Source organism: Actinokineospora sp. UV203, from assembly GCF_056323665.1.
In genome coordinates this window covers 451,285-508,955 of record NZ_CM150484.1, presented here as the reverse complement: position 1 = coordinate 508,955, position 57,671 = coordinate 451,285, and the positions used below count along the sequence as shown (strand labels likewise).

Here is a 57,671-nt window from a genome sequence, read left to right as displayed (position 1 = left end):
ATCGTCCAGGCCATCCAGGTGTTCGTGCTCGACTGGCCGCGGCCCAAGGCGGGCGGCGTGCTCGGGCTGTGGTTCCCATGGCTGGTCAGCTCGGAGTGGATGCACTACGGCTACGCGATCATCATGCTGGCCGGGTTCGTCATGCTGCGCCACGGCTTCCACGGCCGCTCCCGCACGTGGTGGCTGGCGGCGATGTGGATCCAGGTGTGGCACCACTTCGAGCATCTGCTGCTGCTCCTGCAGGCGATGACCGGCTCGAACCTGCTCGGCGAGGCGAAGCCGACGAGCATCGTGCAGCTCCTCGCGCCCCGGGTGGAGCTGCACTTGTTCTACAACTTCGTCGTGTTCGTCCCGATGGTGGTGGCGATGATCGCGCACCTGCGGCCCCGCCTGGAGGAACGCGTCGAGATGGTCTGCTCGTGCGCCGCACCGGTGCCGGTCGGATGACGCGGGGGGTGGACCGTCCGGGTGGGTGGCTCACCCCTATTTCCCGGCCACACCACACGACCGGGCAAGCTCGCACCGCCGCGCACCCGATCCTTCGCCGTGTGGCGCGGCCGGTCGCGGTCCTTCCGCTCGTCGCGCTGCTGCTCGTCGCCGGGGCGCTGCCCGCGGTGGCGCAGCAGCACGGGCACACGCTGTCCGTGCCGATCTCGCTCGGCCCGCTGGCCCTGCGGGTCGCGCTGTTCTACGCGGTGCCCGCGGTCGCCGGATTCGCCTTATTGCGCGGATTTCTTGGGCAGCCAAGCAAGTACACCGCCGCCTTCGTCTGCGGCAGCGCCGCGCTCGGGGTGGTGCTCGAACTGATGCTCGCGGGCAAGCTCGAGGTGACCAACCGGATCGTCTTCGTCGCCTTCGTGGCGGGCTGCCTCCCGGTCTTCCTCACCCTCGCCCCCGTGGCCGCGCCCCTGGCCGCCTCCGCCCGCCGGGCGGCGCCGTACGTTCTGGCCGTCGCGTCGGTCGCCGCCACCCTCCACTTCGCCAAGGCTTGGCTCGGCGCGGGCATGCCCGCCACCCTCCATAGCGGAGTGATCTTGGCGCTGGCCGGTCTGGCGTGGCTGCCGCTGGTCGGGTGCAGGCGTCGCGCCGCCCGGTTCACCGTGCACGCGGGTTCGGCACTGGTGGCCACCGCGCTGCTGGCCGCCACCGCCCAGGCCACGGTCGCGGGCGGCTTCTGACACCGCGCGATTAGACAGACTCAAGGCGGTCGGTGTCACTGGTTCCTGGACGGGCCACTAGATTTGCCTTGTTTGCCCACGTTCGGGGAGGGACGCCATGGGTGGCATTCGTTCAGCGCACAACCAGGTCGAGTGTGAGTCAGGAACACTCGAACCCCCTATCGCCCAGCATTCCCCAACCCCTACCGAGCTCGGGTGAAGAGGCAAAACCCCTGGCCGCGCCAGGTATGAGCGCCGTCATACCACCATTCGCCGGTATCAGTGGGAAACGGCGGGCGACCAGACGGGCGAAAATCGGACACCGGGATAGTGGTACAAACAACTATTGGCGTGGGCGGGCGAAGGGCGCGTGGAGATGTGATCAGAGTATTGATTGCTGAGGACATGCACATGGTCAGAGGCGCGCTGGTCGCGCTACTCAACTTGGAACAGGACGTAGCCGTCGTCGCCGAGGTGGCCTCGGGCGACGACATCCTTCCGTGGGCACGGAAATCGCAGGCCGACGTGGCGGTGATCGACATCGATCTGCCGGGCAAGGACGGCCTCACCGCGGCCACCGAGCTACACCAACATCTGCCGGAATGCCGCACCCTGATCCTCACCAGCCTTGGCAGGCCCGGCACCCTCCGAAGGGCCTTGGCGGCCAAGGTGGGCGGCTTCATCCTCAAGGACGCCCCCGCCGACAAACTCGCCAACGCCATCCGCGGCGTCGCCGCGGGACGGCGAGTCGTGGACGGCGACTTGGCCCTCGCGGCCTGGGACGGCGCCGACTGTCCCCTGACGGGCCGCGAGATCGAGGTATTGCAGATGGCGGCAGGCGGTGCGAACGCGGTGGACATCGCCACCCGCCTGTTCCTGTCGGCGGGAACAGTGCGGAACTACCTGACGACAATCGTCACCAAACTCAACGCTCGCAACCGGGTGGACGCGATCCGAATAGCCACAGAGTCAGGCTGGCTGTAATAGCGGCGACGGGCAGACCCGATCAAGCAGGAACCTCAGCCCGAAGCCGAAACATGCCATCATCGCCAACCCCTGCCATGAGCTCCCCACCGACCACGGCAACCCGCTCGGTCATGTTCCGGATCCCGTTCCCCACCCCCGCGGCCTCAAAAGGTGCCGAAACCCCATCGTTCACGATCTCCAACACCACCATGTCCCCATGCCGCCGCACCGAGATCTCGCAGCGCGCCCCCCGACTGTGCCGCAACACATTCGTCACCCCCTCCCGCAACACCGTCGCCAGCACGGTGCGGACCTCGGCCCGTAACTCCCCGTACCGCAGATCCATCCGCACATCGACGTTCGCCGCGGCCAACACCGACTCCACCGACCGCGATTCCTCATTGAGCGACAGGTCCCGGTAGCCGCCCGCCACCAAACGGACGTCAGCCAGCGCCAGCCGGGCGATCGAGACGATCTCCCCCAGCTCCGCGGCCACCCGTGCCGGGTCCACCCTCATCGCCCGGTAGGCCAGTTCCGCCTTGATCGTGATCGCCGACAGGCTCAACCCCAGCAGGTCGTGCAGATCCCGCGCGAACCGCAGCCGCTCCTCCGCCACGGCCGCGCGCGCCAGAGCACGCCGAGCCGCGCGCAGTTCCGAGACGGACCCCGCCATCCACGTGAGCCCGTAGGTGACCAGCCCGGTGATCACCGTGGCGGTCACGGCGAGGATCACGTCGATCAACTCCGAAGATCCCTGCGCCCAAGGGACACCGGCCACGACGGCGACGAACCCAAGCCATCCCATCGCCGGCCGGAACACCAGCAGCGCGGTCCCCGCGAGCAACCCCGGCACGCCTGCCCACGCGTGCGGGAACACCGCGAGTGGCAGGTACACCAGCATCGCCTGGACGGCGACCACCACATACCGGGAAGGCGAGCCGATGCGCACTCCCGGCCTGCTCACCCAGAACAGTTGCAGAGCGACCAGAGCCAGCAGGCATCCCGCGCTGAACGACAGCACGACCGGATCGCGTGTCAAGTAAAGCAAATGCAGCATCGCGGCGCACAGGAAGCCGACGAACACCACGTTCATCAGACCGGTCGCGAGCAGCCTGGCGCAGCGTGGGCCTTCCTCGATCTCGTCGGGCGCCGCCGCGCGCTCCACCCGTGATCCCACCGGGATCATCAGGTGCAAACCGAACCGACCGTCGGGGTCCGGCTCCTCGACGAGCGACCCGCCCAAGGCACGGACCCGGTTGGCCAGGCTTTCCAGTCCGCCGTCGAAGGAGCCTGCCTCAGTCGGGCAGCGGCCGGTCACCCCGTCGTCGACGATGTCGAGCGCGATTGTCCGACCGACCTGCCGCATGGTGATGTCGCACCGGGCCACACTCGTGTGGTGCAGGACGTTGGCCACCCCGGCTCGGAGCACGGCGACGACGACGGAACGGATGTGCGCGGGCAGCTCGCCGTGGTTCAGCTCCATCCGAACGTCCACATTGGACGCGGCGAGCAGCGACTCGACCGTGCGGGACTCCTCGCGCAGCGACAGCTCCCGGTACCCGTTGGAGATCAGCCGCACGTCGGCCAGCGCGTGCCGGGCCACCACCAGGATCTCCCGCAGCTCCGCGCGGGCCGTGTCCGGATCGGCGGTGAGCGCCGCGCTCGCGGCGGCGCTCTTGGGCCCGATGGCCGCGAGGCTCAGCCCGAGCAGGTCGTGCAGGTCGCGGGCGAACCGGGTGCGTTCCCGGGCCACCGCCACCTTCCCCAGCTCCGAGCGGGCCGCGTGCAGGTCGGTGATCAGCCCGGCCAGCCGGGTCAGCCCGAACACCTCCAGGGCCGCCACCAGCCCACCCGCGACGATGTAGGCGACGTCGAGCACCGAGTGCGTCAGCATCTCCTGGGTCCGCGCGGTGATCGCCAGGATGACCACGAACGCGGTCACCGCCGCGGCGGGCGGCAGCACCAGCAGCACGGTCCCCGCCAGCAGGCTGGGCAGCGCCACCCACGCCTGTCCGAACAGCTGCGCGGGGACGAAGACCAGACCCGCCTGTGCGGCCAGCACCCAGTACGTGAGCGGGGAGCGCGGCGGCCCGCCGGGCCTGCTGAAGTAGCAGACCTGCAGCGCCAGCAGGATCAGCAGCGCGACCGCGGCGAACAGCGCGACCGGGAAGGCCGGCGACGACTCCAGGACGTGCAGAAACGCCACCACACAGAGCCCGGAGTACACCGCGGCGACGATGGCGCGGGCGAGCAGGGGCGCGCTGAGCGGGCCGGATGCGAAGGGCGCGCGGGGTGGGCCCCAGGGACTGGATCTAAGCAGGGACCAGGGCACGGAGCCGGAACGATCCGTCGGAGTCCAGGCCCGCGGTGAGCCTGCCGCCCACCGTCGCGACCCGGTCGGACAGGTTGCGAATGCCGCTGCCACTGCCGGGACCGGCGTCGCCGACCCCGACACCGTCGTTGACAATCTCCAGTTCCACCATGTTGTCGTGCTGGCGCACGGTGATCTCGCACCGCGCGCCGCGGCTGTGGCGCAACACGTTGGTGACTCCCTCGCGCAGCACCGTCGCCAGGACCGTGCGCACCTCGACCGGCAGTTCCCCGTAGTGCAGGTCCATCCGCACGTCGACGTCGGCCGCGGCCAGCACCGACTCCGCCGACCGTGACTCCTCGTTGAGCGAGAGGTCCCGGTAGCCGCTGGCGACGAGCCGGACGTCGGTGAGGGCGAGCCGGGAGATCTCCACGATCTCCATCAGCTCGGTGGCCGCCCGGTTGGGGTCGGCCTTCATCAGCCGCTGCGTCAGCTCGGTCTTGAGGGTGATCGCGGACAGGCTCAGGCCGAGCAGGTCGTGCAGGTCGCGGGCGAACCGCATCCGCTCCTCGGCGACCGCCGCCTCCGCGAGGGTGCGCCGGGCCGCGCGCAGCTCCCACACCGACCGGGCCATCCAGGTCAGGCCGTAGGTCACCAGGCCGGTGGTCACGGTGGCGCCGACGTTGTAGAAGATGCTGAGCGGGTCGCCGTGGAAGTACGACTGGGTCAGCGGGACGCTCAGCGCGACGACCGCGAACCCGATCCAGCCCGCCACGGGCCGCAGCATGAACAACATGGTTCCCGCGAGCATCCCGGGCACGCTGATCCAAGCCTCGGGATACAGCACATACGGCAGGTACACCATCAGCGCTTGGGCGGCGATCACCAGGTACTTCGTCGGAGAGGTGAACCGGGTGCCGGGTTTGCTGACATAGAAGAGCTGGAACGCGATCAGCGCGGTCATGCAGGCCGCGCTCACGGCCAGCACCATCGGCGCCCGCGTCAGGAAGATCAGGTGCAGGAACGCCGCGGTGCCCATGAGGATGAACACCGCGTTCATCAGGCCGGTCGCGAACAGGGAGGCGAATCGGGGCGTCTGCTCGACCTCGTCGGGCTCGGCCCGCGCCTCGCTCTGCTCCCGGGACAGGGGGATGACCAGATGCAGGCCGAATCGGCCGTCCGGGTCCGGCCCGACGACGAGCTCGCCACCGAGCGCGGTGACCCGCGCGACCAGGGTGTCGAGGCCCGTGTCCGTGTCGGGGGTGAGCGGGCACATCCCGGAAAGGCCGTCATCGACGATGTCCAGGGTCACCGTCCGTCCCACTTGGCGCAGCACGATCTCGCATCGCGCCACCCCGGTGTGGTCCAGCACGTTCGCCACACCCGCGCGCAGCACCGAGACGATCAGCGAGCGGATGTGCACCGGCAGCTCGCCGTGGTTCAGCTCCATCCGGACGTCGACGTTCGAGGCCGCGAGCAGCGACTCGACCGTGCGGGACTCCTCGTGCAGCGACATCTCGCGGTAGCCGCTGGCGATGAGCCGGACGTCGGCGAGCGCGTGCCGGGCGACGGTCAGGATCTCCCCGAGTTCCCGGCGCGAGCGTTCCGGGTCGGTGCTCAGCTCGCGTCGGGCGATCGCGCCCTTCGGGCCGATCGCGGCGAGGCTCAGGCCGAGCAGGTCGTGCAGGTCGCGGGCGAACCGGGTCCGTTCCCTGGCCACGGCCACCTTGCCGAGTTCGGCGCGAGCCTCGTGCAGGGCGGTGATCAGCCGGCCGAGCCTGGTCAACCCGTAGAGATAGAGGGTGACGCCGACGAACCCGACGGACAGGTACGCGACGTCGAGGAACAATCCGGTGAGCAGCCACTGCTTGGACACGACGATCGCGATGATCGCGGCCACGACCACCCAGGCGATCACGCGCGGCAACACCAGCAGCACCGTGGCGGCCAAGAACAGCGGCATCGGCAGCCACGGATCGCCGAACTCGGACAACGGGACGAAGGAGACGTAGCCCTGCACGGCGAGGGCGGCGTACCCCATCGGCGACCGCGCCGAGGCGCCCACCCGGTTGAAGTAGAACAGCTGCAGCGCGAGCATCACCAGCAGGTAGATCGCGGCCCGGACCGTGGTGCCCGCGCCGACTCCGGAGGTGGCGATCTGCAGGAAGGCGAACATGCCGAGCGTGCAGAACACCACGACGGTGATGGCGCGGGCGAGTACCGGCGCGAGCAGCGGGACCCGGAACGGATCGTCTTTGCCCCCCGGCCCCACAAACTCATCGGGGCCGCTCGGTAACTCTTCGTGCACGGTGACCGAGTGCATTGTGCCCCCTTGTTGGCGTGGGTTGATCCGCGCCCCCAGCCGAGCTCGATCCGCAGTCTAATGGCTTGGAGGGTGCAACTGTCTGTGTTCCGACGTCTGCTGGCGGTATCCGAACGCGAACTCCCCTACTCCTATTTCAGCGGGCCACTCCAGCCGCAGCGCGCTGTCCACGACGTCGCCCGGGTCGATCGTGGGCACGCACGCGGTGAGGCCCATCGCGGTCGCGGCGAGGCACAGCGTCTGCTGCAGCGCACCGACATGGGTGAGCGTGAGCGAGTAGGCGATGCCGCTGTACATCCACGACGAACGCTCGGCGCGCGCCGTCACCGTGATCATCGCCGGCGGGCGCCGCGTTGTTGCACTTCCGATCATCGCGTAATCGAGGACTTCGTCGAGTTCGCCCGCGTCGTCGTTGACCAGGGTCAACGAATGCTCCCGAGGGTCGAAGTGGAAGATCCCGCGCGGCAGGCCCGTGCAGTTGTGCAGCAGCAGGTAGATCTCCAGCTCGTAGAGGCCGTGCACGCTCAGGTATGGGCGGTCGGAGATCTCGTAGGTCACGTCGCCGCCCGCCGAGGCGGGCGAGACCGACCGCACCCGCGCGGCCCGGAAGAGCAGCTCGCCGACCTGCTCGGCGGTCACCGCGCGGTCGGAGAGCTCCTGGCACAGGAGGGTGTTCTCGATGACCTCGGTCATCGACGGGTCGGCGGCCATCAGCCGGGACAGATCGGGGTGGAACAGCGGATACCGCGCCCCGCCGGTCAGCTGTTTGACCAGCGGGGGCGGCGGCACCGACTGCGCGGTCGGGAACACCACCCCGGACAGGCCGCCGTAGCGGCCGAGCCGGGTGCGGGAGTGGAACAGCAGGTCGTGGTGTGACCAGATCGCCAGCTTCGGGTCGGTGTCCTCGACGAACCGCGGAACCCTGGCCGTGGCGCCGTCGGCCCACTCGCCGAGCAGCACGATGCCCGCCGCCGCCATGAACGAGACGATGTCGCCGACCAGGGCGAGCTCGAACCCCAGCGCGTTGGTCAGGGCGTCGACCGAGGTGGCGGCGCTGAGCCCGACGACGACGCGGGAGGCGATCCGCCGGTGCAGCACCACGCGGTACTCCGCGAGCGGCGACTCCGCGACGAGGTCGCCGTCAACCGTGCGCAGCGCCGCGAACCGCGACAGCCGCACGGGTAGCGCGGTGTCCACGTCGGAGAAGGTGAACCGGGCCGACCGTGAGATCGGGACCGCGGAGAGCATCGGCCCCTCCCCGGTCCTCGTGCCCAGCGAGTGCACGACCGAGCCGGGCAGCCGCGACAGGACCGACTCCAGCCGCGCCACGTCACCCGGGGAGCCGCCGCGTGGGCCGAGCACGTTGTCCAGCGACACCGGCCCCAGGCTCATTCTGCGCAGCGACTCCCAGACCATCTCGCCGGCGTTCTCGATCTTGGTCTCACCCCAGCGGGTGACCACGACCAGTCGATCGTCTTGTGGTTCGCCTTCGACGAGAACGTCTTCTCGCAGCGACCACAGCCGTATCCGGGGATCGGAACGGCGGCCGGGCTCGATGGGCACGATCACACTCCTCGCACAGGTGCTGCTGTCTCGCTCTATCGACTTCTAAAGGAACATGGGTAGGGGGTTGAGGTCCTCGTACCGGGTCGGTGCGGCCAGCCTGCCCAGCTTCACCGGGACGTCGAAGAGCCGCCCCGGCGCGAACCGGGACCAGAAGTGCCGCAGACCCGGGACGATCACCTTGACCACCGGGAGGCCGATGTCGGGGCGGGTCTGGTCGAGCACGAGGACCCCGTGCCCGCTGTCCTCGACCCGCTTTCGGACCGTCGTGACGTCGGTGAGCAGGTCCGACGACGGGGTATAGGTGTAGTCCTCGGGCACCCGGGGCCGGACCGACGGGTCGCGCGTGAGATAGGGCTGGTTGGCCACGGTCGCGGTCCGCCACCAGCGCACCGCGTCGGGGTCGTCGCAGTCGTACTCCCCCGCGCGCGCGTTGACGACCGCGGGCATCATCTGGTTCAGCTCGCTGAGCGCGCGGCGCAGGGCGACATGCGGGTCCAGGTGGGCGCCGAAGCCCATCACGATGTCCTCGGTGGCGCCGTCCACCCGCCGGGACAGGGCGACGATCACCGGGACGCCGATGTCGGAGGTCAGGTCCAGCGCCCAGACGGCGCGGCCGAGGCCGGCGTGCACCCTTCGGGTCTCGGCGGTCCACTTGTCGTCGAAGGCGGCGAGGTCGATCGCGGGCTGGCGGGTGCGGTTGTACCACCACAGGGCCACCGCGTCGCGTTCGACCACTTCGAGAAGTCCTTGCAGGACAGCGTCTTCCAGGCTGCTGCCGGCGGCGTTGCCGTTCGAGTCCGCCGTCATGAACCCATGGCCGGGAGCGCCGTAGTAGAGCATCCCGGTCGGCAGCAGCCGGTGGCGCTCCTCGCTCATCGACCACACCGGCGTCCAGTCGAGCACCGCGTCGGCGTCGAAGGGGGCGGACACGTGCTGAAACGGCGCGTGCGTGGCGTTCCACTCGGCGCGGTGGTCGAACTGGCGCTCGTCGTAGAGCAGACACGCGTTCGGGTGAATCGCTTGCTCCCCAAGGGATCGCAGGCTGCCACGGACCCGCTCCTCATCGCCGTGGAAGGTCCCCGAGTAGCGTTCGATGGCCTCGCACAGGGCGCTGACCTCGGCGTGCACCGCGGTGACGCCCTTGCCGCCGTTCGCCATGCGCAGCATCGCGCGCAGGGTGCCCACGTCGCGGGTGCGCGCGGCCGCGTTGGCGCCGGAGCGGTAGGAGTTGAAGAACGCGGGGCCACGCAGGTCGCGCTTGATCTCCTTGATGATGCCGGTGACCGGGCTGACGAGGTGGCAGTAGCGGTCGCGGACCTGTTCGGGGGTCATGGATCGGTGTCCGCCACCGCCGTCGGCGACCTTGCGCCGCGAGGACAGCCGGACCGGCCGGTGGGAACGCTCACGCACCAGGGCCGGATCGCCACACACGCGGCACTGGGGGTAGACCGGGATGTCGTGGTGGGCGCCCCGCAGGTCGAGGGTGTCGAGGGTCCAGACCGCGCGCTGGCCGCTGTAGCGCAGGCCCGCGACCCACTTCAGGGCTTCCGCGGCGACCAGGTGCAGGGCCATCGCGCTGGACGCGGGCGTGGCCGCGGCAGGGCTCGACGCGGGCCCTTCCCGGCCCAGCGAGCCCTGCAGGCAGCGCTCGGCGTTGCGGTGGCCCCAGAGCCTGCGGGCAAGGCAGTGCCAGCAGCCCGCCTTGGCGGGCTCGAACACCGGCCCCAGCCATGTTTTGGTGCCACCGGGCTTGGCCAGCAGCCACGGCACACCGCAGGCCCGGTGCTCGGTGTCGATCTCGGCGATGTCCGGGTTCAGGTAGTCGTCGCACAGCACGACGGACACCGAGCACCGGGTCGGGTCCTCGGCGACCGACAGACCCGCGCCGCGCAGGGCCGCCGCGGCCGCGGCGATGTCGACGTCGCCGACGACCCGCAGCCCCACGGTCTCCGTCGCGGTGGCGGTCGCGGCGGCGCAGGCGTCGAGACCACCCGCGTCCCAGTAGGCCAGCGTGCTCGGGTCGGCGGCGTCGTGCACCGGCCGGAACGTGACCAGGCCCGCGCGGGTCAGCGAAGCGAGGACGGCGCCCGCCTGTTCGCGGCTCACCCCGTCGGGCAACCCGCCGAGCACACTCGGCAGGTCTCGCGTCCCGTCCACAAGCGACACGACGGATTCGATCGCCGCGCCTTTGAGCACGGTCACACCGTCTTCGGAGAAAAGGTAGACGCCCTGACCCGCGGCGATCTCGGCACGAAGGTGCCGCTTGAAGGCGACCAGCGGTCCTTTCGTGCCGTCGCCGAGCATCAGACCGTCTGCTCAGCCGGGAACATGTTGCAGAAGATGACGCAGGACTGGGCGTGCGGGTTCTGGTCGTCGTCCACCCACTGGGTGAACCGGTCGATCCTGATCTCGGCGGAACGCTCGACCGGAGCGGTTTCGACGCCGAGGGTGGCTAACAGGGTGATCATGCTGTCCACGTCGGACTTGACCATCAGGGACTCCCGAGGTGTGCGGTGATCGGTGGGAGGCCAATTCTGGGAGTCCGCGGCGTTGTCCGACCAGTGCCAGTGTCACCGGCGGTCCATGTCTTTTTCATACCCCGGGTGGACCTGTTTTCACGGTGCCCCACATGGCCCCATCACTGTCGGCCACGCGCTCATTCTGCGAGTGTTCTGGGCGTGCTGTCCGCGATCACCGGATAAGGCGACCCAGGGCGACGGAGGGAGTGAAGATGTCCGGTCACGTTATCGGAGCCGCCCCGACCGACGAAATCCGGGTCCCGCGGGGGGATCATCGTCGCGGCAGAACCCCAAGGTCACGGCCACTTCTCCGGTGCAGGGACGCACACTCCGCGCAATCGTGCGCACATCGGCCCGATCGCTTTCGAATCGACGGGTGGCCCGTCTCAATGATATCGAAGATACGGCTGCGTTGAGTTCATCCAGCCGTCATGTTCGCTCGACGGCCCACTTGCAGGGGAGACAAGATGCCAACTTTCACCCAAGGGACCGACGTCGCGAACGAATTAAGCAAGGAACTGATCGCGGCGGACTTCGGCCCATTTTACGCGACGCCCTGCGGCATTCTCTCACCACTACACCGAATGCTCGACGAACGGGCCGGGGTGCTCACCGTCGCGCGTGAGGACAACGCGGTCGGCATCGCCGTCGGCGCCTCGCTGACCGGCCGCAACCCGGTCGTGCTCATGGAGAACGCGGGCCTGGGCCTGTCGCTCAGCGCCATCGCCTCGCTCGTGGTCCCGTACAAGATCCCGATGCTGTTCGTCGTGGACGTGCGGGTCGACGCCGACGGCGGGCCGGGCGCGGAACTGCCCGGCGAGAGCGTGATCCTGCGCAAGCTCACCGTGCCGCTGCTCGTCGGGCTCGGCGTCGAGACGTTCGAACTGCGATCGGACACCTCGGTGGCCGAACAGGTGAACCTGATCCAGGAGTGCGTGCAGGACCAACGCAGGCCCGCCGCCCTGCTGATCGCCACCGACCCCGCCCGGTTACCGCGATGAACAAGACAGCGGCCATCCAGGCGATCATCGAGGCCACCTCCACCGCGCAGCCCGTGGTGTTCACCACCGACTCCACCTGCCGGATCGCGCAAGTCGTCAACGACCGCCCGAACCACTTCTATCTCACCGCGTCGACCGGCCTGGCAGGCTCGCTCGGCATCGGGATCGCGCTGGAGACCCGGCGCCCCACGGTGATCGTCGACTCCTACAGCAACCTGGTGCGCAACCCGGTCGGGCTGATCACCGCGGGCACCCTCGTCGACCTGCCGCTGATCCACATCGTGCTCGACGACGGGCTCTACGGCTCGGGACACACCTCACCCGCGCCATCGGACCGCGCCGACGTCCTCGCGCTCGCCCGCGCGTCGGGCTACGCCTACGTCTCCACCACCGCGCGGCTCGACAAGTTCACCACCCTGCTGCGCGGGGGCCTGGCGCACTGCCACGCGCCAGTCCTGGTGCGCGCGGTGCTCACCCATCCGGACTCACCGATGCCCTATCCGTCCGATTCCGACCCGGCGATCCACGCGAGCCGTTTCCACGCGCACCTCTCGATTCTCGACGGCGACGCACAGGCGGCGTGACTATCGCACAATTCTCGGGTGCATATTTCACGTATCCCGTGGAGAATTAGGCACACATAGTTGTGCGTGAAACACTTGAAATACATTCTTGCAACTCTGGAGAATGCTTCCTTGAGCTGTATCCATCACAGTCGCAGATGTTCCAGCGAAAGGGAACCGCCATGGACGAGATGGTCGTGCGAGCGGTCGAACGGGCTATCGACACAATGCGGCGTGGCCTCGCCGATCGGCTCACCATCGACGACATGGCCAGGTCGGCCATGTTCAGCAAATTTCACTTCTCCAGGGTCTTCCAGCAGGTGACCGGGGTGTCCCCCGGCCGGTTCCTGTCCGCCATGCGGCTCGAGGAGGCCAAGCGGCTGCTGGTGACGACGTCGCTGACCGTCGCCGACATCAGCCACCAGGTCGGGTACAACAGCGTCGGCACGTTCAGCTCGCGCTTCCGCAGCACGGTCGGCCTGTCCCCGATCTCGTACCGGCAGTTCGGGGGCTCGACCAGCGAATTACCGCAGGACGTCCCGGCTCCCGGACCCGCGCGCACGTCGACGATCCGCGGCCACGTCACCCCGCCGCGGGGCGGGCAGGCCGGTCTCGTCTTCATCGGGCTGTTCCCGAGCCGGATGCTGCAGGGCTCCCCGGTCCGCTGCGCGGTGCTCGACCGGCCCGGGCCGTACGCGCTCAACGATGTCCCCGAGGGCACGTGGCATGTGCTCGCCCACGCGGTGCCGCCCGGCGCCGAGGAATCGCTCGACCCGGTGCCGTTCGTCGGCGCGCACGGCCCGATCACCATCCGGCCCGACATCATCGCCCGGATCGCCGACGTGTCCCTGCACGAGATGCGCTTGTTCGACCCCCCGGTGCTCAGCGCCCTCCTCGACGTCCGCTCCGCCGCCCTGACCCGCCGCCGCGCCACCCCCTCCACCCTCACCCGCCAAGCCGGCTAACCGCGAGTCGCCCCTTCCGGCAAGTGAGTCGCCCCTTCCGGCAAGCGAGTTCAACATTCAGAACCGTGAGTCCCCCGTCGATGCGGGGGACTCACTGCGTTGTGCGGTTCTGAATGTTGAACTCGCTTGCCGGAAGGGGCGACTCGCTTGCCGGAAGGGGCGACTCGCGGGGAATGGGAAAGAGCCCGGCGCGGGAGGGCGCCGGGCTCTTGGGGTGGGGGTCAGCCGACGGAGACGGGGACCGGGTAGATCTGGAAGAGGCTGACGAAGCGGGGGAACAGGGACGCGTCGCCGGTCAGGCTGACGTGACCGGCGGCGATGGCCTGCTCCGGCGTCATCTCACCGGTCATCAGCAACTTCAGCGTCGGGCCCAGCTCGACGACCAGGTCGGCGTCGGGAAGGGAACCCGCACCGGCATTGAGGACGCCGTCGACGACCTTCGCGTGGATGGTGACCTGGTCCAGGCGCAGCTCGAAGCTCACCGTGAGCCCGGCGGCGGCCTCGGCCTGGTAGGTCGAGCGCAGCGCCATGATCACCGAGTTCTCGGTGATGATGTCCTCCGGCCGCGGGTCGTCCAGGGACAGCGCGCCCCACCGGCTCAGCGCCAGGACGACGTCGTCGAGCGCGCGACCGTAGTCGGTCAGCTCGTAGGTCATGTCGCCGTCCTTCATGGACTCCTCGAGCACGCCGAAGTGCTCCATCTCGCGGAGCCGGGCGCAGAGCACGTCGATGGACAGCCGCGGGAAGCCCTCAGCCAGTTCGGTGAACGACTTCGGGCCGACCAGCAGATCCCGGATGATCAGCAGCGCCCAGCGCTCGCCGATCATCTCCACCGCCCGGGATAGGCCGCAGAACTGTCCGTAGGTCCGGCGGGTCATCGACTGCAGCTCGGAGATGATGCCCTCGAGCTGGCTGGACTCCATCGCCTCGATCACGGCCTCGTCCGGCGCGGGCACGGTGCCCGCGGCGGTCAGCCGAAACCGATCGCTGGCGATGGTCACGCCTTCCCGATCGACGACCAGTTTCCATTGGTTATCCGTCATGTGTCCGCATCCAATCTGCGTCGTCCCCGCAACCGATGACATTCCCGTCGCCGCAGGCGTAGTCGACGATGGGCTTACTCCGTAGGATTGTTTGTGCGGTGTACAGTTCCATCGTGCTGTCGCGCCGTCCGCGGCGCATCTTCCCCATTGCGCCTGCCGTTCCGGCGATAACAGCGGTGTCCAGCCGAAATCCGCCGCACTCATCCTCGGCGAGCAAGCCCGCGCCCATAGTTAAACGGTACTCGCGTGGGGACGCCAAAGGGCGTGAGCAATTACGGTGCGCGAGATGAAAAACGCATGCGCCCGGCATGCGTTTCTCACGAAAAGAACATCCGACGCTTAAGCCTGGTCGCGGAGCAACCGGATCAGCTGGGTCCGCGACCGGATCCCGAGCTTGCGGTAGAGCCGGGTCAGCGTCGCCTCCACCGTTTTCACGCTGACGAAGAGCCGGTCGGCGATCTCCCGGTTCGTGGCCCCCTCGACCACCAGCGCCGTGATCCGCGACTCGCCCGTCGTCAGCGGCAGCGCCGTGGGCGGCGCGGTGTCCGAACCGTCGAGGCGGGAGCGCATCTGCTCGGTCAGGTCGGTCCACGGCCGGGCGTGCGCACTCTGGAAGACCTCCGCGGCCACGTCCAGTGCCGCGCGGGCGGGGGCGAAGCGGCGACGGAGGCGTTCGACCTTGGCGCGGGTCAGGTAGGTCTTGCCGACTTCCAGCGGTTGGCTCAGCTCCGCGAACGCCGCTGTCGCGCGGTCGAGCAGGGCGATGGCGCCGTCGGAGTCGCCGCGGGCGACGAGCAGGTTGGCCTCGGCGCGGTCCAGGCGGGCACTCACACCGTCGGCGTGCGGCCTGCCGTCGATGGTGACGCGAGCCTGGGACAGGACGCGATCGGCGTCCTCCAGCTCGCCGGTGGCGACCAGGCCGATGACGAGGTCGCCGTGCCACCGCAGGATCGACGGGTTGCCCCCGGTCGGTTCGGATTCCGCGACCCGGCGCAAGGCGGCGACCGCCTGCGCGGGCTGGCCGGACCGCAGCAGGGCCTGCCCGAGCACATGCAGGTGCCGGCGGACGAACACGCCGTCGGACTCCTGCTCCGACGCCCGGATGCCGCGTTCGGCGAGGAACTGGGCGCGGGCGACGTTGCCGCCCGCGAGTTCGGCCTCCGCGCTGGCGTGCCAGCACGGGCCGGGGCTCATCCGGGCCTCGCCCGCGATCCGCAGCGCGCGGTCGGCGTAGTTCAGCGCGTCCTGGCAGCGGCCCAGGCCGACCGAGACCTCGGAGAGCGACCGGAGGACGTGCACGAGTTCCTCGGCCGCCCCGTGTTCGACCAAGGCGAGCATGTCGAGCAGATCGGAGCGGGCGTCGTCGAGGCGGTCGTCGAAGATCGCGAAGCGGGTGCCGATGTAGCGCGGCGAGAGGTGGGTCCAGCCGTCGACGTCGGGGGCGGGCAGCGCGAGTGCGGCGCCGAGGGCCGACCAGCTGTCGGGTCGGCCGACCACCCGGAACTGCAGGGCGATCGCGGCGGCGGCGAGGGCCTCGGTGTTGTGGTCGCCGACCTGCCGGGCCAGGTCGACCGCGCGCTCGGCGTCGGCGATCGCCTTGTCGGAGTCGGCGGCGACCATGGCCGCCCACGACTGCCACAGGAACAGCAGGGCCTGGGACGCGGCGTCGTCGCCCGCGTCGGCGATGGCGGCGGCGAACATCTCGCGCATGCCGCCGAGCCCCTGTCCGGCCAGGTGGATCACCGCCATGCGCACCCGGACCCGCTGCAACGGGCGGGCTTCGGCGGCCAGCAGGGCGCGGGCGGCGCGGTTGGCCTGCTCGGGCAGACCGGCGTTGGCCGCGGCTTCGGTGGCCGCGACCAGCCAGTCCAGCCGCTGGCTGGCCAGGTCTGCGGGCGCGCGGTCGGCGGCGAGGAGGTACAGCTCGGCGGCCAGGTCCCGGGAGCCGCGGCGGATCGCGGTCTCGGCCGCGACGACGAGCGAGCGGGCCACCTGGGCGTCCGGCGCGGCCGAGGCGAGCGCCAGGTGGCGGTCGCGCTGGTCGTCGAAGGTGACCGCGTCGGCCAGCAGCCGGTGCGCCTCGACCCGCTGCTCGGCGTCGGCGAGTTCGGCGACGATGGAGGCGGCCGCGGGCGGGGTGAAGCGAATGTTCTCCTCGTCGGTGACGACGAGACCGGCCTGCACGGCGTGGCGGATGTCGTGGCGGGCGTCGGCACGGCCCGCCCGCAATAGCAGGCGGATCGTCGGCCGGGTCGCCAGCGCGCACATCAGCAGGGTCTGCCGAACCCGGGGTGCCACCCCGGCCAGCCGTTCGTGCACCACCGCGGCCACCCCGGGCGGCAGCGGTGCGGGCGCGCGCAGACCGGTGCGCTCGGAGAACGCGCCCGCCAGGGTCAGCGCGAGATAGGGGTTGCCCTCGGAGTCGGCGTGGATGGCCACGGCGGTGCGGGCGGGCAGGCCGTAGGCGTCGAACAGTTCGGCGAGGTCGTCGGCGGTCAGCGGCGGAACCGGCAGCCGCAACAGCGGCCGCGGCGCGAGCAGCGCGGGCGGCACCGGCCGGGGGTCGGCGCCGTCGGCGTCCTCGGCGAGGTCGGTCGGCTCCTGGACCCGGCCCGCCACCACGACCCGCACCGCGCTGCCGGGCAGCCGCCGCGCGGCGTAGGCGAGGATGTCGGCCGAGGTGGCGTCGATCCACTGGACGTCGTCGAGCAGCACCAGGACGGGGGCGTCGGCGGCCAGGCCGAGTAGCAGCGAGTGCCACGCCATGCGCAGCGCGGGCGATCCCTGCGGGTCGATCCGCTCACCGCTCAGCACGCCTTCGACGGCGCGGCGCTGGGGATCTGGCAGGGCGGCCACGGCTGTGCCGGGAACTTGGGCGAGCAGGTCGGCCAGGGCGGTGCCCGGGATCCAGCGCTCGTTCTCCGCGCTGGTGGCCCGCAGGACCCGCCCCTGCGCCGCGGCGGCCACCTCGTCGAGCAGGGTGGTCTTGCCGATGCCGCTGGGGCCGGTGAGCAGCACCCCGCCGCCGTCGGCGAGATGGCCCCGAAGGCTCCCCAACACCCGTGCCCGACCGACGATGCGCGCCGCCCGGTCCGCGGACGGGCGCACATCCGCGCTGGGACCTACCTCGCCGTCCACAGCGAAAAGGATAGGACGCAACCGCTCGACACCGACGTGCGGGCATGCCGAGACGATCTCCACCCGGCCCTGGGCGGCCGTTCCGGTGTCCACGAAACCGGCGCTACGCGGCGCGATGCCTGCCTGCGGGCCGCAGAAATCCTTGCCCTGGGCCACCTTCGGCGGGCCTGCGGTCGTCGAACCGCGCGGTGTCGGCGTATTCTCCAGGCGTGCCAACAGCGTCACCCCGTCCGGGCGTCGGCGCGGCGGCGTCGCGGCGCACCAGGAGCAGCAGGCACAAAGCGAACACGAGCACGCCGTGCCCGACCACGCGTGCGGCGGGGACGGCGTCGGCGAACAGGTCGTGGACCGAATACCCCAGCAGCACCACGACGAAGCCCGCGAGCACCGGGATCAGCCCTGAAGCCGCGCGAGGCCGCAGCGCGGCCCAGGCGAGCCCGATCCCGAGCGCGAGCGTCCACGCGGTGCTCTCGTTGACCAGGTGCCCGGCGAACGGCCCGGCGTGACCGTGCCCGACGTGCGCCATGGCCGGGTCGACCCCGACGATCTGCGCGATGGCAAGGGTCGACTGGGCCACGGCGACCACCCCCAGCCCGACCCGCGGCCACACCCTGGTCGCGCTCGGCGCCGCGGCGAGGATGGCGTCGGTCAGGTCGGGCACCGCCACCGCCTCCCGCACGCGCAGCGCTCGGGTCAGCGCCACCACACCCGCCTGCCACTGCCCGCAGGCCCCGCACTCGGCGAGGTGCCGGTCGGTGGCCTCGGCGGGCGCTGGCTCAACTTCGCTGTCGAGCCGTGCGGACACGGCTTCGCGGCACGTCACACAGTCCACGTCACAGTTGGTCGCCCGTTCGGCCCTGGAAGTTCCCCCGACTTCCTCCGCTACGCTGCGCGGCGTGGGAGCACCAGAGGGCGACCAGAGCGACGGCCACGACGAACTGACGGTGTGCGCACTCGCCGCGGGCGCGGGTGACCGGCGTGCCCTGGAGAGATTCGTCCGCGCCACCCAGCGCGACGTCTGGAGATTCCTCGCCCACCGAACCCATATCGACCTGGCCGACGACCTGACGCAGGAAACCTACCTGCGCGCCCTCCCGAGCCTCCCCCGCTTCGCGGGCAGGTCGACCGCCCGCACCTGGCTCTTCTCCATAGCCCGCCGCGTCGCGGTGGACAACGTGCGCTCGGCAGTGACCCGCCCTCGTGTAGCGGCAATCGACGACTGGGCCACCTCAGCGGAAATCCGGCATGCGTCGACGCGTGCGGGAGTGGCGGGGTTCGAGGACATCGTGGAGATGAACCTGCTGTTGGCGGACCTGTCGGAAGACCGACGGGAGGCGCTGTTGCTCACCCAGGTGCTGGGCCTGTCCTATAGCGAGGTGGCGGAGATCTGCGGCTGTCCGGTAGGGACAGTGCGGTCACGCATCGCCCGCGCCCGTGAGGATTTGCTGCGCGCGGACGGAACCCGCCGGATGTCCTCAGGCTGAGTCCGAATCCCAGCGGCTGAGGTCCTCCCTGCGCAGCGCGGCGGAGAGCAGGTCGCCGAAGCGGTCCGGGGTGCAGGCGAAAGCAGGCACACCCAGCGCGGCGAAGGCGGCCGCGTTGTCGTGGTCGTACGACGGCGCACCCGAGTCGGCCAGGGCCAGCAGGGCCACCATCTGCACGCCGGACTCGACGATCATCCGGGCCCGGGTCAGCATCTCGTCGCGGTTGCCGCCCTCGTACAGGTCGCTCACCAACACCATCAAGGTGTCCTCGGGCTTGGTGATCAGGCCCTGGCTGTAGGCAAGCGCCCGGTTGATGTCGGTGCCGCCACCAAGCTGCGTCCCAAACAGAACATCCACCGGATCCTCAAGCAGATCCGACAGATCCACCACCGCCGTGTCGAACGCGATCAACCGAGTGCGCAGGGCGCGCATCGATGCCAGCACAGCGCCGAAAAGACTCGCGTACACAACGGATTCAGCCATCGACCCCGACTGATCGATCGCCAGGATCACGTCCCGCTGAACACTCTTGTCGCGCCGCCCATACCCCACCAGCCGCTCCGGCACGACCGTGCGCAGCTCAGGCGAGTAGTTGCGCAGGTTGGCGCGGACGGTCTTGCCCCAGTCGATATCCGCGTGCCGAGGGCGCGCACTGCGCGACGCCCGGTCAAGCGCCCCGCGCACCGCGGCGCGGGTGGGTTCACCCAGACGGCTTTCCAGGTCGTCCACCACCTTGCGCACGACGTCGCGCGCGGTCTCCTTGGTTCGTTCCGGCATCACCGAGTTGAGCGACAGCAGCGTCCCCACCAGGTGGACGTCCGGCTCGACCGCCGAGAGCAGCTCAGGTTCGAGCAGCAGCCGCTTGAGGCCCAGCCGGTCGACGGCGTCGCGTTGCATGACCTGCACGATGGAACTCGGGAAGTAGGCGCGGATATCGCCCAGCCACCGGGCGACCCGCGGCGCGGACGCGCCCAGCCCGGCCGAGCGCGGCGCTCCCGATTCCGGTTCGGGCTGGTACAGGGCGGCCAGCACACCGTCCATTTTGGAGTCTTCGGCGTCGAGGCCGACTCCGGTGCCGTCCTCGTCGCCGCCGAGGACCAGCCGCCAGCGCCGCAGGCGTTCGTCGTTCATCGCACCCCCAGCAGTGTCGCGAGCACCGGAACGGCGGCGGCCGCCCGCGTCTCGTCGATCTCCGCCACGACCACCGGCACACCCGAGCCGCGCCGGGCGGCGCGTTCGCCGATCGTGCGCCGCTCCGGGCCGGCGAACGCGCCGAAAGTGCGCCGCAGCAAGGGAAGGACCTGGGCGAACTGGTCGCAGGCGATGCCCGCGAGCCAGCGGTCGAGGACGTCGAGGAGGGTGTCGTCGTGGATCAGCAGCAGGGCGCCGCCCGCGAAGAAGCCCTCGATGTAGGCGGCGGCCGCGGCGGGCGCGACACCGGCGGTCAGTTCCCGGCCCAGGCGCAGCGCGACCTCGTCGGTGGCCACGCGGTCGGCGTCGTGCAGCAGCCGGGTGACCCGGCCCGCCAGCAGGGGCGGCGCGGAGTCTCGGGCGGCGACGGCCGCGAGCGCGTCGAGCCACTGCCCGGTCGCGGTCTCGCCGAGCAGCCCGGTGGCCTCGTGCACGCCGTCGACCAGTGCGCACAGCTCCTCGGCGGCTTGGTCGTCGAGGCCGTGCGCGGCGCGCGGCAGGCCCGCGCAGACCCTGGTCAGGATGCGTTCGCTGACCGCGGTCAGCGCGGCCGTGTCGGTGCCCCGGACGTCGCCGTAGCGCGCGGCCCGGGCCAGTGGCGGGAGCGCGCCCATGAGCGCGGCGGCGTCCGCGTCGGCGGCGGCCCGGGTGTCGAGGGCGGCGAGCGCTTCGGGCAGGGCGTCGGCGAGGTCGGCGAGCAGGCAGTCCTCGATCGCCCTGGTGATGTCCGGCAGCGAGGACTCGGCCGTGGTCCGGGATCGCACCACCGAGGTGGCGGCGGCGACCACCGACGTGCCGTGCACCCCGGCCGCGACGAGGTCGACCTCGAATGCGGGTTCCCAGGCCAGCGACCAGGTCTCGCGGAACGTGCCTTTGGAGCGGCGGGCGGAGATCGCCGGGACGCCCCAGTCGATGCCGAGGACCCGCAGCCGGTGCAGCAGCTTGGAGCGCTCGGCGCCGTTGGTGTCGCGCAGGTCCAGGTCGAGTTCACGCTCCTGCGGGTCGCGCTTGAGCCGCAGCCTGCGGGCCTGGGCGGTGAGGTCGGCCGCTACCGGCGCCTGCGGTGTGCCGTCGGGCACCTCCCCCAGCCGCTCCCCCACGACCAGCCGCCTGGTCACCAAGTCCAATTGGATTTCGTCACCGCCGCAGAGGACCGCGCGGGTGGCCTCGGTGACCTCGGAGAGTCCGGCGACGGCCCGACCGCGCAGCGCGGCGAGGGTGTCGGCCAGCCGGACCGCCTCAATGACGTGGGCGCTCGACACCGGCAGGTCTTCGGTGCGCAGCACCCGGGCCACGTCGGTCAGCCAGCGGGCGGTGATGTGGTCGGTCGCGGTGAACAGGTGGTGGTACCAGCCGGGCGAGGTGATGCCCGCGCCGTAGCCGCTGGTGGTGGCGAGCCTGCTGTGGGTCCACGGCACCCAGGTGCACGCGACCTTGCGCTTCGGAAGTCCTTTGAGGACCCTCTGGTCATGTGCGGCGGGCGGGAATGGCTGCCGCAGCGCCGGAACGTGCCAGGCGCCGCAGACGACGGCGATCCGTTCGTGACCGTCCTTTTGCGACTTCCGGATGACCTGGCGCATGTACGCCTCGCGCTGCCGCTCGCGCTCGTCGGTGTCCTGGTGCTCGTCCCGCAGCGCGCCCATCGCCTCGGCGATCACCTCGAACGGCGACTCACCGGGCCCACCGTGCCCGCCGTGCTCGATCATCTCGTCCCACCAGCGCTCGGCGTCGTCGTAGCCCGCCAGTTGGGCCAGCGTGCCGAGCGGGTCCTCCGTGCGGCCACGCCGTCTGGTGGGGTCGGCGGCGAACTGGTGGGCGGCGGGCAGGTCGCAGAAGCGCACCGGGACGCCCGCCTCGACCGCGTATCGGATCGCCTGCCATTCGGGGCTGAACACGGCGAACGGCCAGAACGCGGCGCGCGCCGCGTCGTCGGTGGCGTAGGCCAGCAGCGCGACCGGCGGCACCATCGTGTCCTCGGCGGCCCACGACACCAGGGCGTCGGCCTCCGGCGGGCCTTCGATGAGCACGAGGTCCGGCGCCAGGTCGGCGAGCGCGCGCACCACGGCCCGGGCGGAACCGGGGCCGTGGTGGCGGATGCCGAGAAGGGTGACCGCTTCGGTCATCCGTTCAGCTCCCGGCACGCCCGGTAGAAGTCCGACCAGCCGTCGCGTTCGCGCACGACCGTCTCCAGGTACTCCATCCACACGACCCGGTCGGCGGACGGGTCTTTCACCACCGCGCCAAGGATTCCGGCCGCGACATCGTGCGGGCGCAGCACCCCGTCGCCGAAGTGCGCGGCGAGCGCGACACCGCCGGTGAGCACGCTGATGGCTTCCGCGGTGGACAGGGTGCCCGACGGGGATTTCACCGCGATCCGTCCGTCCTCGGTGCGCCCGGCGCGCAGCTCACGGAACACGGTGACCACGCGGCGGATCTCGGCGAGACCGGCGCTGTCGGCGGGCAGCGCGAGCGAGGCACCGAGGTCGCTGACCCGGCGGGTGACGATCTCGACCTCGGCCTCGGCGGTGTCCGGCAGCGGGAGGACGACGGTGTTGAACCGCCTGCGCAGCGCGCTGGACAGCTCGTTGACGCCTTTGTCGCGGTTGTTGGCGGTGGCGATGACGTTGAAGCCCGGCCGGGCCTGCGCCTCGGATTCCAGCTCCGGGATCGGCAGGGTCTTCTCGGACAGGATGGTGATGAGGCTGTCCTGCACGTCGGCGGGGATGCGGGTCAGCTCCTCGACCCGGGCGAGCCTGCCCTCCCGCATCGCGCGCAGCACCGGGCTGGGCACCAGCGCCTGCTCGCTGGGCCCCTCGGCGATGAGCCGCGCGTAGTTCCAGCCGTAGCGGATGGCTTCCTCCGCGGTGCCCGCCGTGCCTTGGACCAGCAGCGTCGAGTCGCCGCTGATGGCCGCGGCGAGGTGTTCGGACACCCAGGTCTTCGCCGTTCCCGGCACGCCCAGCAGCAGGAGCGCGCGGTCGGTGGCGAGGGTGGCGATCGCGACCTCGATGAGCCGGCGCGGGCCGATGTACTTGGGGGTGATCTCGGTGCCGTCGGGCAGGGTCGTGCCCAGGAGGTAGTTCAGCACCGCCCACGGCGAGAGCCGCCACGACGGCGGCCGCTGCCGGTCGTCGTGCTCGGCCAGCGCGGCCAACTCGGCGGCGTGGGCCTGCTCGGCGTGCGGGCGCAGCACGGTCTCGGTCATCGGTCATCCCTCTCACAGCGGCAGATCAGGGTGTTCATCGCAATTCCTCCGCCATCTCGCGGCGGAACACCAGCGTCTCGGACAGGTGTCGACGCCAGGCGGGCGCGTCCGGGGGCAGCGGCTCGACGGCGACCCGGTGGCGCAGGCACGCGGCTGGGACCGTACGGGCGATCACCCCTGCCGCCCTGGCGACGGCCCGATGGTCGGTGTGGCCCGCCAACCAATCCAGGAGGGCGTTTCCCAGGTCGACGGGCCAGGGGGCGGGCAGCGCCACGACAAGTTCGGCGAGGTCGGCCGACTTGCGGGCGCCACCGAGCTCGGCCACCGTCCGGGCCCGCTCGGCGGCGGGCAGCACGCCCACCAGCGCGGCGGTCTCCGGCGTGGTGAGGTCGTCGGTGGTGAGCAGCGCTCGCGCCCAAACGACATCGCGCTGACGGGTGGCGGCGGCGGCCCACGCCTCAAGCAGGATGCCTGGATCGCAGCCCTGGACCGGCATCGACAGCAGATCGGCCGGGCTCCGGTCCCACACCGCGAGTGGGGCGGCGGCCACGATGTGCCGCAGCCAGGCCGTGCGCTGTCCACCCCGCGTGGGTGCGGCGGGGACGCCGTCGCGCGCCATGCCGTCGTCTCGGGCGGCCGGGAGACGGACGGTGATCGTCGACTCGGTCACCGTCACCAGGGCCCGCAGGCGCTCGGCCATCCGGGCGGCGAACGCCGACGCGGGCCTACCGGACAGGATGTCGGCGGCGAGCGCCCGGACGTCCTGGGCGCGGTCGTTCAAGGCTGCTTCGAGGAAGTCGTCACCGATCAGGTCCCGGACGGCGCGCAGGAATCGCACCCGATTCGCGGCGGGCTCGGCTGCCCAGTCGCGTGCCAGCGCTTCGCGCGCGGCGGCCGGATCGGCGGCGAACGTCGCGCGCAGCCAGCGGACCCGTTGGTCGGTGTCGCCGTAGCGCCACACGTCGGCGACGTCGCAACGGTGGTCGGCCAGGTAGCTCCACTCGGGATTGAGCGCACCCAGCCAGCCGCCGCGCCCCGCAGCGACCTCGGCGAACGGCGAGCGCAGGGCGTGCCGGGTCCGGGCCAGCTCGGCCAAGACCGGCAGTCGCTCGGGCGGCAGCCGCATGTCGGTGCGGCGCACCAGGTCCAGCCAGTCGCCGAGCAGGTCGGTGTGGTCCCCGGTGAGCATCCGGTCGAGCCGTCGCCTCGCCACGGCGGGGATGACCGGTCGGCTGTCCTGCGCCGCCTCCGCCGGTGGCCGTCCACCACTCTCCGGTACCCGACCCGCCCGACGGTAGCCGGCCATGAGCGCGGCGGCCGTCAACAACCGGGCCGCGGGCTCTTCGTCGTCGGGCACCAAGGCCCGCACGGGCTCCGGCAACCCTTCCGTGTGCACCACCCGCCGCCGCGTGCCCAACAGGGCGGCGGCCACCAGCTCATCCCACCCGGTCACAGCCGCACCGCCCGCTCCCCGTCCCAACAGGACAGTGGACGCAACCCGCTCACCGACAGCTCCGCCGCCACCGTCAGCGCTCGCCCACCCGAGACCGCCAGCAACGCCCACGGGTCGACCCCGGACCCCAGCGGCAGCGCCGATCCATCCACAGAGGACAGTCCCCACTCCTTGCCCAGCGACACCGGCGAGACGTCGCGCAGCACCACCGGCAGCCGGTCGAGCCACGGGTCGAGCGCCAGCCCGGCGGCGAACGCGGCCAGCGCGGCGTCCACGGTCCCGCCTGCGGGGACCGGGGCGGGCACAGCATCGTCGCGGTCGGCCACCAGCGCGCGCAGCGGGAGCGCGCCCGGATAGAACGCCAACGTGGCCGGGGCGAGGGTGCCCGACACCAGCGAGGTGTCGAGAATCCGTCCCGGACCGGCGAACGACAGCACCAGCGCCCACCGCCCGCTCGCCGAACCCCGCAGCCACGTCCGCCGCGACACCAACTGGTCGTTCTCCTGGTCGACATGGCCCGCGACCAGCCATTCGTCGCGGACCCGGTCGCCGGAGGCCAGGACGTCGGCGGTGTCCACGGTGAAGCCGAGCCGGGTGCGCACGGTCGCCGCGAGCGGCGCGGGCAGGTCGTCGATCCGGGTGTACGCCACCGCCAGAGTCCGCAGCAGCGCGAGGTCTTCGAGCAGCCGGGACGGCCAGTCCCGCCCGCGCCCGGGGAGCATCGCGGCCCGCCGCAGTCCCGACGCGAGGCCGGGGGCCTGGGCGTCGACCATGCGGGCGGCCACGGCGTAGAGCACGTCGGGGCTCTGGTCGAGCACCGCCAACCCGGTCGTCACCTGGTCCCCCAGCCAGCCGATCAGCTCCGCGGCACCGCCCGCGACCCGCGAGGCACGCTTCTCCGCGCGCCGCGCGGCCGCTTCCTCATCGCGCTCGCCGGACGGCTCGGCCCGCTTGGGCCGGGCCAGCCAGGTGTCGACCCACTCCGGCTCATCGGACTCCGGGACCGCGCCGTCGGCCCACAGCAACAGCAATCCCAGCGCGTGTTTGCATGGGAACTTCCGGCTCGGACATGAGCACTTGAACGCGGGCTCAGCCAGGTCGACGCCGACTTGGTACGGCGCCTTCCCGCTCCCCTGGCAGGCTCCCCACACCGCCTGCGCCGAGGACCCCAGCGACGGCCACTTCACCGGACTCGCCTGGCTCCGACCGGCCTTCGCGGAGGCGGCGTCGGGCGCGAGATCGAGCACCTGCTCAGCGGTCCATCGCACCCGCGCCCTCGTCTCTTTCCGCACCTGCCCCGTCGACCCGAGCATGCCGGCTGACACCGACACCGAAGGTGCCAGGTCAGTCCACGCAGTCCGGTGCGGTCGGCGTCACCCCGACCATGGCCGCCTGGACGAACGGCCGCACCGCCTCCGGCGAGACCTCGATCCCGTAGCCCTTCGTCGAGTTCACCACCTCCCCTACCGGAATCAACGCGACACGGACCCCGCCGCGCGTCTGGGCCAGGCTTTCGGCGAGCCCGAGCAGATCCGCGTCGGTGACCACATGATCGCGGACAGCGGCCAGCACCTCGGCCGCGTTGGCCGGAGTGACGCGGCCGATCAGCCCGGAGAGGAACACCTGCTGGCGCTTGATCCGGTCCAGGTCCCCGTTGGGCAGGCTGTGCCGCTGCCGCACGAACGCCAGCGCGGTCGAACCGGTCAGTGTCTGCCTGCCCTCCCGGAAATCGGCCTGGGCGAACGGGTCACGGGTCGCCGACCGCACACACACCTCGACGCCGCCCACCGCGTCCGCCGCCCGGCCGATCGCGGCCATGTCGATCACCAGATAGTCGTCGATCTCCATGCCGGTGAGTGCGCTGACAGCGGTCATCGTCAGCTCGGCGCCCGCCTTGTCCGCCTCGCCCTGGCTCGCTCCCGCCGACAAGGCGGCGTCCCGCCCCCGGATGAACGCCGAGTTCACCCTCCCCTGGCCGAACCCGGGGATGTCGACCAGGGTGTCGCGCGGCACGGAGATCGCTGTCGCCCGCTCCCCGGCCAGCCGAGTCAGCATGATCGTGTCCGCATGGCTCCACCCGTCCCGGCCGAGCACCAGGACCGTGCGGTCCTCGACGACGCCGGGAGCGGCGGGCGGCGCCTGGTCGCGGCGCACCATCTGCGGGATGACCACCGCGGACACCGCCGCGACCACCACCGCGACGGCCGCGAACACGAGCGCCATCGACCGCCTCGGCCGCTCACGCCGCAGCGCGCGGAGGACGTTCGCGCCGTCCACGGCACGGCCCGCCTGTTCCGTGACGGCTTCGCGGATCAGGGACTCGGTCTTGTCGTACGTCATGAGTGGACCTCCGTCACGGTCAGGTCGGCGGCGGCGCGCAGGGTGCCCAGCGCGCGCGAGATGTGGCTGCGGACGGTTCCCGCGGAGCAGCCGAGGACCTCGGCGATCTCGGCGTCGGTGCTGTCCTCGTAGTAGCGCAGGACGATCGCGGCCCGCTGTTTGCGGGGCAGGGTGGCGATCCGGATCCGCATGGCCTCACGCTCGGCGTGGCGCACGGCCGGGTCTCCCCCGGACGGCCCGATCGCCTCCAGCGTCGAGTGCGCCGAGGTGACCTCGCGCGCGGCCCGCTTGCGCCGCCACGAGAGGTACTCGTTGGTGACCATCCGCTTGACGTAGCGGTCGGGCGCGTCGAGCCTCCCGATGCGCCCCCATCGCGACTGCGCGCGGAGCAAGACTTCCTGCACGACGTCCTGCGCCAGATGCGGGTCGCAGGTCAACGCCGTGGCGTAGCGCAGCAGCCGGTCTATCCGTTCGGCCACGAACGCGTCGAAACTGTCCGGCACTCATCGCTCCTTTCCCTGGTCGACACCCCATCAACGCGGTGACGGCCGCGTTTTGTTGAGTGCTCCGGGAAAGAAACTCGTGACACCGGATCAGTAGGCCGACACTGGCGACCGATCCGGTGTGAACGACGTCGTATTACCGTATAACCGTATTGCCGTACCACCGCATCGTCGGCGGGGCGACGTCCCACTAGTCGGTCGGGCGCGGACAAAGTTCCCACACCACCCGATCGAGTGAAAAGCGGTGGCCCATCCCGGGCGCGGAGATGGGCCACCTGCTCGTCAGGAACCTAGAACTGCAGGCTCCACGCATCGATGTATCCGGTGTCGTAGCGGGCCACGTCCTGGACCTTGAGCTTCCACGTGCCGTTGGCGACCTCGGTCGACGCGTTCACCGTGTAGGTGGTGATCACGTTGTCGGCGGAGTCGTTGGAGCTGGCGCTTTTGAGCTGATACGCCGAGCCGTCCGGGGCCACCAGGTCGATGACCACGTCACCGCGCCAGGTGTGCTTGATGTCGACGTTGACCTTCAGCGTCGACGGGGCGTTGCCCGCCTGGCCGGTCACGGTGACGTCGCTGGTGATCGCGGCGCCCGCGTCCGGGATGTTGACGTTGTTGGTGTTCTCGAACTTGCTCCCGGTGGGCGGGGGCTCGGTGGTCCCGCCGGTCTGCTGGTTGATCCAGGTGAGGTTGGCCGCGATGCCGGTGTAGAGCGTCGTGGTCGCGCACTCGCCGTTGTTGTCGCCCGGGCCCTTGGTCTCGCCGACCAGGGTCCAGTTGCCGCGCGAGCCGACCAGGGCCGGGCCGCCGGAGTCGCCGTGGCAGGCCGAATGGGTACGGTCGCCGGAGATGCAGACATCGGTCGACTTGCCGCCGCCCGCGTAGCAGCGGCTCGACTCCAGCACCGTCAGGTCGATCTCCTGCAGGTAGGAGGGGTTGCTGCAGCTCGGCCAGCTGGTGCAGCCGAAGCCGATGAGCCGGGCGGGCGTGCCCGGCGCCGGGTTGGACGCCGCCATCTTGACCGGCGTCATGGTGGAGGGCTGCGACAGGTGCATCAGGGTCAGGTCGGTGCCGGTCTTGTCCACCCGGCGGTCGATGCTGCGGACCTCGCCGCCGGAGGAGCGGTAGACCGAGCCGATGCGGGCCGACGACGCGTTGCCGCAGTGGGTGGCGGTGACGATCCACTGCGGGGCGACCAGGCTGCCGCCGCAGCCGTTGCTCATCCCGGCGTGGAACGAATAGGTCTCGGTGGCGTTGCCGCCGCCGATGATCTGGATCTCCTGGGGTGGGTCGTCCGACGGCGGCGCGGCCAGCGCGGCCTCGCCGACGGTCACCGCCACTCCCAGTGCCAGCGCGGCGGCCGCGACGCGGCCCAGCCAACGGTGCTTCATGTGTTTGCCCTCTCGGATCACGCTGCAGGGTGGGCGGGACCAGGCAGGCGACCCCGCTTGTCACGCACGATGGCCCCGGCTGAGGGCCGCGCATCATCAGAGATGGGTATTCGCCGAATTGATGCCCCAGTCGCGCTGTGTGATCGACTTTCCCTCAGCGGCTTCGCGTTCTTGCCGGATGTGTTGTGGCACAAGCGATGCGTCCACCACCGCAAGTAGTCGAACGGGATTCACGATTCTCGCCGGAAACCCATCTGTGAACTGGTGATGCCCGCGTGCGGAAACCGGCCAGAAGCGCTCGATCGTGTGGTTGCGGGTTCGAGGCCTTGGCGAGGCCCGGCCGCTTTGGTTTCGTGGACAAGGTCGAGATCAACGCCGACCGTCGCCCCACTCCCCGAAACGGCAGGTACCACCCCATGCAGCCCTTCGAGCTGCCCGAGTTCTATCTGGTCCACCCCCCGCGGCTGAACCCGAACGTGGACCAGGCCCGGCGCAACAGCAAGGCCTGGGCGTACGCGATGGACATGATCGACGTGCCCCAGGCGGGCACCCCGATCTGGAGCGAAGCCGACCTCGACTCCCACGACTACGCCCTGCTGTGCGCCTACACGCATCCGGACGCGTCCGGTCCCGAGCTGGACCTGATCACCGAGTGGTACGTGTGGGTGTTCTACTTCGACGACCACTTCCTGGAGCTGTACAAGCGGTCCCGCGACATCGCGGGTGCACGGGCCTATCTCGACCGGCTGCGGCTGTTCATGCCGGTGCGCGGCGAGATCACCGAGACGCCGACCAACCCGGTCGAGGCCGGGCTCGCGGACCTGTGGGCGCGCACGGTCCCCGCGATGTCCACCGACTGGCGCGAGCGGTTCGCCGAGAGCACCAAGAACCTGCTCGACGAGTCGCTGTGGGAGCTGGCGAACATCAGCGCGGGCCGGGTGTCGAACCCGGTGGAGTACATCGAGATGCGCCGCAAGGTCGGTGGCGCCCCCTGGTCGGCGAACCTGGTCGAGCACGCCGTCGGCGCCGAGGTGCCCGCCGCCATCGCCGCGTCGCGGCCCATGCACGTCCTGCGCGACACGTTCTCCGACGCGGTGCACCTGCGCAACGACCTGTTCTCCTACGAGCGCGAGGTCCTCGACGAGGGCGAGCTCAGCAACGGCGTGCTGGTGTTCGAGAAGTTCCTCGGCTGCACCACCCAGGAGGCCGCCGAGGCGGTCAACGACCTGCTGACCTCGCGGCTGCACCAGTTCGAGCACACGACGTTCACCGAGCTGCCGCCGCTGTTCGACCAGCACGGCCTCGACCCGGTTCAGCGCGCCGGAGTGTTCGCCTACGTCAAGGGCTTGCAGGACTGGCAGTCCGGCGGCCACGAGTGGCACCTGCGGTCGAGCCGGTACATGAACGGCGGCGGCGCCGCGGAACCGGCGCTCGGCGGCCCGAAGGGGCTGGGCACGTCGGCGGCGCGGATCGTCACCTCCCTGGCGAACACCGCCGGGCAGCGGCTGCGCTCGTTCACCCACGCGCCGTTCGAACGGGTCGGCCCGCTGCCGGTGCCGGAGCTGTACATCCCGTACGCCAACACGCTGAGCCCACACCTGTCCGCCGCGCGGGAGAACCTCGTCGGCTGGTGCGAGCGGATGGGGATGCTCGACTCGGTCGTGTGGCACGAGCACACCCTGCGCGCCGCCGACCTGCCGCTGTGCGCGGCGGGCATCCACCCGGACGCCACCCCCGCCGAGCTCGACATCACCAGCGCCTGGCTGGCCTGGGGCACCTACGCCGACGACTACTACCCGCTCGTGTTCGGTCGCACCCTCGACCAGGCGGGGGCCCGGGCCGGCAACGACCGCCTGCACGCCCTGATGCCGGTCGACGGCGAACCCGCGCCGGTCCCGGTCAACGGGCTGGAGCACGGGCTCGCCGACCTGTGGGCGCGCACGGCGGGACCGATGAGCGTCGAGGCGCGGCGCACGTTCAAGGCCACCGTGGTCGACATGACGCGAAGCTGGCTGTGGGAGCTCGACAACCAGGCGCAGAACCGGATCCCGGACCCGGTCGACTACCTTGAGATGCGGCGCCAGACCTTCGGGTCGGACCTGACGATGAGCCTGTGCAGGCTGTCGCACGGCCGGACGGTGCCGCCGGAGATCTACCACTCGCGGCCGATCCGGGCGATGGAGAGCGCCGCCGCCGACTGGGCGTGCCTGGTCAACGACCTGTACTCCTACCAGAAGGAGATCCAGTTCGAGGGCGAGATCCACAATGGCGTGCTCGTGGTGCAGAACTTCTTCGACTGCGACCTCAAGCACGCTGCCGCCGTGGTGGTCGACCTGATGACCTCGCGGATGCGCCAGTTCGAGCGCGTCGTCGACATCGACCTCCCGACCCTGTTCGACGACTTCGGCCTCGACGCGACCGTGCGCGCCACCCTGACCGGGTACGCCGAGGAACTCAAGCACTGGATGGCCGGAATCCTGAACTGGCACGTGCACGTCGACCGGTACAAGGAGGCCTACTTGGACCAGACAGCTTTGGGTCATCCCCCCGCGGTCGCCCGGCATCTGGGGCCGACCGGTCTGGGCACCGCGAGCAGCCGGATCGTCCCGGGCCGGGGCGCGAAGGTCCCGCTGCCCACGGGCTAGGACACGTCCTGGTCGTGGACTTGCGGGACAGGACCTGGTCAGCCGAAGGGCCGACCCGGGCATCCGTCGAAAGGCTGACGCCCGGGTCGGCGTCGCCGGCTCGCGTCGACTCCGTTGTGCGACAACGGAGGGGGACTCATGGTCGGGGGACGCGTCGCGGCCCTGGATGTGCTGCGCGGAGTGGCGATCCTGGGCACGCTGGGCACGAACATCTGGATCTTCACCACACCCGGCGGCGCCGCCGGGTTCCTCAGCGGCGGCGGGTCGGGGTTCGCCGAGACGTTCCTCAGGTTCCTGAGCAACGGGAAGTTCCTGGCGCTGCTGTCCATCATGTTCGGCATCGGCCTGGCGATGCAGCATGCCTCGGCGCTGCGCCGGGGTGAGCGGTGGCCCGGCTGGTACCTGTGGCGCTCGGCGCTGCTGCTGTTCGAAGGGCTCATCCACTATGTGCTGATCTTCGAGTTCGACGTCCTGATGTTCTACGCGCTCGTGTCCGTCCTGGTCGCCTACCTGGTCGGCCGAAGCGAGCGGGTGATCCGCGGGTGGATGATCGGGCAGGCCGTCCTGCTGGTCACGATCGTCGGCCTGCTCACCTGGGCCTTGCTCGCGAGCAAAACCGGTGGTCCGTCGGGTGGGCCGCCCGCCGACACGTCGGGTTGGCTCGCCCAGGTCCAGACCCGGCTCGACTACGCCGGTCTCTACCGCGTCGAGGCGCTCTTCGCCATCCCGCTCAGCACCGTCCTGTTCCTCGCGGGCGTCCGCCTGCTTCGGGCGGGCGCGTTGGAGGACTCCGAGCGCGGCGGGCGGATCCAGCGCGGGCTGACGGCCTGGGGGCTCGGGCTTGGCATCCCGCTCAACGCGATCACCAGTTTCGCCGGGGCCGAGTGGTTCCTGGTGGACCGGTACCTGTGCGCGCCGATCGTCGCGTTCGGACTGCTCGGCCTGATCACCATGGTGGTCAACCGGATGCGCGCCGAGGCGGGCGTGCTGCGGCGCGGTCTCACCTCCGTCGGGCGGGCCGCCCTGACCTGCTACGTCGGGCAGAACGTGATCGCGTCGATCCTGTGCTACGACTGGGGTTTCGGCCTCAACGGCCACGGACCCGCGGTGACCGCCGCGCTGTGGTCAGCGATCTCGGTCCTGCTGATGGCCGGGGCGTCATGGTGGCTGCGCCGCCACGAGCGCGGGCCGCTGGAGGCGCTGTGGCAGTGGGCGTACCGCGCTCCCCAGCGCCTGCCCGCCCTGCGCTGACCCGCCGCTTGGTCCGGATCAACCACGCGACGCCGACATGGGGCACACCTGAATCGAAGGTAGAGGTAACACCCCGGCTCCCGGATGACTATCCGGAGCAACTTCGGACGTATTCGGACAGGTCGGGCGAAACGCCACCCGTTCGGGCAGCGACTCCCCCATATGAGGGAATTGCTTGTCGAACGCTTGGAGCGCGCATAGCGTCCATCGGCTGGATTCCCGCCTGACCTACCCGGAGGCGAAAATGCGTGACCCGCGCAGATCGCGAGCACGACGGACCGGCCTACTCGGCGCTGCCGTGCTTGTTGCCAGTGTGTTGACCACGGGCGTGTCGAGCGCCCACCCCGACCATCCCGGCGGCGGCCGGGAGGACTTCCCCGGCGAGGGCGTCGCCGACGGCATGTACAAGCAGCACGACGGCGACGAGGGCCACCTCCCGCCGGTCAACAACAACGTCACCCTGGTCGGCAAGGGCGAGGTAACCAACCCGGCCGGTACCGGCAACACCGGCCGCGTCGCCGACGTCACCGCCCACGGCGACTACGCCTACCTCACCGCGTTCCGCGAGCCGACGTGCGAGCAGGCCGGCGTGCACGTCATGGACATCTCCGACCCCGCCAACCCCACTGAGGTCCTCGACGCGTTCATCCCGACCACCGCGGGCTCCTACGCCGGTGAGGGCATCCAGGTCCACCGCGTCGCCAACGCGTTCTTCACCGGCGACCTGCTGGCCCACCAGAACGAGACCTGCCCGGGCCAGACCCCGGCGCCGCCGAACCGGGGCGGCATCTCGCTGTGGGACGTCACCGACCCGCGCGACCCGAAGCCGGTCGCCCTGCACGCCGGCGACTTCAGCAACCCGAGCGGCGCGACCGACCCGGCGCCGAACCAGACGCACAGCATGCGGATGTGGACCAACGAGTTCGACGGCAAGACCTACGTGGTCCTCGTGGACGACGAGGAACTCGCCGACGTCGACATCATGGACATGACCGACCCGTTCCACCCGGTGATGGTCAACGACCAGCTCGACCTGGTGCACCTGTTCGGCGTCGACCAGGCGACCCCGTCGAACCTGACCTCGCGGTTCAGCCACGACATGATGGTCACCAAGATCGGCCAGCGGTACGTGATGAACGTGAACTACTGGGACGGCGGCTACGTCCTGCTCGACGTCACCGACCCGCGCCCGGGCAAGGTCTCGCTCATCGCCGAGTCCGACTACGCCCTGCTCGACGAGGAGCGGCTGGCCCGAGGGCACTCGATCTCGCCGGAGGGCAACGCCCACCAGTCGGAACTGTCGCCGAACAACAAGTTCATGATCGGCACCGACGAGGACTTCAACCCGTTCCGGGTGACCGCGACGATCGACTCCGGTCCCTACGCGGGCCAGTCCTACATCGCGGTCCAGGCCAGTGACACCCCGCCGATCGATCAGGACACCACGATCAGCGGCCAGGTCACCTACGTCGGCGACGCGTGCGCCGCTCTCCCGGCGGGCACCGGAACCGCGCTTGCCGAACGCGGCACGTGCTCGTTCCAGATCAAGCTGAACAACATCACCGCCGCCGGTTACTCGGCGGGGATCGTGTTCCAGAACATGCGCGCGGACTGCTTGGCAGGCGTGACCATGCTGGCGAGCGGGACCATCCCGTACGTGTTCGTCAACCGGCTCAACGGCCTCAAGCTGCTGGGCGTGCCCGGCGTGACCGAGGCCAACGCCTGCACCACCGCGAGCCCCCTGCCTGGCCCAGGTGAATCCACCACGATCCAGGCCGTGTTCGACGGCTGGGGCTACGTCCGGCTCTTCTCGACGAACATCCCGCGCCAGGGCGGGCCGGGGTCGATCACCCAGATCGACACCTACGCCGTGCCGGAGTCGCAGGACCCGGCGTACGCGACCGGATTCGGTGACCTCTCGGTGCACGAGGTCGCGATGGACCCCGACAACAGCAACCTCGCCTACATCTCGTACTACGCCGCGGGATTCCGCGTGGTGAACTACGGGAAGAACGGCATCCAGGAGGTCGGCGCCTTCATCGACGAGGGCGGCAACAACTTCTGGGGCGTCGAGGTCTGGAAGGACGAGAACGGAGTGAAGTACATCCTCGGCAGCGACCGGGACTTCGGTCTCTACGTGTTCAAGTTCAACGGCTGAGTGAGTGACGCGGGCGGCGCCGGTCTCGGCGCCGCCCGCGCTCGCGTCAGTACTCGTCGCCGCCGGAGAAGATCTCCTCGATCTGGTCGGCGGTGCCCGCGAGCAGGCTCAGCGGCTCGGTGAACTCGTGCAGGTCCAGCGTGGCCAGCGGCAGCGCGTGGCGCAGCACCACGTGGTCGCCCATGATCGCCGCGCCGCACGCGATGGTCGTGTGGCCGACCTCGGTGAGCAGGGCCTTGAGGTCGAGCTTGTCGGCCAGGCCGACCGGCGAGGCGATCTGCACCCATTCGTGCTGCTTGTCGAGCACCTCGCGGGCCAGGAAGATCACCTGGGTGCGCTCGTCCTCGTCGTCGTAGTGCTCGAAGTTGAACAGGATGCGGATCTCGCCCTCATCCTCGGACAGCACGTCGTAGGTCTCGTTGACGTACGCCGCCAGATCGCCCCATGTCGCCATGGCGATCATCTTAGGGACGATTCAGACCCCGTAGGCGCGGAGTGTGGTCTGCTCCACGGTATTCCCGTCGGCGTCGGCGGCTTTCGCGCGCAATGAGACAAATCGGGCCGACCGCGGATGATCGACCGCCGCCACTCCTCCGGCGACCGGCACCGCCCGCCAGGTGCGTCCGTCGTCGTAGGACGCCTCGACGGTCAGCGAGGTGAGCGCCACCGGGTCGAGGCCCTTGTTCCACTGGACGGTCACCGGCACCTTCGCCGCGTCGGCGGCGGTGCGGTTGCCGTCGTCGAGGCCTTGCGGGGCCGCGCGCACGACCATCAGCGGGAGCGGCACCCCGCCCTTGCCCTTCCCCGGCGCGGCGTCCGGCGGGCGCACGGAGGTGAAGGTCCACGCGGTCGACACCGACGTCGAGTAACGGGACACACCCGAGCGGGTCGCCGTCGTCTCCAATCGGTAGGCCGCCTGCTCGGGCCGGACGTCGAACGATCCCTGGCCCGCGGTGTCGGTCTCGCCGACTTTGACGCCGTCCATGAACAGCGCGGTCGATCCACTGTCCATTTCAGACATACCGACCCGGTCGAGTCCGCCGTCGGCGTACATCGGGATCGACACCGACATCGTGTCGCGGGACCGGAACGCCTGGTCGACCCGGAAACTCGGGCCGAACACCGCGGCGTTCCACTCATCCACATAGGACTTCCCGGCTTCGTGGGCGACGGCGCCACCGGTCACGACCGTCTCGGTGCGCAGGGACTTGCGCACCTTGCGCCACTGCTGGAACTCCGCCGACCACGACAGGTCGTCGACGTTGTGGAACTCGGTGCGGGTGCGGGGCAGCTCGAACGGGATGCCGTAGCCGACGGCCGTGCCGTGGCGGGGTTCCTTCGCGACCCAGATCTTCGTTCCGCCGCGCCGGTCGGCCTGCTCCCGGTAGGTGGTGCGCACTTCGGCGAGGTCGGTGTCGACGACGTGCTTGGCGAACCCGGTCGGCAGTCGGCCGTAGTCGAACCACGCGAGGTGGTAGGCGACGGCGGCGCGAGTGACCTCGCCGAACCGGTCGGGGACGACCCAGGCGCCGCCGATGTCGGCGACGAACTCGGCGTCGGGCAGCGGTTCGCCGACCTGGCCGATGAAGATCCGCTCGAAGGTGTCGCCGAGCACCCCGGTGAACACCGCCCGTTCCCCGCTGACCCGGCCGTAGCCCGCGCCGACCGCCTTGGGCCGCACGTCGGCCCGGTCGAAGGTGACCGCGATCGGTTTCGCCGAGCGCGCGTCGAGCACGACGGTCGTGTCGGCGGTGACGTCGATGGTGGGGTGGACGACCTTGTTGGAGTTGACGGTCACGCCGTCCGGTCGCGGGGTGTTGATGACGGAATCGAGGTGGTAGCTGCCTTTGCGGACGCGGACGGTGCCGACGCCGTCGATGGTGGGGACGCCCCGGTAGCGCGAGGGATCGATGCCGAAGAGGAACGAGAAGTTGTTGTCGGACAGGGCGCCGGTGGTGTCGAGAGTCTTGATGGTCAGGTCGTAGCTCTCGGGTTCCCGGTCGATGGCGACGGGCGTGGTGACCCGGCCCGCCGCGCTCTCGGCCGTGACCCGGGCACTGAACGCGCCTTCCGCGGCGTCGCCCTTGGTGTCCGCGGTGAGCTGGACGGTGGCCTGGCCGCGGGCGGGGATCGTCAACTCGGTCGCGGACAGGCGGAACATGTCGGGCGCGGGTTCGCCGCCCGGGCCGGCGGTGGTGAGTGTCAGCCGGACGGTGACGGGCTGGTCGCCGGTGTTGGTGTAGGCGATCGGCTTGGTGACCGGGGCGTCGTCGTCGTGCGGCCAGGCCTGCCTGCCCATCGACACCGCCGCCGGTTCGGCGTAAAGGGTCTGCTTGACGCCGCGCGCGATGTCGACGCGGCCCGCGCCCTGCTCGTAGCTGCCGGCGTCGATGGGATGGGCCGAGGCCATCAGGGCGGCTTTGAGCTGCCGGCCGGTCCACTCGGGATGCCGCTGCGCCAGGATGGCCGCGGCCCCGGCGACGTGCGGCGTGGCCATGGAAGTGCCGCTGAGTTCCCGGTACTTCTCCTGCGGCTTCCCGTAGGAGTAGCGCGACCGGGCCGCCATGATGTTCACCCCGGGCGCCACGATGTCCGGTTTGAGCGCCGCGTCGTGGATGCGCGGCCCCCGCCCGGAGAAGCTCGCGAGCGCGTCGGCACCGTCCACCGCCCCGACCGCCAGCGCGGCGTCCGCGCCGGCCGGGGAGGACACCGTCTCAGCGCCGTAGGACCCGTCATTGCCCGCCGCGACGACGAACAGCGTCCCGTGCCGGGCGCTGAGCTGGTTCACCCCCACCTCAAGCGGATCATCCCCGCGCGCGTCCGGTCCGCCGAGGCTCAGGTTGACCACCTTGGCACCGGACTCGGCGGCCCACCGCATCCCGGCCAGGATCGCCGACTCCGGACACCCGCGCGGCCCACACACCTTGCCCACCAACAGCTTCGCGTCGGGCGCGACCCCGGTGTACTTGCGGTCGCCCCGCCCGGTACCGGCGATGGTGGAGGCGACGTGGGTCCCGTGCCCGTCCTCGTCGCGCAGGCTGCCGTCGGTGAAGTTCTTGGCCTCGATGACCCGGTCGCGCAGGTCGGCGTGGGTGGCGTCGACCCCGGTGTCGAGCACCGCGACCGTGACCCCCTTGCCGGTGAACCCGCCCTGCCAGGCTTCCGGCGCCCCGACCTGCGGAACGCTGGTGTCGAGACTGGGCTTGCGCATCCCGTCGAGCCACAGCTTGCCGGTGTCGCGGGACTGTTTGCGTTGGACCCAGAAGTCCCCGTCTTTGGCGGCGCTCAAAGATGTGAGGTTGTCGGCGATCAGCGGCAGCGCGGCGGCGTTCTTGTCGTCGTACCCGTCCCGGATCAACAGGGCGACGTCGAACAGCCGAAGGTCGAGCCGCCCCGCGTTGACGTCCGTCCAGGCGTCGGAGGGGACGACATGCAGCCGGGTCCCATCCCCGGTGGTCGCGAAATGCACATGCTCGCGACCTTCCGCGGGGTCGACGGCGGGCACCAGCCGCGCCCCCACCCGCCGGACCGTGACCCGGTCCCCGGTGATCAGCGTGACGGCGCCGAGGTACTCCCCGTCGACGGCGGGCTCGGCGGCCCCGGCGGGCACCGACACCCCCACCAACGCCGCCGCCACCGCGGCGGCCATGGCGGCGAACTTGGTGACCAGGCGCATCGCGACCTCCCGAGCGGACGTGTGCACCCAACCAAGTGCAGTCGCCGGCAACCGTCAACAGACGAATGGAGGAGTTCGTTACCAGATGCCAAAGGTCAAGGAAGCCGCCGATCGCTCAGCAACGACCGAACCCCGAGCCGCCGCCGAACCTCATTGCCCTCCAACGCGTCGACAATCGCCGCGACACCCACCCAGGCCGCCTCGACATCGCGGACCAGCTGCTGGGCGCCCATCGCCTGCCCGCCGGTGTCGATCCAGTCATCCACCAGCAGGACACGGTCGGCGGGCCGCACCAGTCTGCGCGGAAAACCCAGGGTCAACTGGCGATCGCGATAGTCAGGTGGCGTGTCGCGGCGAACCCAGGCGTCGCTGTGGGCCAGTGGCAAGTGATTCTTGCGCACCTCGACGAACCCGACCCCGAAAGCGACCGCCACCAGTGGCCCCAACAGACACCCACGGGACTCGATTCCCAACACCACAGTCGGCGGCTCATCCTCGAACAGACCCGCGATCAGCGGTCCGAGTTCACCAAGCAGGACCGGATCCCGCCACCACCCGGTGACGTCGGCGAACGAGTTGGCGTCGCCCCGATCACCCCGCCACACAAACGCCGCTCGAACACGTTCGATGGCGTCCCGCCTGTCCATACCGGGAACCCTAGCCACGCGGTGACCCACACACCCACGAAACGCAAGGGTCAAAACCAAACCCAAACAGGCGCCCACCGGCCAAAAGCTGGCCGGCGAACCTAAATACCCAGCCATGCCTTGGCATCCGAAGAGATCCGCGCGACATACCGATTGATCCCCGGAGCCACCCCACCACAAACGCGACTCGGATCAAGCCCGTCCAAACAGAAGTGAATGTCGTCGTTGTCCGCCCGCAACCGTGTCACCCCACCGAAAACCTCCGGCTCAGTGCAAGCCGAAGTCCCCCGCTCCACCTCCGTGCAAGGCAAGAACCGGGTGAACTCATACCGGTCCCGAGGCAAGTTGTCATACGGATACGCCGCCATACTCACCAACGCCCCAGCGTCGCTCACCCGGTCCCCCGCCAGATCCGCCGCATACGTGTAGATCGAGTTGAGCCGCCGGGGCACATCCCGCTGCGGCGAAGGCATCGGCGCCTGCAGCACCCACAGCAGCTTCGGCCGGGCCAGTCCCACCGCGTCCGCAGCCGCGGAGATCTCACGGCGGGCGGAGAAGGCGTTCCACAGGTACTGGTCGTAGAAGGTTTCCGTACCCCGCCGGGTGTGTTCGACGCACGGTGAGTAGAAGTCGTTGCCCCAAAACTGGAGGATCACCAGGTCGGGCCGGACCTCCCGAATCAGGTTGTCGAACTTCGCCGACGCGGGCAGCCAAGTCGGCGTCCCCGCGAGGTAGTCGCAGATGCCGGTCCCGCCCAGTGTCGCGTCCCGCAAAGACGCCGGGGCCAGCGCCGCCGCGAGAGCGGACGAGTTCTGCACGGCGACCGAGTCGCCGACGTAGAGGACTTTCAACGGCTCCGACGCCTGGGCGATCGGCCCAGGCACGAACATCAACGCCAACACCACGGCAAGCACCCGCATCGACCCTCCCCAGTCCCAGAGCCGGACGGTAACACCGACAGGTGAGACAGTGACCCCGTGAGCGACACACAATGGGACGGCGACGACTACCAGCGCCGGTTCGACGAGCTGGCCGCGACCGGCGCCGACGTGCACGGTGAGGCGACGTTCGTGCGGGCCTACGCGCCCGGGAGCGTGCTCGACGCCGGGTGCGGGACCGGGCGGGTGGGCGTCGAACTCGCCCGGCACGGGATCGAGGTGGTCGGCGTGGACGTCGACGCCTCCATGCTCGCCACCGCGGGCTCCCGCGCGCCCGGGATCACCTGGGTTCGGTCGGACCTGGCCGATCTCGACCTCGGCCGCACCTTCGACGTCGTGATCATGGCGGGCAACGTCCCGCTCTTCACCGCGCCGGGCACCGAGGCGGCCCTCGTCGCGGGTGTGGCACGCCATGTCGGGCGGCTGCTGGTGGCCGGGTTCAGCCTCGATCGGGGCTACACCGTCGCCGACTACGACGCGCACGCCGCCGCGGCCGGGTTGGCGCTGGTCGAACGGTTCGCCACCTGGGACCGGGACCCCTTCTCCGGCGGCGACTACGCGGTGTCGGTCCACAAAGTCGGGTAGCAGAACCCTTGCGCCAAGCCGTAATCAAGGCGCAGGATCAGCCGATGGTGGACATGGACCGACGCACCGTCCTCCGAGGGGCGGTCGCGGGCGCACTGCTCGGCGGCCCCTTCCTCGGCTTCGTCAACCGTGCGGCCGCCGCGCCCGGGGTGTCGTATCCCCTGGGCCCCGTGCCCGACCTGCGCGACGGCGCCGTGCGGCTCTGGCTGCCCGACGGCTTCCAGTACCGCTCCTTCCACGACACCGAGTTCCGTGTCGTCCTGGACGACGAGACGGTGCTGCCCGGCAGGCACGACGGCATGGGCACGTTCAAAGCCCGTGGCACCAACGTCATACTGGTGCGCAACCACGAGGTCAACGGCACCGGCACCGCGTTCGGCGACGTGTCCAAGGCCTACGACGCGAAAGCCATGGGCGGCACCACCACCGTGGAGGTCACCCGGTACGGCGAGGTCGTGCGTTCCCACACCAGCCTCAACGGCACGCAGATGAACTGCTCCGGCGGCCAGATGCCGTGGGGTTCCTGGATCAGCTGCGAGGAGACCATCAACGGCCCGGACGTGGGCCCGGACTTCACCGGCGTGTCCAACGTCCCACTGACCAAGCGGCACGGCTTCATCTTCGACGTCCCCGCGTACGGCGAGTCCACCGGTGAGCCGATCACCGCGGCGGGCCGGTTCGCGCACGAGTCGGTGGCCTACGACCGCGCGGGCGGCTGGCTCTACCTCACGGAGGACGATTTCGGCTTCCCCTCGGGCTTCTACCGGTACAAGCCGCGACTGGACCCGATGGAGACCGGCGGCCTGGACAACCACGGCAGGCTGCAGATGCTCAGGGTCAAGGGCCAACCCAACGCGCACCTGGAGGCCGGGCAGCCCGCGGGCACCACCTACCAGGTCGACTGGGTCGACATCGAGGACCCGGCGCCGACGTTCCCCTACACCCCCGGCCAGACCGCGCCCACCACCAACAACCAGGCGATCACCTACGTCGCGAGCCAGGGCTGGGCCCAGGGCGCGGCCTTCTTCTCCCGGCTGGAGGGTGCCGCCATCGACCGCGGCGTCGTCTACTTCACCTCCACCCAAGGCGGCGGCGCCGCCGAGACCGGGCCGGACACGGTCTTGGGCTACGGCAACGGGACCGGCCAGATCTGGGCGTACGACACCCGCGAGCAGGTCCTGCGGCTGCAATACCAGTCCCCCGGCCCGGACGTGCTCGACTTCCCGGACAACGTCACCACGAGCAATCGGGGCACGCTTGTCGTCTGCGAGGACGGCAGCAACAACAACTACATGCGCGGCCTCACCCGGCAGGGGCAGCTCTTCGACATCGCCCTCAACCGGCTGGTGAGCAGCTCGGGCGTCCCCAGGTTCAACGACGAGTTCGCCGGGTCGACGTTCAGCCCGGACGGGCACACGCTGTTCGTGAACATCCAGGCCAACCGCGGCATGACGTTCGCGATCTGGGGTCCCTGGGGCAAAATCGGGGTCTGAGGGCTCACAAACTGGCTCACAGCTGTCCCGCGAGGATCTCCGCTCGCAGGTCGGGGTGGTTCGCCGACAGGTGTTCCAGGATCTTCCCGATCGGCGTGCCGTAGTTCTCCTGGTTGATGGTCCGCCCCCACACCGACACCGCTCCGCCGGTGATGGTCTGGAACCCGCGGTGCAGCGCCGCGGCGAACCAGGCGTCGTCGCAGATCGGGGAGCCCGACGACCCGCCCGCGGTGTCGGTCAGGTAGCTGAGCCGGTCGGCGGTCCCGGTGACGACGAAGTTGTTGCGGAACCCCAGGCGCATCGGGTTGCCGCCGGGGTGCTGCAGGACGTTGACCCGCTCGCGCAGCGCCCGGTCCTTGGGTTTGAGGATCGGACTGGTCCGCAGCCGCAGCGGCGGCCGCGGCGAGGCGTCCGGGGCGAGCCGCAGGACGGCGTAGTCCAGCGCCTTGTCGTGGGCCACGCAGCCTGCCGAGACCGCGCCGTGCACGACGGCGTCCGGGGTGTAGAAGTCGAACAGCGCCCGGATCGCCTTGCCCTGCAGGTCGAAGTCGGCCGCGCTCGCGTCCGGTTCGCTGCCGACGCGGGCGTTGACGACGTGGTTGTTGGTGATCAGCAGGCCGGGCCCGATCATCCAGCCGGTGCCGTGGCCGACGTCGGGCACGTTACCCGCCAGGGTCGCGGGCACGCCGTCGAAATGCCGGTGCACCAACAGTTTCGCCACCGATCGGGACACGTCGGTCCCGGTGTGCAGGAACGCCACGTCGAGGGTGTCGTCCTCGAAGATCACGACTTCGAGTTCGCCGTCGCTGCGCGGCAGATCGTCCATATCGGCCAGCACCGGCGCCGGGTCGTCGCCGGGCGAGGTCCGCGCGCGGCCGTCGGCGGACATCAGCTCCAGCGCCCGCCGGAAGACCATCTCCTCCGGCGCTCCGCCCGCCATCGGGATCGCCGTGCCAAGCCACTCCCGCAGCGGGACCTCGCCCGAGACCAATGCCCGGGTGGTGTTCATCCGCGCGGTCAGCGACATCAGCTTCGCCATCGGGTTGCCGCCCTGCGTCGCGGTGGCCACGAACGCGCGCGAGATGTTCGCGGTCAGCGCCGCGCTCTGGTCCGCGTCGGCGAAGCCCAGGGCGACGGCCGCCAGCTGGACTTCCCTGAGCTCGTCGGATGTCAGATAGGCGAACGTCATGACCTGCTCCTGCCATCGGGGCCGGTGACCGGCCGAACGAGGGTGTCGACGACCATCCGGCGGGCCTGACCGGCGTCGCGCGCCCAGTCCAGCCCGACCACGACCGCCTTGCCGGTCCGGCCCGCGCGCACCACCCAGCTGGCCAGGTCCTCGGTTTTCCAGCCGCGGCCGGACAAGCCGACCTCGGCCGCCAGGTCCGCGAGCGCGGGCGCCGCGTCCGGCGACGTCGCGTGGAGCAGCCGGGCGACGGCGAACGGGTCGTGCTGGAACACGCCGTCCTCGGCCTCGGTCTGGTCCCCCACCTGAACCGCGGCGTGGTGCAGCACGGTGTCGTCCGACGGGCCCGCGGTGTGCAGCACGCGCCGCACCAGGTCCACGTTGTCGAGCAGCTCGGACCGCGACAGGTGGGTGAACCGGGTCGCCAGCTCGCCGCCGAGGTCGGCGGCTCCATCGACGATGGAGCCGTCGTCGAGTCCGCGCAGGATGCCGACCGCGTCGGTCAGCACGTCCACACCGCGGGTCTGGTCGCCGAGCAGGTCGCAGCCGCGCACCGCCCACTCCGCCGCGCTGACCACACCGGACCCGTTGCGCTGCAGCCCACGAACGACGACGGCCTGTTCGGCCAAGGCCACCTGGGTGTCGCGGTCGTCGGACTCCGCGGCCGCGGCCATCCCCCGCTCCAGGGCCGCCGCCGCGCCCTCGATGTCCTCAGCCGCCAGCCTGACCCGCACTTCCACGAGGTGGAGCTTGGTGTCGGGAAGCCGCTCCGTCCGCTCGGCGAGCACCGACAGCGCACGCGCCGGATCGCCGGAGGCCAGCCACGACATCGCCCGCCCCTCCGCGTCGGCCTCCCAGTCGCGCTGGTCCCATTCCGCGCGATCGTCGGTCTCGCCGAAGCCGAGGCGCCTGCTCAGCCAGGTCCACGCCCTGGGCGGCAGCGGCTCGCCGAGCGCGGGGGCGAGCAGGGGACGCAGACCGGGCTCCCAGACGCGGTCGAGGTAGCGGGGGTCCTCACCGATCATCAGCCGGTGGTAGACCTCTTCCGCGCGGTCTTCGATGCCCGGGCGGGCGTGGTAGTAGTCGATCGCGCGCTGGTGGACGCGGGCCACGACGGCGGCCAGGGCGGGTTCGTCCATCATGGACCGCAGCATCAGGGTGCGGACGTCCTGGCGGTGGCGCAGGGTGTCCGGCCCGTCGAGCTCGAACAGGCTGACCTCGAACCGCAGCTTGTCGAAGATCAGCTCGGCGTGGTCGGGGTCGAGATCGCACGGCTCGGCCAGCACGTCGCGCAGCACGCCGACGGTGATCCGCCGCACCGCCAGGCCCGGGTAGGCGATCCGGCGGACCTCCGGGTCGGCGATGTGGCTGAGGATCCGCCCGTAGAGCATCCCCTGGACCTGCTCGATGGCGATCCCGGCGAGCGCGTCGCCGCGCGCGGCGATGTCGTCGAACGCCGTGGTCCCGGTGCGCTCCAACGCCTCCGCGGCCAGCCGCAGGGTCAGCGGGTGGCCGCCGAACTTGGCCACGATGGTCGTGCGCAGCGCCGGATCGGCGATGCCGAGGTCGGCGAGCACCGCGTCCGCGGCGGGCGGTTCCAACTCCCCCAGGGTCAGGACCAGGTTCTCGAAACCGGTGAACGTGGTCGGGTCGCCGCGCCCGGAGACGATGACCCGCATGTCGGGCAGCGCGGCGAGCAGGTGCTCGATGAGCCGCTCGAGGTCGCGGACCGCGCCCGGGCCCTTGAGCTGCACTTCCTCGTAGGTGTCGAGGAAGAGCACGAGCGGCGTTCGGTAGCCGGCGGGGCTGCCGTGGCTGTACATCAGCTTGTAGAGGCGGTCGGCGAGGACGCCGACCATCGCGGCCAGGTCCGGATGGCGGTCGAAATCGATGTCGAGGATGGCCGAGGCCTTCTCCAGGTCGGAGCCCCAGTAGACGCTTTCGGCCGCGGCGAGCTCGCGGGCCTCCTCGGTGGTCGCGTGGAGCAGCCGCAGCTGGCGTGCGATCTGACGCAGCAGGCCGATCGGGTCCCGCGGGTCGTTGCGCGCCCGGTCGAAGTCGATGTAGGCGAACGGGATCGCCGCGTACTCGCCCGCGGCGCGCTCCAGTCCCAGGAGGACTTTGCCGAGCAGGCTGGACTTGCCGACCCCGCCCGGCCCGCGCAGACACAGCAGCATCGGGTTCGCCACCCCGCGGACGAAGGAGTCGAACACCGCCAGTTCCTGTTCGCGGCCGTGGAAGTGGGTGCCCACCAACGCCCGGAGCGGGTCGAGCAGCGCCCGTCGCTCCAGGGTGGCGTCGACCTCGGTGCCGACGGTCTCGTCGAGGACGCCTGCGACCTCCAGCCAGCCGGTGACGACGGCGTACTCCTCGAGTTCGGCCGTGCCGAGCCCCGCCAGGCGCGGACGCGTGCCCGCGAGCAGCTCGCGCACCTTGTCGCGCTCCGCGTCGGGCAGATCGGCGTTGACCGCGAGCGCGTCGTCCAGGGTTCCGCTCGCCCAGAGGTGCCGCAGGCACTGGGTTCGGACGTCGTCGAGCAGGATCCAGCTGCCGTCGATGTCGGTGTGGCTGAACTCGGCGAGCATGGCGACCGCCGAGGTCGGTGTCGGCCGCAGCGGACGCAGCTTCGCCGGGAGGAACCGCCCCAGCACCGCGACGGCCGCGGTCCACGGCAGGTGTTCGGCGTCGAGCGCGACTTCCTCGTCGGTGGGGACCGCCGTGTCCGACAGTGCGACGTTCAGCTTGGCGGCGAAGTCCGCGTACTTCGGGGGCAGCTCGGGTACCACCGGAGTGTCCACAGCGGACACGCCAAGGAAGGACCTGGCCACGTCGGCGATATCGGCGGCGCGATCGGGGGCACGCCTGGCGAGCGCGGCGAAGAGCCGCTCGTCGGCCAGCCCGCGGCGCAGGAGGTCCATCGCCACCTCTGCCGCGAACGACGACCCCTTGCCACCCGGGCGGGTGCTCACCCGCACACCTTCGAGCGCCAGGAAGCTCTGCAGCTCCCGGGGGTCGTCGAACAGGACCGCCAACAGCTCCTGCAGCCGCTCGCCGCCTTCCATCAGGCCTCCTGCAGCAGCACGCGGTGCGCGTCGACGCACTTCTGCGCCAGCAGCCGCAGCCGCATCCTCGGGGTGGGCTGCAAGGCGGCCACGTGGCTGATCACCTGGTCGGCCGTGTGCCGGTAATAGGCCTCGTCCTTGCCGGGCACCGCCGCGGCCAGCCACCCGGCGACCTCCGCCTCGGAGATCTCGGCGAGGGTGTACCGGGCGTTGATCGCCGGCAGGTTCTCCAGCGCTACCGCGGCGAAATCGGCCAGGACCGTGATCCGCAGCTTCTTGGCCAGCAGCGGGGTCGTCTGGACCTGCCGCAGGAGTTCACCGAGGAACTTCAGCACGCCCGCGTCCTGCTCCGGCTCGACGAGGTTGGCGACGAACCAGACCGGGGTGCGGCTGTGCACCGCGAAGCTGCCGAGATTCGCGGCGAGGGTGACCGCCCGGCGCTCGGGTTCCGGGTCGATCGCGGGCGGGACCACCACGCCCAGCTTGAGCCGCAGCTGGTCGGCGACGTAGTCCACCATCCGGTTGTCGTGCAGCCGCTGCAGGTGCTCGACCACGGGGGTGAAGACGCCGTGTCTCCGGGCGCAGTGGTCGATGTAGGCGCACATCGTGCGCTTTCCGTGCCCGGCGGGCCCGTCGATGGTCGACGCGGTGGGGCCGTCACCGCGGGCGATGTCGCCCAGCCTGCTCCGCAGGGGCTCCCTGTCGGCGAACGGCCACTCCGCGGGCATCCACAGCTCATCGATGCCGAGGCCCGCCCAGTCGATCTGCCCGGCCCGCAGCTGATGCACGAGCTGGTGCACCTTGGGGAGTTCGCCCGCGGCGTCGACCTGCAGCACCACGGTGACGAAGGTGTCGGCCGTGGGCAGCGCCAGCGACCAGTCGAGCAACCACTTGGCGTGGTTGTGCGGGTTGAGCCCCGCCGGGACGGCACGCAGCGCCTCCGGGCCGAACAGGTCCCTGGCGAGGCGGCCATATCTGCCCTCGCCGAGGAATTCCGTGATCAGGTAAACGACCTGTTTGTGCTGCTCGTCGGTCAGAAGCACCGCGCCCGCCTTAGTCCGTCACGCCCACCATCCCGTTGAGCAAGTCGAAAACCCTTGTCAGATAAGGAGACTGGTCGAGGTCGGCCTCCTGACCGGCGCCCATGATCGCCAAACTGGACTCCGCGCGCCCGGCGAGGTCGGAGAGCTCGTCGGCGGCGTGCGGGTAGAGCAGCTGGAGGCCGCGCTTGTCCCCATCGGAGAGGTCGAGACCGTTCCCGGTCGGCGCGCACGCGCTCGGCGCGGAGTGGTAGAAGAACGGCTCGAACTGGTAGAGCATCACGGACTTGGCGTCGAACGGACCCGCGATCGTGTCCGGCGACTCCTTGGTGCGCAGGTTGTGGTCGACCTTGGCCCGCGGCCACTTGTTGGGCTCGCCCGCGAGGTAGGTGTAGATGCCGGGACGGCGCCCGTTCGAGTCCGGCACGAACCTGCCCCGGTTGTCCTTCGTCGGGACGTATCCGGGGTCGTCGTCCCAGCGGAACTCGTCCTCACACGGCCCGCGCATGTTCTGGTGCGCGTGTTTGAACGCCAGCGCGTGCAGGAACTCGTGGCGGACCGTGCCCTGCCATCGGTTGGGCTTCGCGGACTTGAACCCGCCGAGGTTGAGGCTGCGCTGGCCGGGTCCGCCGCCGATCGGGCTGCCCGGGCCGCCGATCGTGCTGTCGTTGCTGTCGGTGCCGACGAGGGACCAGAAGCCGCCCATGTCGAAGCTGACCCGGATGTCCGCGGCGTGCTCGGTGTCGAGAACGGTCCACCGGCGGAACTCGCCACTGGCGGGGTCCAACCCGAAGTCGAGTTCCAGGTTGCAGGCGTCGGTGATCTGCGCCGTGGCGTCGACGATGTCGCGGTGCAGGTCCTTGTCGCCGTCGAGGAACGCGATCCGCACGGCCGAGCCGGGCCGCCAGCGGGCCAGGTCGTCGATGAGGAACTCCAGGCCCTCACGGTGCGCGGCGACCCGCTCGCGCCAGGCGTCACGCACCTCCAGGGATGCGACCAACTCATCCGGCAGCGCGTCCAGCACGAGACCGGCGCCCTGCCCGTCCACTCGTGTGTTCATATGGAAGGAATCGCTCCCCGGTGGAGCCGGGTTAGCCTCCCCCACTACGCGCGAACGGGTGAATCACCCAGAGTCGTCGCCGGTGACGACCCGTTATTTCACCCCTCCCGCCGTCAGGCCTGCGACGATCCGGCGCTGGAAGAGCAGCACGAGGATGACCAGCGGGATGGTCACGATGACACCGGCGGCCATCTGGGTGCCGAAGGGGGCGTCGAACTGGGTGGTGCCGGTGAACTGGCTGGTGATCACAGGAGCGGTCTTGAGTTCCTTCTTGTTGACCACCGAGAGGGCGATGATGAACTCGTTCCACGACGCGATGAAGGTGATGATCGCGGTGGTGAAGACACCGGGGGCGGCCAGCGGCAGGATCACTTTGCGGAACGCCTGCGCGGGCGTGCAGCCGTCGATCTGGGCGGCTTCCTCAAGCTCGATCGGCATCTGGCGGAAGAACGCGGTGAGGTTCCAGACCGCGAGCGGCAGGGCGAAGCTCATGCTGGGCACGATCATCGCCTGGTAGGTGTTGATCCAGCCGATGTTGCTGAACAGGTCAAGCAGCGGCACCAGCAGCGAGATGCCGGGGAACATGCTGGTCGTGATGATGATCGCCAGCACCAGGTTCTTGAAGCGGAAGTCCAGCCGCGCCAACGCGTACGCGGTCAGGATGCCGATGATCAGGACCGCCACCGTCGTGGTCCCGGCGACGAGGAAGCTGTTGCCGAGCGCGCGGAGGAAGCCGTTGGCCGGGGAGAACGCGGCCGTGTAGGAGTCCGTCGAGAACGGTGACGGGACGGGCTCGGAGGCGAAGATGTCGTTGGTGCGCCGCAGACTCGACACCAGCATCCAGTAGAACGGCGCGAGGCAGTAGATGACGATCGCCGCGATACCCACATACGGCAGCCAGCGCCAGCCGCTCTTCCTCGGCTTCAGTGGTGGGGTCGCGGCGGTGGCGGGCGGTGTCGACAGCGTGGCGGTCATCGGTTCCTCCCGGTCCGCGCGCCGACCACGTCGGCGCCCAGCAGCTTGACGAACACGAACGCCACGACGGCGACGTAGACGAACAGGAAGATCGCGTACGCGGACGCGGGTCCGTACTTGGTGAACTTCACCGCTTCCTCGAACGCCAGGATCGTGACCGTGTCAGTGGAGTTCTTCCCCGGCCCGATCAGCGTGTACGGCAGGTCGAACATCCGCAGCGTGTCGAGGATGCGGAACAGGACCGCCACCATGAGCGTCGGCTTCACCAGCGGCAGGGTGATCGACCAGAAGGTCTTCCACGGGGAGGCGCCGTCCAGTTTGGCCGCTTCGTAGACCTCGTTGGAGATGACCTGCAATCCCGCCAGGACAAGCAGTCCGATGAACGGCGCGGTCTTCCACGTGTCGGCGATGACGACCGCCAGCCACGCCTGCGGACCGTCGGTCGTCCACAGCACCGGGTCGCCGGGCAGCAGGTCGTTGGCCACACCGTCGGCCTGGAAGATCCACCGCCACAGGATGCCCGCGATCGCGGTCGGCACCGCCCAGGGCACCAGGATGCTGGCCCGGACGAGCGCGCGGCCCTTGAAAGCCTTGTGCATCACCAAAGCCATCAGCACACCGAGGATGACTTCCAGGCTCACCGCGACGATGGTGAAGCTGGTGGTGTTCCACAGGGCGTTGAGGAACCTGGCGCCGGTCGCGCCGCTGAACATGTCGGCGAAGTTGTCGATGCCGACGAACTTGTTGCCCGTCTCCAGCACACCCGTCTCCGGGTCGATGCCCTCATTGCGTTGGTAGAACGCCAATCGGATGGCGGACACGATGGGGTAGGCGACGACGATCCCGAGCACCAGCAGGGTCGGCGACACGAGCAGGGCGGCGAGCCTCCCGACTCCCTGTCTGCGACCGACGGGCTTGGCGGGCTTGGGATCGACCGGCGCGCCGATGAGTGTGGCCATGGGTTGCCCTCCGCGAACCGAAGGCGGGGTCCCGGCGGCACCCGGGACCCCGCGTGCCGAAGTCAGCTACCGGTCAGGGACTCCAGCTTCGTCTGCAACGACGCCAGCGCGTCCTGGCTGCTGGATTGACCACTCATCGCCGCGTACGCGGCTTCCTGGATGGCGGAGGACACTTCCTGGTACTTGACGACCGCGGGGCGCTTCTTCGCCTTCTCGATCGACTTCTTCAACTCGGTCAGGTACGGGAACTTCTCCACCAGCTCGGGCTCGTCGTAGAGCGAGGCCCAGGTCGGCGCCAGGCTGGTCTTCTCCAAGCTGGCCCGCTGCTGCTTCTCCTCGACCATGTACTTGATGAAGTCCAACGCGCTCTTCTTGTTCTTGGCGAACGAGCTGATCGCGTAGTTGTGCCCGCCCAGCGTCGAGGAGCCCGCGCCGTCGAGACCCGGCAGCGGCGCCACCGCGAACTTGCCCGCGACCGTGGACGAGCCATCCGTCGCGTTGGCCTTGGCGTACTGGTACGGCCACTGGCGGTGGAAGACGAGCTCACCGGCCTGGAACGCCCGGCGACCCTCTTCCTCCTTGAAGGTCCTGGCCTTGGCGGCGATCTTGCCGGACTTGACGCCCTCGACGAGGAAGTCCAGACCGGCCTTCGCCTTGTCGGTGTTCACGTTCGGCTTGCCGTCCTCACCGACGACGTCACCGCCCGCGGAGTTGACGGCCTCGCTGAAGTTGACCGTGAGGCCCTCGTACTTCTCGAACTGACCGGCGTAACAGGACACTGCCGGGTTGGCCGCGATGACCTTGTCACAGGCGGCGTTCATCTCCGCCCACGTCGTCGGGGGCTTGGCGCCGACCGCGTCGAGCAGGTCCTTGCGGTAGTAGAGCAGGCCGCCGTCGCTGTTGATCGGCACCGCGTAGAGCTTCTTGAAGTACTTGGCGGTCTCCACCGTCGCGGGGAGCAGCTTGTCGATCGGGAACTGGTCCTCCGGCAACTGGGTGACCCACTGGTTGGCGGCGAACTCCGCGGTCCACACGACATCGAGGTTGAGGATGGTGTAGGCGTCGGACTTCGTCTGCGCGTTCTGCACCATCTGCTGGCGCTGCGCGTCGGCGTCCTCGGGCAGCTCGATCAGGGTGACCTTCTGGTCGGCGTGCTCGGCGTTCCAGCCGTCCACCTGGTTCTGGAGGTTTCCGGAGGTGTCCTTGCCGGTGACCAGGGTGATCGGCCCGACCCCCTCCAGCGCGGCGGGGCCCGGCTGTGTGCCGCCGCCACCGCCCGAATCCGATGTTCCACACGCACTGAGGCTCAGCACCAGCGCGGCAGCAAGAGCCACTCCGCGTCCGACAGGTCCTCGCGTAAACACGACACCTCCAGTGGATCGATGAACGTCCCCGCGCGCTGGGCGCGGCTTTTTGGTGTTAATCGGACTGTTCTCGCATGTTGGCGGCAAGGGAACGAACGACATGTGCTCGTTACCGTTTCGAAATCAACAATTGGGGACGGCCGGAGAACCCCTACCCGGCATGGCGCACTGGTGTCACCCCGCCGGATGGGGCATCCTGGGAAGCTCGGGGTGCCGACCGGTGAAGGATGGGCAGCGATGGCTCAAGTCAGCTTCGATTCCGCGTCGCGGGTCTACGCCGGATCCCCGCCGGTGCGGGCCGTGGACCGGCTCGACCTGTCCATTGAGGATGGCGAGTTCCTGGTCCTGGTGGGCCCGTCCGGATCGGGCAAGTCCACCGCGCTGCGAATGCTCGCCGGCCTGGAAGATGTCGACGAGGGCACCATCCGCATCGGCGACCGGGATGTCACCCATGTGCCGCCGAAGGGCCGCGACATCGCGATGGTGTTCCAGTCCTACGCGCTCTACCCGCACATGACCGTCGCCCAGAACATGGGCTTCGCGCTCAAGCTGCAAGGCCTGCCGAAGGCCACCATCACCGAGAAGGTCGCCGAGGCGGCCAAGCTGCTCGAGCTGGAGAACTACCTCGACCGCAAGCCCAAGGCACTCTCCGGCGGCCAGCGCCAGCGCGTCGCCATGGGCCGAGCGATCGTGCGCGACCCGGCGGTGTTCCTCATGGACGAACCACTGTCCAACCTGGACGCCAAACTCCGGGTCGAGACCCGCGCCAACATCGCCGCCCTCCAACGACGCCTCGGCACCACGACTATCTATGTGACCCACGACCAGGTCGAAGCCATGACCATGGGCCACCGCGTCGCGGTGCTCAAAGACGGACTCCTGCAGCAGTGCGACACCCCACGAGCCCTCTACGACCGCCCCGCCAACGCGTTCGTCGCAGGCTTCATCGGCTCACCCGCCATGAACCTGCTGACCCTCCCGGTCCACGACGGCTCGATGCGCCTGGGCGGCGCCGACATCCCACTGCCGCGCGCGGTCGGGAGCGGCGTCGACACGGTGACCGCCGGCATCCGCCCCGAGTCGCTGGAGCTGGCGCCGACGGGCACGGAGAACGGGGTGTCGCTCATCGTGGAGCTGGTCGAGGAACTGGGTGCCGACGCCCTGGTCCACGCCGCCATCCAGGACGACCCCAACACCCCACGCGTCGTGATGCGGGTCGACGGCCGGACACCACCCGCCCTGGCCCAGACGATCACCGCCACGCTGCGCCACCCCGAGGAGATCCACCTGTTCGACGCCACCACCGGCGAACGCCTGGACTGAGCCTGGGCCGGGCACGGACGAGCGCGGAATGTCGGTCGGTCTGGCTAGTGTGGCGAGCATGGATTTCGCCGCCGAATTAGTCGAACAGAACCGCCTCTTCGCCGACTTGGCCCGCGCCGCCGACCCGGACGCCGACGTGCCCACCTGCCCCGGCTGGACGCTGCGCCAACTGGTCACCCACGTCGGCCGCGGCCACCGGTGGGCGGCCGCCATCACAGGTGAGCGATCCCAGGTCGTGATCGACCCCAAGACCGTCGCCGACGGCAAACCACCCGCCGACTGGGCAGGCGCGGTCGACTGGATGGCCAAGGGCGCCCAACTCATCCTCGACGGCGTCGAGGCGGCCGGGCCGGAGACGTCGGTGTGGACCTTCACCGGCCCCAAGCCGAGCGCTTGGTGGATCCGCCGCCGCCTACACGAGACAGTCATCCACCGCGCCGACGCGGCCATCGCGGCCGGAGCGCCGTTCGAGGTCGACCCTGATGTCGCGGCCGACAGCCTCTCGGAATGGCTGGGCCTGGTGGCCGCCCGCCCCGCAGGCGACGACGCGCCGTTGGCCGAGGGAACGTCGCTACACCTGCACGCCACCGACGACGGCCTCACCGTCCCCGGCGAGTGGATCCTCCGGACGGCTGACGGGGGGATCACTGTCGAACACGAACACGCCAAGGGCACGGCCGCGGTGCGCGGGAAGGCGGCGGACCTGTCCCTGGCGATGCTGCGCAGGCTGCCCGCCGACCACCCGGGCCTCGACATCGTCGGCGACGCAGGGGTGCTCACGACCTGGCTGGACCGAACCCGGTTCTAGAGCTGTCCCAGACAGGGTGGCCCGCCACCCAGGGGCCGGACACCACGGCCCTCTGGTGGAACGCAGTGAGTCCCCCGCACCGACGGGGGACTCACGGTTCTGAATGTCGAACTCACTTGCCGGAAGGGGCGACTCGCTTGCCGGAAGGGGCGACTCGCGGTTTGCCGGCTTGGCGCGTGAGGGTGGAGGGGTGGCGGATCAGGGCAGCGGAGCGGTGGCCGTCCTCTCAACCAACCCCATCGCAACGGGCAGAACAGAACGGCCTGCTCGTTGAGGGCCGCCCTCCCAACCACCCTGAATCGCAAGTGGCCCAACGCAACGGCCTCATGAGTGGGCACCCCAGCACGAAACGCCGGGAGCAACAGGTACAGCCGGCCAGAGACCCGGAGCTCGCCACGTCCACAAGGGACGAACCGAGTCACCAAGTCGGCCGCAAAGGCATCCCCGAAACCCCCCTCTCCCCCACCTTCACGCCAAGCAACTGGTGCAGCTCAAGCTGATGCCGGTCAAACGCCAACTGCGAAGCAGCCAGATACAACGCCCACACCCGAGCCCGAGCGATCCCAGCGTCCTGCACCGCCTCTTCCCAGTTCTCATCAAGATTCGCGCACCAAGCGGCGAGAGTCTTCGCGTAGTGCTCGCGCAGATTCTCGTCGTGCCGGATCTCGAACCCGTTGTCCTGCATGGCGGAGGCGATCTCGCCGATGCCTTCCAGTTCACCGTCCGGGAAGACATAGCGATCGAAGAACGGGCCGACCTTGTGCGGCGCGGTGGTGTTCGTCCGCGTGATGCAGTGGTTGAGCAGCCTGCCCTGGGGGCGCAGCTTTCCGTAGAGGAAGCTGAAGTACGCGGGCAGGTTGCGGGCGCCGACGTGCTCGGTCAGCCCGATCGAGGACACCGCGTCGAAGCCGGTTTCGGTGACGTCGCGGTAGTCCAGGTGGCGCACCTCGGCCTTGTCGGACAGGCCGCGGGCGGCGATCTCCTTCTGCGCCCACAAGGCCTGCTCGCGCGACAGAGTCACGCCGAGCACATCGACGCCGTAGTGCTCTGCGGCGTGCATGGCCATGCCACCCCAGCCGCAGCCGACGTCGAGGAGTCGCATTCCCGGTTCCAGCGCCAGTTTGCGGCACACCAGGTCGAATTTCTGCCACTGCGCCTCTTCGAGGGTGGCCTCCGCGGTCGGGTAGCAGGCGCACGTGTAGGCCATCGACGAGCCGAGGACCAGTTCGTAGAAGCGGTTCGACACGTCGTAGTGCCGGGAGATGGCTACGGAGTCACGGTTTCTGGAGTGCCGCAGCCCGAGCGCCGCACGCCGCGCGCGGCCTGGGAGTTCCTCCGGCGGGGCCTGGACCGGCCGCAGGTGGGTGGGCGCCAACTCGCGCAGCAGCTTGATGCCGTCGCGCAGGTGCAGGTCGTCGATGATCGGCACCAGCACGTCGAGGAGGTTGTAGAGGCCACCGGTGATCTTCAGGTTGCCGGTGACGTACGCGCGCGCCAGGCCCAGTTCGCCCGGCGCGGAAAGCAGGTAGGTCACCGCTTCCGGTGTGGACAGTTCCAGTCGGACCGGCGCGTCCGGGTTTCCCGCGACGCTGCCGTCGTAGGCGGACACGGCCAGCCCGCCGTCCGGCGGGATGATGCCCTCGAAAGCCGCAGCGATTCTCGGTGTGGTCATTCGCTCTCCCCTGGTCAGCGCCCCCGGACGCATTTGTCGTACAGATCGAGCAGCCTTGCCCCCGGGTCGTAGCGGGTCTTGAGATCCCGGTAAGCGGGTCCGTTGTAGAGGGACCAGAACTCATCCTCTTCGTGGAAACTCGCCGAGTACAGCGATTTGCGGCCGCACATGTCGGTGACGGTCCGCTCGATGAGCCGGTTGTGGGTGTCGGCGGACTCGCCCGGGTCCAGCGGGACCGACGACCAGAAGCCGAAGTTGACGTAGAGCGAGTCCGGGTCCATGACGTAGAGCGGCCACTGGGTCTTGTCGCGCAGCCGCACCGGGCACACCCAGACCGGGTTGATCGGGATCTCGCGGTGGAAGAAGTCGAGGAACGCGGCGGCCTGGTCGATCGGGACCTCGATGTCCTGCACGACGGTCTCGCGCGCGGGCAGGCCGCGCCACTTGTCGATCCGGGCGGACACGCCGAGCTTGCGTTCGAGGGCGACGACCTTCCAGTAGACGTCCGAGCGGAGCCGCTTGCGGCCCAGCACCCGCCGGACCAGGCGGTTCTGCACGCCGAGGGCGGCAGAGCACCAGAACCAGTCGGTGTCCCAGCGCCACAGGTAGTCGCGGACGGTCAGGTAGTCGTCGGCGCGGCCCTGGATGGAGCGGTAGTAGATGTCGAGCCAGGTGTAGTCGCTGGTGTAGGGCGCTTCGTCGGTGAAGGTGCCCAGTGTCAGGTACATCTCGTCGGGGCCGAACACGGTGCCGTCGACGAAGTCCACGGGCTTGCCGCCGTGGGTGCGGGTGGCGCAGACCTCGGCCAGCTCGGCGAAGTAGCCCGCGGCGTCGCGGTGGCGCAGGTGGCGGACGTGGACGTAGGGGCGCACGGGTTCGAGTTCGATGGTGAGCCGCAGCGCGTAGCCGAGGGTGCCGTAGGAGTTGGGGAACCCGTGGAACAGGTCGCGGTGCTCGTTGTCCGGTCGCGCGACGACGATCTGGCCGTCGCCGGTGAGGACTTCGAGTTCCAGCACCGACTCGTGCGGCATACCGTTGCGAAAGGACGACGACTCGATGCCGAGCCCGGTGACCGCGCCGCCCAGGGTGATGGTCTTGAGCTGCGGGACGACCAGCGGCATCAGCCCGTGCGGGAGGGTCGCGTCGACCAGCTGCTCGTAGGTGACCATGCCCTCGACGTCGGCGGTGCGCGCCCGCGGGTCGACGGACAGGACGTGGGTGAAGTCGGCGACGTCGATGGTCCCGGCGCCGCCGCGGTCGCGGAACAGGTTGGATGTGCGCTTGGCCAGCCGAATCGGCGAGTCCGGTGGCAGGGCGGCGAACCGCTCGCGCAGGCGCTCCACCCGGTCCTGGTGCGCGGTCCCCGCGCTGGTCGTGGCACCCGTCATACCTGTCATTCTCACCCTATTCGGCTCGACCGGTACAGCGGTTGCCGACGCGGTCTCATACTCCTCCCTCAGTGATAGCCGAACGGCGCGGATTTCGCTCGCGCAAGATCGGAGTTGACGAGACCGTCACGCGTGGGAAGGTGATCGGGTGAGCGAGGACGAAGTGCGCGACGGGGTGTCGCTGACCAATCTCGACCAGCCGCTGTTCGACGGGGCCGAGGCCACCAAACGCGATTTGGTCGACTACTTGGACGCGGTCCGCGACCGGATAATCCCGGTGTTGCGCGACCGACCCCTGTCGGTGATGCGGGTGCGGCCCGGG

At 70.1% G+C, this 57,671-nt stretch carries 44 protein-coding genes (2 of these 44 only partly in view); 15 read left to right on the top strand and 29 right to left on the bottom strand.

What is annotated here, in order from left to right; genetic code table 11:
* From ACUZ2Y_RS02370 to ACUZ2Y_RS02360, 3 genes are all read left to right on the top strand, one after another.
* On the top strand, positions 1 to 447 hold the 3' portion of the coding sequence (locus ACUZ2Y_RS02370) for a hypothetical protein (RefSeq protein WP_476326451.1). The gene continues 120 nt to the left of window position 1, outside the view; only the last 447 of its 567 coding nucleotides appear in the window; its start codon lies off the left edge, out of view; its stop codon occupies positions 445 to 447.
* A 101-nt stretch (positions 448 to 548) separates the two neighbouring features.
* Positions 549 to 1,178, top strand: a complete 630-nt coding sequence (locus ACUZ2Y_RS02365; RefSeq protein WP_476326449.1) for a DUF6239 family natural product biosynthesis protein — start codon at positions 549 to 551, stop codon at positions 1,176 to 1,178.
* 357 nt (positions 1,179 to 1,535) lie between these two features.
* On the top strand, positions 1,536 to 2,141 hold the full coding sequence (locus ACUZ2Y_RS02360; protein WP_476326447.1) for a response regulator transcription factor: 606 nt from the start codon (positions 1,536 to 1,538) through the stop codon (positions 2,139 to 2,141).
* 22 nt (positions 2,142 to 2,163) lie between these two features.
* Here ACUZ2Y_RS02360 and ACUZ2Y_RS02355 read toward each other — a convergent pair whose 3' ends face one another.
* The 5 genes from ACUZ2Y_RS02355 to ACUZ2Y_RS02335 all read right to left on the bottom strand — a co-directional run bounded on the left by ACUZ2Y_RS02355 (position 2,164) and on the right by ACUZ2Y_RS02335 (position 10,815).
* Positions 2,164 to 4,350, bottom strand: coding sequence for a sensor histidine kinase (locus tag ACUZ2Y_RS02355; protein ID WP_476326445.1), 2,187 nt, complete (start codon positions 4,348 to 4,350; stop codon positions 2,164 to 2,166).
* A gap of 85 nt (positions 4,351 to 4,435) precedes the next feature.
* Positions 4,436 to 6,757 carry a sensor histidine kinase gene (locus ACUZ2Y_RS02350; protein ID WP_476326443.1) on the bottom strand — a complete coding sequence of 774 codons (2,322 nt, stop codon included), beginning with the start codon at positions 6,755 to 6,757 and terminating at the stop codon, positions 4,436 to 4,438.
* A gap of 57 nt (positions 6,758 to 6,814) precedes the next feature.
* Complete coding sequence (locus ACUZ2Y_RS02345) at positions 6,815 to 8,320, bottom strand: SagB family peptide dehydrogenase (protein WP_476326441.1); 1,506 nt, start codon at positions 8,318 to 8,320, stop codon at positions 6,815 to 6,817.
* A 45-nt stretch (positions 8,321 to 8,365) separates the two neighbouring features.
* Positions 8,366 to 10,627, bottom strand: coding sequence for a TOMM precursor leader peptide-binding protein (locus tag ACUZ2Y_RS02340; RefSeq protein WP_476326439.1), 2,262 nt, complete (start codon positions 10,625 to 10,627; stop codon positions 8,366 to 8,368).
* Positions 10,627 to 10,815: a hypothetical protein gene (locus ACUZ2Y_RS02335; RefSeq protein ID WP_476326437.1), complete on the bottom strand. Its 189-nt coding sequence runs from the start codon at positions 10,813 to 10,815 to the stop codon at positions 10,627 to 10,629. Before ACUZ2Y_RS02335 ends, ACUZ2Y_RS02340 begins: the two co-directional genes overlap by 1 nt.
* A gap of 494 nt (positions 10,816 to 11,309) precedes the next feature.
* Here ACUZ2Y_RS02335 and ACUZ2Y_RS02330 point away from each other — a divergent pair, with 494 nt between their 5' ends.
* The 3 genes from ACUZ2Y_RS02330 (at position 11,310) to ACUZ2Y_RS02320 (ending at position 13,371) form a co-directional block, all read left to right on the top strand.
* The gene (locus ACUZ2Y_RS02330; protein WP_476326436.1) at positions 11,310 to 11,843 is read left to right on the top strand and encodes a hypothetical protein; all 534 of its coding nucleotides are present in this window, start codon (positions 11,310 to 11,312) and stop codon (positions 11,841 to 11,843) included.
* Positions 11,840 to 12,427 carry a thiamine pyrophosphate-dependent enzyme gene (locus ACUZ2Y_RS02325; protein ID WP_476326434.1) on the top strand — a complete coding sequence of 196 codons (588 nt, stop codon included), beginning with the start codon at positions 11,840 to 11,842 and terminating at the stop codon, positions 12,425 to 12,427. The genes ACUZ2Y_RS02330 and ACUZ2Y_RS02325 overlap by 4 nt, the downstream gene beginning before the upstream one ends.
* A gap of 161 nt (positions 12,428 to 12,588) precedes the next feature.
* Positions 12,589 to 13,371 (top strand): AraC family transcriptional regulator, encoded by a 783-nt coding sequence (locus tag ACUZ2Y_RS02320; protein ID WP_476326432.1) that lies wholly within the window; start codon positions 12,589 to 12,591, stop codon positions 13,369 to 13,371.
* A 221-nt stretch (positions 13,372 to 13,592) separates the two neighbouring features.
* Here ACUZ2Y_RS02320 and ACUZ2Y_RS02315 read toward each other — a convergent pair whose 3' ends face one another.
* From ACUZ2Y_RS02315 to ACUZ2Y_RS02305, 3 genes are all read right to left on the bottom strand, one after another.
* On the bottom strand, positions 13,593 to 14,414 hold the full coding sequence (locus tag ACUZ2Y_RS02315; RefSeq protein ID WP_476326430.1) for a winged helix-turn-helix transcriptional regulator: 822 nt from the start codon (positions 14,412 to 14,414) through the stop codon (positions 13,593 to 13,595).
* A gap of 339 nt (positions 14,415 to 14,753) precedes the next feature.
* Positions 14,754 to 17,768 carry a helix-turn-helix transcriptional regulator gene (locus ACUZ2Y_RS02310; RefSeq protein ID WP_476326428.1) on the bottom strand — a complete coding sequence of 1,005 codons (3,015 nt, stop codon included), beginning with the start codon at positions 17,766 to 17,768 and terminating at the stop codon, positions 14,754 to 14,756.
* On the bottom strand, positions 17,656 to 18,375 hold the full coding sequence (locus ACUZ2Y_RS02305; RefSeq protein ID WP_476326426.1) for a zf-HC2 domain-containing protein: 720 nt from the start codon (positions 18,373 to 18,375) through the stop codon (positions 17,656 to 17,658). Before ACUZ2Y_RS02305 ends, ACUZ2Y_RS02310 begins: the two co-directional genes overlap by 113 nt.
* A 73-nt stretch (positions 18,376 to 18,448) precedes the next feature.
* On the opposite strand from ACUZ2Y_RS02305, the gene ACUZ2Y_RS02300 reads away from it, so the two are divergent.
* The gene (locus ACUZ2Y_RS02300; protein WP_476326424.1) at positions 18,449 to 19,036 is read left to right on the top strand and encodes a sigma-70 family RNA polymerase sigma factor; all 588 of its coding nucleotides are present in this window, start codon (positions 18,449 to 18,451) and stop codon (positions 19,034 to 19,036) included.
* Here ACUZ2Y_RS02300 and ACUZ2Y_RS02295 read toward each other — a convergent pair.
* From ACUZ2Y_RS02295 to ACUZ2Y_RS02260, 8 genes are all read right to left on the bottom strand, one after another.
* Positions 19,028 to 20,167: a VWA domain-containing protein gene (locus ACUZ2Y_RS02295; protein ID WP_476326422.1), complete on the bottom strand. Its 1,140-nt coding sequence runs from the start codon at positions 20,165 to 20,167 to the stop codon at positions 19,028 to 19,030. The two genes, ACUZ2Y_RS02300 and ACUZ2Y_RS02295, sit on opposite strands and share 9 nt — an antisense overlap.
* Positions 20,164 to 22,350, bottom strand: a complete 2,187-nt coding sequence (locus ACUZ2Y_RS02290; RefSeq protein ID WP_476326420.1) for a DUF5682 family protein — start codon at positions 22,348 to 22,350, stop codon at positions 20,164 to 20,166. Before ACUZ2Y_RS02290 ends, ACUZ2Y_RS02295 begins: the two co-directional genes overlap by 4 nt.
* The gene (locus tag ACUZ2Y_RS02285) at positions 22,347 to 23,432 is read right to left on the bottom strand and encodes an ATP-binding protein (RefSeq protein ID WP_476326418.1); all 1,086 of its coding nucleotides are present in this window, start codon (positions 23,430 to 23,432) and stop codon (positions 22,347 to 22,349) included. The genes ACUZ2Y_RS02290 and ACUZ2Y_RS02285 overlap by 4 nt, the downstream gene beginning before the upstream one ends.
* 34 nt (positions 23,433 to 23,466) lie before the next feature.
* Positions 23,467 to 24,885 carry a DUF5691 domain-containing protein gene (locus tag ACUZ2Y_RS02280; protein ID WP_476326416.1) on the bottom strand — a complete coding sequence of 473 codons (1,419 nt, stop codon included), beginning with the start codon at positions 24,883 to 24,885 and terminating at the stop codon, positions 23,467 to 23,469.
* Positions 24,882 to 26,153, bottom strand: coding sequence for an SWIM zinc finger family protein (locus tag ACUZ2Y_RS02275; RefSeq protein WP_476326414.1), 1,272 nt, complete (start codon positions 26,151 to 26,153; stop codon positions 24,882 to 24,884). Before ACUZ2Y_RS02275 ends, ACUZ2Y_RS02280 begins: the two co-directional genes overlap by 4 nt.
* Before the next feature lie 76 nt (positions 26,154 to 26,229).
* A complete protein-coding gene (locus ACUZ2Y_RS02270; RefSeq protein WP_476326412.1) occupies positions 26,230 to 27,225 on the bottom strand; it encodes an LCP family protein in 996 nt (331 codons plus the stop codon).
* A complete protein-coding gene (locus ACUZ2Y_RS02265) occupies positions 27,222 to 27,728 on the bottom strand; it encodes a SigE family RNA polymerase sigma factor (RefSeq protein ID WP_476326410.1) in 507 nt (168 codons plus the stop codon). Before ACUZ2Y_RS02265 ends, ACUZ2Y_RS02270 begins: the two co-directional genes overlap by 4 nt.
* Before the next feature lie 290 nt (positions 27,729 to 28,018).
* On the bottom strand, positions 28,019 to 29,119 hold the full coding sequence (locus ACUZ2Y_RS02260) for a trypsin-like serine protease (protein WP_476326408.1): 1,101 nt from the start codon (positions 29,117 to 29,119) through the stop codon (positions 28,019 to 28,021).
* Between the two features lie 416 nt (positions 29,120 to 29,535).
* Between ACUZ2Y_RS02260 and ACUZ2Y_RS02255 the strand changes: the two genes are divergently transcribed.
* From ACUZ2Y_RS02255 to ACUZ2Y_RS02245, 3 genes are all read left to right on the top strand, one after another.
* A complete protein-coding gene (locus ACUZ2Y_RS02255) occupies positions 29,536 to 31,764 on the top strand; it encodes a terpene synthase family protein (RefSeq protein WP_476331522.1) in 2,229 nt (742 codons plus the stop codon).
* 138 nt (positions 31,765 to 31,902) lie between these two features.
* Positions 31,903 to 33,015, top strand: a complete 1,113-nt coding sequence (locus ACUZ2Y_RS02250) for a DUF418 domain-containing protein (RefSeq protein WP_476326406.1) — start codon at positions 31,903 to 31,905, stop codon at positions 33,013 to 33,015.
* A gap of 298 nt (positions 33,016 to 33,313) precedes the next feature.
* Entirely contained in the window at positions 33,314 to 35,173 is a 1,860-nt protein-coding gene (locus ACUZ2Y_RS02245; protein WP_476326404.1) for a PA domain-containing protein, read from the top strand.
* A 46-nt stretch (positions 35,174 to 35,219) separates the two neighbouring features.
* On the opposite strand, the gene ACUZ2Y_RS02240 is transcribed toward ACUZ2Y_RS02245, so the two are convergent.
* From ACUZ2Y_RS02240 to ACUZ2Y_RS02225, 4 genes are all read right to left on the bottom strand, one after another.
* Positions 35,220 to 35,627 (bottom strand): type III secretion system chaperone family protein, encoded by a 408-nt coding sequence (locus ACUZ2Y_RS02240; protein ID WP_476326402.1) that lies wholly within the window; start codon positions 35,625 to 35,627, stop codon positions 35,220 to 35,222.
* 21 nt (positions 35,628 to 35,648) lie between these two features.
* Positions 35,649 to 38,876 carry a S8 family peptidase gene (locus tag ACUZ2Y_RS02235; protein WP_476326400.1) on the bottom strand — a complete coding sequence of 1,076 codons (3,228 nt, stop codon included), beginning with the start codon at positions 38,874 to 38,876 and terminating at the stop codon, positions 35,649 to 35,651.
* A 68-nt stretch (positions 38,877 to 38,944) separates the two neighbouring features.
* On the bottom strand, positions 38,945 to 39,496 hold the full coding sequence (locus ACUZ2Y_RS02230; protein ID WP_476326398.1) for a phosphoribosyltransferase family protein: 552 nt from the start codon (positions 39,494 to 39,496) through the stop codon (positions 38,945 to 38,947).
* A 101-nt stretch (positions 39,497 to 39,597) separates the two neighbouring features.
* Positions 39,598 to 40,416: a hypothetical protein gene (locus ACUZ2Y_RS02225; protein WP_476326396.1), complete on the bottom strand. Its 819-nt coding sequence runs from the start codon at positions 40,414 to 40,416 to the stop codon at positions 39,598 to 39,600.
* Positions 40,417 to 40,473: 57 nt separating this feature from the next.
* Between ACUZ2Y_RS02225 and ACUZ2Y_RS02220 the strand changes: the two genes are divergently transcribed.
* Both ACUZ2Y_RS02220 and ACUZ2Y_RS02215 read left to right on the top strand, forming a co-directional pair.
* Complete coding sequence (locus ACUZ2Y_RS02220; RefSeq protein ID WP_476326394.1) at positions 40,474 to 41,019, top strand: class I SAM-dependent methyltransferase; 546 nt, start codon at positions 40,474 to 40,476, stop codon at positions 41,017 to 41,019.
* A 44-nt stretch (positions 41,020 to 41,063) separates the two neighbouring features.
* Positions 41,064 to 42,512, top strand: coding sequence for a PhoX family protein (locus ACUZ2Y_RS02215; protein WP_476326392.1), 1,449 nt, complete (start codon positions 41,064 to 41,066; stop codon positions 42,510 to 42,512).
* Positions 42,513 to 42,528: 16 nt separating this feature from the next.
* Here ACUZ2Y_RS02215 and ACUZ2Y_RS02210 read toward each other — a convergent pair whose 3' ends face one another.
* The 7 genes from ACUZ2Y_RS02210 to ACUZ2Y_RS02180 all read right to left on the bottom strand — a co-directional run bounded on the left by ACUZ2Y_RS02210 (position 42,529) and on the right by ACUZ2Y_RS02180 (position 52,128).
* Positions 42,529 to 43,701 (bottom strand): trypsin-like peptidase domain-containing protein, encoded by a 1,173-nt coding sequence (locus ACUZ2Y_RS02210; RefSeq protein WP_476326390.1) that lies wholly within the window; start codon positions 43,699 to 43,701, stop codon positions 42,529 to 42,531.
* Positions 43,698 to 46,760: an AAA family ATPase gene (locus ACUZ2Y_RS02205; protein ID WP_476326388.1), complete on the bottom strand. Its 3,063-nt coding sequence runs from the start codon at positions 46,758 to 46,760 to the stop codon at positions 43,698 to 43,700. Before ACUZ2Y_RS02205 ends, ACUZ2Y_RS02210 begins: the two co-directional genes overlap by 4 nt.
* On the bottom strand, positions 46,760 to 47,803 hold the full coding sequence (locus tag ACUZ2Y_RS02200) for a hypothetical protein (protein WP_476326386.1): 1,044 nt from the start codon (positions 47,801 to 47,803) through the stop codon (positions 46,760 to 46,762). The genes ACUZ2Y_RS02205 and ACUZ2Y_RS02200 overlap by 1 nt, the downstream gene beginning before the upstream one ends.
* A 10-nt stretch (positions 47,804 to 47,813) precedes the next feature.
* Positions 47,814 to 48,860 (bottom strand): zinc metalloprotease, encoded by a 1,047-nt coding sequence (locus tag ACUZ2Y_RS02195; RefSeq protein ID WP_476326384.1) that lies wholly within the window; start codon positions 48,858 to 48,860, stop codon positions 47,814 to 47,816.
* A gap of 93 nt (positions 48,861 to 48,953) precedes the next feature.
* Positions 48,954 to 49,835 carry a carbohydrate ABC transporter permease gene (locus ACUZ2Y_RS02190; RefSeq protein WP_476326382.1) on the bottom strand — a complete coding sequence of 294 codons (882 nt, stop codon included), beginning with the start codon at positions 49,833 to 49,835 and terminating at the stop codon, positions 48,954 to 48,956.
* On the bottom strand, positions 49,832 to 50,794 hold the full coding sequence (locus tag ACUZ2Y_RS02185; RefSeq protein ID WP_476326380.1) for a carbohydrate ABC transporter permease: 963 nt from the start codon (positions 50,792 to 50,794) through the stop codon (positions 49,832 to 49,834). Before ACUZ2Y_RS02185 ends, ACUZ2Y_RS02190 begins: the two co-directional genes overlap by 4 nt.
* A 62-nt stretch (positions 50,795 to 50,856) precedes the next feature.
* Positions 50,857 to 52,128: an ABC transporter substrate-binding protein gene (locus ACUZ2Y_RS02180; RefSeq protein ID WP_476326378.1), complete on the bottom strand. Its 1,272-nt coding sequence runs from the start codon at positions 52,126 to 52,128 to the stop codon at positions 50,857 to 50,859.
* Positions 52,129 to 52,395: 267 nt separating this feature from the next.
* Between ACUZ2Y_RS02180 and ACUZ2Y_RS02175 the strand changes: the two genes are divergently transcribed.
* Together ACUZ2Y_RS02175 and ACUZ2Y_RS02170 are read left to right on the top strand one after the other, a co-directional pair.
* Positions 52,396 to 53,481, top strand: coding sequence for an ABC transporter ATP-binding protein (locus ACUZ2Y_RS02175; RefSeq protein ID WP_476326376.1), 1,086 nt, complete (start codon positions 52,396 to 52,398; stop codon positions 53,479 to 53,481).
* Between the two features lie 58 nt (positions 53,482 to 53,539).
* Entirely contained in the window at positions 53,540 to 54,289 is a 750-nt protein-coding gene (locus ACUZ2Y_RS02170) for a maleylpyruvate isomerase family mycothiol-dependent enzyme (protein WP_476326374.1), read from the top strand.
* A 418-nt stretch (positions 54,290 to 54,707) separates the two neighbouring features.
* Here ACUZ2Y_RS02170 and ACUZ2Y_RS02165 read toward each other — a convergent pair whose 3' ends face one another.
* Both ACUZ2Y_RS02165 and ACUZ2Y_RS02160 read right to left on the bottom strand, forming a co-directional pair.
* Complete coding sequence (locus tag ACUZ2Y_RS02165; protein ID WP_476326373.1) at positions 54,708 to 55,961, bottom strand: class I SAM-dependent methyltransferase; 1,254 nt, start codon at positions 55,959 to 55,961, stop codon at positions 54,708 to 54,710.
* 14 nt (positions 55,962 to 55,975) lie between these two features.
* Positions 55,976 to 57,358 carry an FAD-binding oxidoreductase gene (locus ACUZ2Y_RS02160; RefSeq protein WP_476326371.1) on the bottom strand — a complete coding sequence of 461 codons (1,383 nt, stop codon included), beginning with the start codon at positions 57,356 to 57,358 and terminating at the stop codon, positions 55,976 to 55,978.
* 139 nt (positions 57,359 to 57,497) lie between these two features.
* Here ACUZ2Y_RS02160 and ACUZ2Y_RS02155 point away from each other — a divergent pair, with 139 nt between their 5' ends.
* A protein-coding gene (locus tag ACUZ2Y_RS02155; protein WP_476326369.1) for a DNA polymerase domain-containing protein crosses the window boundary here: on the top strand, positions 57,498 to 57,671 show its 5' portion. Its footprint extends 804 nt past the window's final position; 174 of the gene's 978 nt are visible here — the first part of the coding sequence; it begins with the start codon at positions 57,498 to 57,500; its stop codon lies off the right edge, out of view.

Coding starts and splice junctions, on each gene's coding strand:
- ACUZ2Y_RS02290 (WP_476326420.1), bottom strand. CDS start 22,350: ATGACCGAAGCGGTCACCCTTCTCGGCATCCGCCACCACGGCCCCGGT.
- ACUZ2Y_RS02255 (WP_476331522.1), top strand. CDS start 29,536: ATGCAGCCCTTCGAGCTGCCCGAGTTCTATCTGGTCCACCCCCCGCGG.
- ACUZ2Y_RS02295 (WP_476326422.1), bottom strand. CDS start 20,167: ATGAACGACGAACGCCTGCGGCGCTGGCGGCTGGTCCTCGGCGGCGAC.
- ACUZ2Y_RS02165 (WP_476326373.1), bottom strand. CDS start 55,961: ATGACCACACCGAGAATCGCTGCGGCTTTCGAGGGCATCATCCCGCCG.
- ACUZ2Y_RS02315 (WP_476326430.1), bottom strand. CDS start 14,414: ATGACGGATAACCAATGGAAACTGGTCGTCGATCGGGAAGGCGTGACC.
- ACUZ2Y_RS02160 (WP_476326371.1), bottom strand. CDS start 57,358: ATGACAGGTATGACGGGTGCCACGACCAGCGCGGGGACCGCGCACCAG.
- ACUZ2Y_RS02230 (WP_476326398.1), bottom strand. CDS start 39,496: ATGGACAGGCGGGACGCCATCGAACGTGTTCGAGCGGCGTTTGTGTGG.
- ACUZ2Y_RS02240 (WP_476326402.1), bottom strand. CDS start 35,627: ATGGCGACATGGGGCGATCTGGCGGCGTACGTCAACGAGACCTACGAC.
- ACUZ2Y_RS02210 (WP_476326390.1), bottom strand. CDS start 43,701: ATGACGTTCGCCTATCTGACATCCGACGAGCTCAGGGAAGTCCAGCTG.
- ACUZ2Y_RS02340 (WP_476326439.1), bottom strand. CDS start 10,627: ATGCTCGGCGACGGCACGAAAGGACCGCTGGTCGCCTTCAAGCGGCAC.
- ACUZ2Y_RS02205 (WP_476326388.1), bottom strand. CDS start 46,760: ATGGAAGGCGGCGAGCGGCTGCAGGAGCTGTTGGCGGTCCTGTTCGAC.
- ACUZ2Y_RS02270 (WP_476326412.1), bottom strand. CDS start 27,225: ATGACGTACGACAAGACCGAGTCCCTGATCCGCGAAGCCGTCACGGAA.
- ACUZ2Y_RS02190 (WP_476326382.1), bottom strand. CDS start 49,835: ATGACCGCCACGCTGTCGACACCGCCCGCCACCGCCGCGACCCCACCA.
- ACUZ2Y_RS02325 (WP_476326434.1), top strand. CDS start 11,840: ATGAACAAGACAGCGGCCATCCAGGCGATCATCGAGGCCACCTCCACC.
- ACUZ2Y_RS02225 (WP_476326396.1), bottom strand. CDS start 40,416: ATGCGGGTGCTTGCCGTGGTGTTGGCGTTGATGTTCGTGCCTGGGCCG.
- ACUZ2Y_RS02195 (WP_476326384.1), bottom strand. CDS start 48,860: ATGAACACACGAGTGGACGGGCAGGGCGCCGGTCTCGTGCTGGACGCG.
- ACUZ2Y_RS02335 (WP_476326437.1), bottom strand. CDS start 10,815: ATGGTCAAGTCCGACGTGGACAGCATGATCACCCTGTTAGCCACCCTC.
- ACUZ2Y_RS02320 (WP_476326432.1), top strand. CDS start 12,589: ATGGACGAGATGGTCGTGCGAGCGGTCGAACGGGCTATCGACACAATG.
- ACUZ2Y_RS02175 (WP_476326376.1), top strand. CDS start 52,396: ATGGCTCAAGTCAGCTTCGATTCCGCGTCGCGGGTCTACGCCGGATCC.
- ACUZ2Y_RS02330 (WP_476326436.1), top strand. CDS start 11,310: ATGCCAACTTTCACCCAAGGGACCGACGTCGCGAACGAATTAAGCAAG.
- ACUZ2Y_RS02285 (WP_476326418.1), bottom strand. CDS start 23,432: ATGACCGAGACCGTGCTGCGCCCGCACGCCGAGCAGGCCCACGCCGCC.
- ACUZ2Y_RS02185 (WP_476326380.1), bottom strand. CDS start 50,794: ATGGCCACACTCATCGGCGCGCCGGTCGATCCCAAGCCCGCCAAGCCC.
- ACUZ2Y_RS02215 (WP_476326392.1), top strand. CDS start 41,064: ATGGTGGACATGGACCGACGCACCGTCCTCCGAGGGGCGGTCGCGGGC.
- ACUZ2Y_RS02170 (WP_476326374.1), top strand. CDS start 53,540: ATGGATTTCGCCGCCGAATTAGTCGAACAGAACCGCCTCTTCGCCGAC.
- ACUZ2Y_RS02260 (WP_476326408.1), bottom strand. CDS start 29,119: ATGAAGCACCGTTGGCTGGGCCGCGTCGCGGCCGCCGCGCTGGCACTG.
- ACUZ2Y_RS02350 (WP_476326443.1), bottom strand. CDS start 6,757: ATGCACTCGGTCACCGTGCACGAAGAGTTACCGAGCGGCCCCGATGAG.
- ACUZ2Y_RS02250 (WP_476326406.1), top strand. CDS start 31,903: ATGGTCGGGGGACGCGTCGCGGCCCTGGATGTGCTGCGCGGAGTGGCG.